Below are 44,626 nucleotides of genomic sequence, written 5' to 3' on the forward strand. Positions count from 1 at the left end.
TCTCCGTGAGTTCCTGTGTGAGCATCGAAAGTTGTCGGTTGATCTGTGCTAGTTGATTCTTCTGTCGACTGTCAAGCCCTGCGAGTTCATTGGTGCGCTCTACCGCCTGCTGCTCCAAGCTTGTCTGTTCACGACGTAAGCGCTGAAGCACCTGTATTTGACCTAGTTGCTCCGCCTGACGTTGCTGAAATTGATCCTTTGAGATATAGCCTTTGTCCAACAATCCTTGGTATCTCTGAATGGCGTTGTCTGCTAGGGCAAGTAGATTCCGCTGGCTTTTAACCTGCTCCGCTAGCACTGACAGTTCCACGCGAAGGCTTGCAATTTTTCTATTCAATGTTTGCCGCTCTGCGAGATGCAGCTGCAGAAATTTCGTATGCTCGTCAATGAGCGATTCTCGCCTTTGTTCCAGGCTTCGGGTGATTTGAGAAAAAACTGCTACCGCATCTTCATCAAAACGCTCACTGGAGATTTTATAAAGAATATCGCCTTTCTCGACGTATTGCCCCTCCTTTGCATACTTTGCAATAACAACACCTGGTTGTTGAGAAAAAACTCTGATCTGCCCCGTAGCTGGAAGGAGTTGACCTTTAACTGTTGAGTGTCTGGAATAGGTTGAAAATAAAAGAATTATTGCTATCGATAGGACGGTTGTAATGGAGAATGTCGTTAAAACTGCGAAGGAAAATGGACGAATCATCAAGACATGCCCGTCCATTTTAAATCTCTTGGAATCAAGAGATTCTTTTCGGAATAATGGCATCTGATATTATTTTTCCTTCGTTATTTTAGATGTAATCAAATTTATGAATATTAATTTATTTCTTTGCAAGAAATGTCATTATTATTGGTGTGAAAATAGTTATAAATATGGCTAATATAAATATTTTGCGGTTGCTGGTGATTTTTCTGCGAAGTGAATTCTTGTTTGTTGCTGCGTATATTATTGCTATTACGATAAAAACTATTAAGTTTATGATTACGAGTAATTTTTGAGTTTCGGTCATGTTGTGTTGGATAATCTTTGCGGTAAATTAATGGCCAATCAGTGAGTTGATTGGCCATTTTTTATCTACTATGCATCACCGTCAAAATCAAAGGCTTTCCCATCGATGAGGCCGTCGCCGATCGCTACTCCTCCCCAATAACTTACCAATCCCGCTCCGAGGAGTCCGATTATTCCAACGGGAGTAGAGACTATTGCGATGCCTAAACCAACACCAGCAAGCCCCGTCCCTACTTCCCCCCAGTCTGCTCCGCCATTTACGACTTCCATCTCTGAAATTACTAGTTCGCGCATTTAATTCTCCAATATCGTTGCTGTGGATTTCATTTCTGGCTAATCTAAATAAATTATGTCGTTTTCTATTAAATTTTTTATTAGGGATAGTGCTCTTTCTTGAAAATTTGGATCAATATTTCTGATGATTTTTTCTATGCTATCTCCAGGGTTGTTTAAAATTTGTAAAAATATTGATTTGGATATCTCGTCGGAGGAAATTGCTATTCCGTTTGCGTGTATCTTTTTGCTGTGAGGTGAATATAGCGAGGAGTTAAATTTAATTGATCTGGTTAAATATTGAGATGACAGTTTTTTCTTGAAAGTATCTTGGATATTGAATTCTGAGGGAATTCTCTCCTGGCTAATCTGATGGTTTTTGAATTCTTCTAAGTTGTCTTGATTTATTAATATGTCTTTAATGAAGTGAATTGATTTTTCTATTCCATTTGTGGAATAGTCTTCGTGTTTGATTGTCTTTCTTAATGCGGGGATTTCTGAAAATGTATTAATGCAGGACCATAGTATGTAGTCAACTATGTGAAGTGTGTGAACTCCAACTGCAATGTGAAAAGTCTCCCTATCTTTTATAGGAACCGCTTCATGCCACCAGCCTCTTGGGATATAGAGTACATCGCCCTCGTTTAGCACACGGTCAAAAACAGGTGTTTCAGGGCATTCATGCTTGAAATTCTTGCTTCTCTGATGAGGGAGTGGCAGTGGAAATGTTGGCTCAAAGATTCTCCATCGTTTCTGTCCAATTAGTTGAACAGCAAATACATCATGAGTATCCCAATGTTTGGAGAATGTTCCTTCTCCGCCGAATGCAGCGTAACCATTTGCGACAGTCCTCTCTCCAATGAATTTACCGAATCTTCGTGTAATTTCGTTGACCAGAGAGGATTTGGTTTCTATTCGGTTAATTACCAGCGTCGCACCATTGCGCATATATTCATTGAATAAACGCTTTGTGATGCGGGTTTTTCTTATATTGAAATCTATAAAGTTTTCAGTATATTTTTCGATCGGAATTAGTCCATCTTTGAAAATGCTCAGCATCCCATCACTAGGATCTGATGAAAATAGCACTTCATTTATATGATTCCAATCAATTTTATGTGAATATAGTGCATTATGGCAAAAAAGGAAATTCTGCTCAAAATAATGTTCAATAAATTCTTCTCTGGTAATTCCTATGTTCATGGTTCGTAAATATGCTAAATCTTAGAGCAATTTCAGCAATTAAAATTAATTTGCTTTATGCGATATGAATTGACAGCAGTAATATTTTTTACTTAATAAATATAGGTCCTTCTGACGAGGGAAGATCGTGTAAAGGAATTTTGTTAAGACTTATTTTTCAAAATCCGTGACTTCTGAGAAGATTAAATTGAAATATTTTTTTGCCAAAAAATAAATAGGGAAGATTCTTAAAATGCACCTGTAAAGAGTAGGATTAATCTTATTTACGACGTGGTTGCTCAGATTAGTCCTAGAAGATGGTTGAACAAGAAATTCAAGGACTCCCGAATGGTGGAAGTGTGACTCAACGGAGAGTTTTGCTTGGATGTGAGTTCTTCGCTTTGAACTAGAGAACGTATAGAAATCCGCCTGCATGACAGGGCCATACAACATGCGTATCTGCGCTGAACTTCAACTGGCGACAGGCCTTCATGGGTCCTTTGGCCAATTACTAGCGTACCGGCGGGCAAGATGTTGATGTGCTGCTGCTGCCCGTTAACGCTGGTGAGCGTTCAGGGCCTTGGACTGATCAACAAGGCCTGCGTGCAGCGGGCGTGGATGCCGACGCGTGCTATCCAAAGTGGTGGTGTGTCCCATTGAGGGCCACCTAATGGACAAGACCCGGCAATACTTGGGCAAGCCGCTTAGCAATACGGTCTACGCCTTCGCTAGCAGCGCAAATGTGTCGCGCTCTGGCCGGCCGCGCAAATCGGCAGGTATGCCCATCCCAGGCAATTCAATAGCATGCGCTTGGCCGTGTACCCGGCGCTCGAGCTTGGAAAGTGTGCATGGGTCGTGCGGTCCCAGATTGATTGAGTGCCCGAGCATGCTCGGCTCCACTGCCGCAGTACACGGACCGCACCTTCCGCCAGTTCCCTAAAAAAGAGAACTAGCTGTATTCCCAGCATGCGCGAGTGGAGTGCACCTCAAAGGGGAAAGCCAGGACATCGCACGAATTGGAAGCGAAGGTGAGAATCGCCACCACGTTGAAGGAAAGCCAGGCAATGGGCATGCGCTCACAATGCCGGGCACCCATATGATGGCCGTAGTTAGCTGAAATGCTGGATCGCTTGGCGATGGTATCCAGGCCGTGATGTATGACACAAGGCGCAACCGATCTTGGCCGTGCTGCGGTTCTATTGCGCCAGCTGTTGCTCAAGGCTGACTACCGTCCTTGCCCCGCTGCTCCAGCGTCTGCGTGTTCAGACATCGATGATTGCCTGAATGAAGAAGTGAATTTACAGGGCGGACTCAAGAGCTAGAACATATGTCCGCTCAATCCAGCTTGATATTGTTGGCCGAGATCACCCGCCCCCACTTGCTGCGCTCGGCGCGCACGAACTGGCCCATCTGGTCGGCGCTGCCGGGCATGGGCTCCACGCCCATGGCGGCCAGGCGTGCCTTGGTGCGGGTGTCGGCCAGGGCCTGCTGCAGCGACTGGCTGAACTTCTTGACCACCTCGGCCGAGCTGCCCGTGGGCACGACGATGCCCTGCCAGGCATAGCCCTCGAAACCTTTCAGACCCTGCTCCTGCAACGTGGCGACCTGGGGCAGCACATCCACGCGGGCGGGGCTGGCCACGCCGATGGCCTTGAGCTTTTTCTCGCTCAGGAAGGGAATGATGGTGGCGCTGTCGGCCCACATGGCGGGAATCTGGCCGCCGACCACGTCCTGCACGGCCGGAGCGGCGCCACGGTAGGGCACATGGGTCATGTTGCTGATGCCCGCCTGTTCGCGGAACAGTTCGCCCACCAGGTGGTGGGGGCTGCCCAGGCCGGCCGAGCCCCAGCTCACGCCGGTCTTTTGCTGTTTGGCCCAGGCCAGGAATTCGGCGAGGTTGGTTGCGGGCACCTCGTTGTTGACCACCAGCAGCATGGGAAAGCGCACCAGCATGCCCACTGGCTTGAAGTCGCGCTCGGCGTTGTAGTTGAGCTTGCTGAACAGGAAGGGGTTGGCCGCCAGCGTGGCGAAGTCGGCCGTGAACATGAGGTTGCCGTGGTCGCGCGAGCGGGCGCTGTACTCGGCCGCGATGTTGGTGCCTGCGCCGGGCTTGTTGTTGATGACGATGACCCGCTCCATGTTGCGGCCCATGGCTTCGGCGATGACGCGGGCGACCACGTCCGAGCCGCCGCCGGCCGCATAGCCCACGACCCATTCCAGGGGCTTGTCCTGTGCCAGGGCGGCAGGCCCTGCGGCCAGGGCCAGGCCCGAGCAGGCCAGTGTGGCCAGAAACTGCTTGCGTTGCATCCTTGTCTCCATGTTGTATGCGGCGCCCTTGTGAGATGTCCGAGTTGCGAGGCGGGCGCCTTTGTGGGGATGGCAGGCCGCCGCGCGGGCGGCGGCGCGCGGCTTCAGGCGGCCGCGTGCACCGGGGCGACCGGCGTCACGGCGCCGCGCTCGGCCGGGTCCGCGCCGGCAGGGGCAAGTCCTGCGCTGGCGCGGGCCAGTTCGAGCGCATGCAGCAAGGTGCCCTGGTGGCCGATGTGATTGGCCAGCAGCAGCACGAGGCGGGCATTGAGGGCATGGCTTTGCGCGGTATCGAGCCCCTGGTGGGTGGCGATCAGGGCTTCGTAGAAATCGTCGCAGGCCTGCAGGTTGGGGTGGGTGGACAGCAGCATGGCGGTCTCCTGTGGATGGGGCGTAAGAGGTTCAGGCCGTGGCGGCGGCGCCGCAGGCTCTTTGGAGAGCGGCGCGCACGCCGGCTTCGTCGGGGCGGCGCCAGCGCGCGCAGACATGCTGGTCAGGCCGCAGCAGGTAGCTGGTGCCGGGGCGTGCATCCAGGCGTTTGGCCGCCAGGCCGCGCGCATCGATGAGGTCGGCGTCTGGCGCATGGGCCTCGCCCTCGGCCGCGATGGACAGGTTGAGCACGCCGGGCAGCGCCTGCGCCCAGGCGGGCGTGGGGCCGAAGTGCAGCAGCGTGAAGTCCGGTCCCAGAGCGCGCAGCAGCCATGCCGTGCCGTCTGCGCCGGGCCGGCGCATGGGCGCATCGGCCAGCACGGCGCCGGGCATCTGCGTTCCGTCGAAGGTGTCGGTGTCAGGCGTGTTGAGCGCGGAGCCATGCAGCGTGGCCGGCACGGACAGCCGCCCGCTGTTGACGATGCGGCGCGCGAATTCATGGTCACGCGCCAGGTCGAGCACGGCGTCGCGGAACAGGCGGCTGATCTCGCTCTTGGGCGTGATGAAGTCGGTGGCGCGCGTGGAGTTGCGGATGTTCTCGTCGGCCGCGTATTCGCGCTCGGCTCCATAGGTGGCGATCAGCGAGGCATCGGCCTGGCCGCGCAGCACGCGGTCCAGCTTCCAGGCCAGGTTCTCGGCATCCTGCACGCCGCTGTTGGCGCCGCGTGCGCCAAACGGCGAGACGCCGTGGGCGCTGTCGCCCGCGAAGACCACGCGGCCATGGACGAAGCGGTCCATGCGCAGGCAGGCGAAGGTGTAGACGCTGGCCCATTCCAGCTCGAAGGGCGCGTCCTTGCCCAGCAGGGCGCGGATGCGCGGCACGATGTTCTCGGGCTTTTTCTCTTCCTCGGGGTCCGCGTCCCAGCCCAGCTGGAAGTCGATGCGCCAGACATCGTCGGGCTGGCGGTGCAGCAGCACGCTCTGGCCCGGGTGGAAGGGCGGGTCGAACCAGAACCAGCGCTCGGTGGGGAATTCGGCATGCATCTTCACGTCGGCGATCAGGAAGCGGTCGCGGAAGATGCGGCCATGGCTTTCCTGGCCCAGCAGGCCACGCAGCGGCGAGCGCGAGCCGTCGCAGGCCAGGACCCATTGCGCATCGATGCGGTAGCTGCCGTCGGGCGTCTCCACGGTCAGCAGCGCGCCCTCGGCCTGCGTCTCCAGTGCCGTGACCTTGCTGTGCCAGCGCAGGTCGATCAGCGGCAGCTGCAGGGCTCGCTCGACCAGATAGGCCTCGGCGTAGTACTGCTGCAGGTTGATGAAGGCCGGGCGCTCGTGGCCGTCCTCGGGCAGCAGGTCGAAGCGGTACAGCGGCTGGTCCTTGAAGAAGACCTTGCCCAGGTTCCAGGACACGCCCTTGTCCACCATGGGCTGGCCCACGCCCAGGCGGTCCCAGATCTCCAGCGTGCGCTTGGAAAAGCAGATGGCGCGCGAGCCCGTGGACAGCCGGCAGTCGTTGTCCAGCAGCACCACGCGCTGGCCGCGCTGGGCCAGGTCGATGGCCAGCGACAGGCCTACGGGGCCGGCGCCGACGATGACCACGGGATGCCGGGCGGGCGTGTCCGCACCGGCGTCCTGGTCGGCATGGCGCTCGTAGGGAATGTGGATGGACTGTATGTCTGCGCCGCTGCCGCGCAGCGCTTGCAGGGAGATGGCGGGGTGGGACATGGTGTTCGTCCTCTGGCGTGGGCAGTGTGGAAAAAAGGGCGCAGCCATCCCCGCCGGCGCGCCAGGGCGCCGGTTCACGGACGGGTGCGATGGGCGGGCGTGCCGGTGTTCAGGCCCGGACGCCGCCGTGCATCAGCCTTCGAGTGCCAGCCACATCTGGCGGTCGCGCTCGGCGGTCCAGATGCGCGGGTCGGCGTGGCCCGATGCCTCGTCATAGGCGCGGGTCACATCGAAGGGCATGCAGTGGTTGAAGATCACCCACTGGCCGTACTTGGGCTGCAGCTTGGCGAAGGCGGCCTCGTAGACCTTGCGCAGGTCCTGCTTGGCGTCGGCGCCGGCCTTGACCTCGGTCCACAGGTCGCTGATGAAGTCGCGCGTGCCGGCCAGGCCGGCCTGCACCTCGGCCGGCGTCTGCAGCGCGGCGCCCCGGCCGGGCACGAGTTTCTCGGGTTGCAGGGCGGCGATGGCGTCCAGCGTGTGCGGCCAGTCCTGGAAGTAGGCATCGCCCGCATAGGGCGTGGCGCCGAACTCCACCAGGTCGCCGCTGAACAGCACCTTGTCCTGGGGCAGCCAGACCACGGTGTCGCCCTTGGTGTGGCCGCGGCCCAGCTGCAGGATCTGCACTTCCAGCTTGCCCAGCCACAGCGTCATCTTGCCGGTGAAGGTCAGGGTGGGCCAGGTCATGCCGTCGGGCACGCTTTCCACGTTCTGGAACAGGCGGGGAAAGCGGCCGATCTCGCTGGCCTTGTCCTGCTCGCCGCGCTCCACGATGAGGTCGTAGGTGTCCTGGCTGGCAATGATGTGTTCGGCACCTTCCGCGAAGAAGGCCGAGGCGCCCAGCACGCGCACCGCGTGGTAGTGCGACAGCGTGACGTACTTGATGGGCTTGTCGGTGACCTCGCGGATGCGGCGGATCACGTCCTGGGCCATGACGGGCGTGGCCTGGGTGTCGATCACCATCACGGCGTCGTCGCCAATGATGATGCCGGTGTTGGGGTCGCCTTCGGCCGTGTAGGCATAGGCGTGCTCGGAGAGCTTGTCGAAGCTGACCTGCTTGATTTCGAGGTCGGCGGCGGAGGCAAAGGTCTTGGTGGTCATGGGCATCCTGCTTTTGAGATGGACAAATGCATTTGTTTTTATCGAATGCCTGAATGCTAGGGAAAAATTCAACATTGAACAATTCATTTGACATAGTGAAAAACCCTCGGAGCCGCAAACTTCGGGTTCCAGCCTTCACAATGCCTGCCATGTCCGATGCCGCCTCCTCCCCGAACGACCCCGTCTTCCCCTCCGACAGCGCCGATGACGAGCCCGCGCGCGGCCCGCGCGGCATCCAGAGCGTGGAGGTCGGCGGCCAGCTGCTCAAGGCGCTGGCGCGCACCGGCCGTCGCATGGCGCTGAAGGATCTGGCGCGCGAGGCCGGCATGACGGCGGCCAAGGCCCACCCCTACCTGGTGAGCTTCTGCAAGCTGGGCCTGATGGAGCAGGACCGCGCCAGCGGCCACTACGGCCTGGGGCCGCTGGCCATACAGATGGGGCTGATCAGCCTGCAGCAGGCCGATCCCGTGCGCCTGGCGATTGCCGAGCTTCCCGCGCTGGCGCAGGAGGTGGGCAGCACGGTGTCGATTGCCATGTGGAGCGGCCAGGGCCCGACCATCATCCGCGTGGAAGAGGGGCCCACCCATGTCTATGTGGCCATGCGCCACGGCACGCCCGCATCGCTGCGCCACACGGCCACGGGCAAGATCTTTGCGGCCTTTGGCGAGCCCGGGCGCATCGCGCCCCTGCTGGACGCGGAAGGCCACAGCCTGGAGGAGCCCGCCTTTGCAAAGGAGTTGGCCGCCATCCGCGCCAGCCGCCTGAGCCGGGTCGAGAACCAGCTGCTGTCAGGCGTGAGCGCGCTGGCCGTGCCGGTGTTCGACGGCTTTGGCCAGCTGGTGCTGGCCATTGCCGCCATCGGCCCTTCGGCCACGCTGGACCTGGACCTGCAAGGCCGGCCGGCCCTGCTGCTGCAGGCCCAGGCGCGCAGCCTGTCCCAGCGCCTGGGAGCGCCGGCCCAGGCCTGAGCCCGTCGCTTGCTGCGGCTCAGTTGGTGAGCAGCAACCGATCCCGGGCAGGCGCACGCCCTTCCAGCGTGAAGCCGGCCACCGTGCGCGACAGGTGGTGGGCCTGCTCGTTGAGCACGGACGATGCGGCGGTGGACTCCTCCACCAGCGCGGCGTTCTGCTGCGTGGCGCGGTCCATGTCGGCCACGGCCTGGTTGATCTGGCCGATGCCCACGCTCTGCTCGGTCATGGCGCCGTTGATCTCGACAATGATCTGGGAGACGCGCTGGATGCCGTCCACGATCTCGCCCATGGTCTGGCCGGCCGCGCGCACGCGGTCCGTGCCCATGGCCACGCTGGCGCCGGAGGCGTCGATCAGGGTCTTGATCTCCTTGGCGGCCGCCGCGCTGCGGTGGGCCAGGCTGCGCACTTCTGCCGCCACCACGGCAAAGCCCCGGCCCTGCTCACCGGCGCGGGCTGCCTCGACGGCGGCATTGAGCGCCAGGATGTTGGTCTGGAAGGCGATGGCGTCGATGACGCCGATGATCTCGCCGATCTTGGACGAGGCCTTGGAGATGTCGTCCATGGTGCTCACGGCGCTGCCCACCACGTCGCCGCCCTTGGTGGCCGAGCTGCTGGCCGACTGGGCCAGGCGCGTGGCCATGGCGGCCGCCTCGGCCGACTGGCGCACATTGGCCGTCAGCTGCGACAGCGAGGCCGAGGTCTCCTGCAGGCTGCTGGCCGAGGACTCGGTGCGGTTGGACAGGTCCAGGTTGCCCAGCTTGATCTCGTCGGTGGCGGTCTTCATGGACTCCACGCCGTTGCGCACATCCTTGAGCACGGTGCCGATCTGCTCGACGAAGCCGTTGAAGGACGAGGCGATCTGCGCCACTTCGTCATTGCCCGACACCGGCAGGCGCTGCGTCAGGTCGCCGCCGCCCGAGCCGATCTTGTCCATGGCGTCGCGCACCTGCGACAGGCGCCGGAAGGACTGGGCCGTCAGCGCCGCCGCCACGGCCGTGGCCAGGCAGGCCAGCAGCACGATGGCGATGGCAAGCGTCTTGAGCACGCTTTGCAGTCCGGTCGTGGCCTCGGCCTTGTCCAGCGCCACCACCAGCAGCCAGTCCGTGCCCTGCACCGGGCGGGCCTTGAGCAGCTTGGCGCTGCCGCCCAGGTTCACTTCCAGTGGCGCCGTGGCGCTGGCCAGCGCGGTCAGCGCGGCAGGCGTCAGCAGCTCGGAGAGGTCGGAGGTGGGCTTGAGCAGCAGCTTGGCATCGGCATGCGCCAGCACCTGGCCGTCACGGCTGACCACAAAGCCCAGGCTGCCGGGCGTGGGGCGGATGGCGGACACCACCTCGCGCACGCCCTCCAGCGGCACGGCGCCGCTGATCACGCCCTGCAGCGCGCCGCCGCGCAGCATGGGCGCCACGAAGGCCACATAGGGCACGCCCGTGGTGGAGTCGCCATAGGGCTTGGTCAGCGTCAGCTTGCCGGCCTGCACGGCGCTCTTGTACCAGGGGCGGGCCGTGGGGTCGTAGTCGGGCGGGGTGCTGGTGGTGGACTTGAAGGTCTTGTCCTGCCAGCCCACCGTGGTGATGGGGAAGCCACTGGCCTGGCCCATGTGGGCGGCAAAGCCCTGCGGGTCGCCATGCTCGATCACGGCGGCGGCGGCGCTGACGGCGCGTGCCTTGGAGGCCACCCACTGGTCGATGGCCATGGTGTTGCCTGCGGTGATGGCATCCAGATCCTGTTCGATGGTCTGGAACGTGCTGCCGCGGACGATGTGGTACGTGGCGGCCCCCGTGATGGCAAGGGCGCCGACCACGGTGGCTGTGCTGATGGCAAGGATCTTGGAGCGAAGGGTCTGGAGCATGGCGCGGCAAGGGAAGACTGAGGACTCCGCAAGCCGCGATGGCCGGGCATGCGGCCCTGTCATTAACGCACAATTTGTTTCATTCTTGACGACATGCCAACCCTGTGGTGGCGTGCACCAACTTGCGCGCAACACCTGTCATAGAGGCATTTGCTGCAGTGCACCATTGCAGTGCGGTGTGACATGTTGCTGTAACGCAACCGTCGCGGGACTTTCATGGCGGCTTTCCACAATGGCGGCACGCAGGCAAACCGAGTGGCACAGGCAGGTCACCGACTGCGTCCAACATGACGAGGAAGGCGGGCATATGGACGTTCTTGACACCCTTCGCAACGCGGCGATCGACGTCGCCAAGCCCCCGCTTTCCGCGCTTCTCCAGCCACCCCAGGCCGCAGACAAACCGCTGCGGCTGGACGTGCGCTGGGCCCGGCACCTTGACGAAGTGCGACAGGTGCAGCGCCTGCGCCACGCGGTGTTCGCCGCCGAGATGGGCGCCGTGCTGCAGACGCCGCTGGCCGGGCACGACATCGACGCTTTCGACGACTTCTGCGAGCACCTGATGGTCTGCGATGCCGACCGGGGCGTGGTCATCGGCACCTACCGCCTGCTCACGCCCACCCAGGCGCTGCGCGCCGGCGGCCTGTACTCCGACCAGGAATTCGACCTCGCCCCGCTGCACGCCTGGCGCCCGCGCATGGTGGAGCTGGGCCGCAGCTGCGTGCACGCATCGCACCGCCAGGGCGGCGTGATCCTGGCGCTGTGGGGCGCCCTGGCCGAATTCATGCAGCGCAACCAGCTGGACGCCATGGTCGGCTGCGCCAGCATTCCCATGCAGTACCCGGGCCTGGCCCACGGCGAGGGCCCGGCGCGCGTCTGGCAGCAACTGCGCCAGACCCATCTTGCCGAGCCCGAGCTGCAGGTCAAGCCTCGCGTGGCCCTGCCCGAGGAGCTGGCATCCGTCAGCACCAGTGGCATGAGCGTGGAGCCGCCCGCGCTGATCCAGGGCTATCTGCGCACGGGCGCCAAGGTGCTGGGCGCGCCGGCCTGGGACAGCGACTTCAACACGGCAGACCTGCCCATCATGATGCGCATGCAGGACCTGCCTTCGCGCTACATGCGCCTGTTCACGCGGCGCGGCTGAGGCCGTCCCGGCGCTTGGGGGGAATCGGGGGATTTTCGGAAAGAGAGGGCGGATCCGGCTTCTTGTGCAGTGAGCCGGACCGTGATGTGCATCACAGGGCTGTCACAAAGACCGTGCATGATGCTGGATGTGGGCTGAAGCAGACACCCGGACGGAGGCAGGTAACCTGCACCGGACTGACCGGGCCTTGGTCCACGCCAATTGCAGGCCGCAGCCTTTCAGGGGCTGCGGCTTTTTTCATGGGCAATTCCTGAGCTATCGGGCAGCGGCTGGGGCATCGGCCAGCAGGCGCTGGTGCTCGATCTTCACGCAGCGGTCCTGCACGGTCCACAGGCCTGCAGCGCGGGCCAGTTCCAGGGCTTTGTCGTTGACCACGCCCAATTGCAGCCACAGGCAGCGCGCGCCGATGGCAATCGCCTCGGCGGCCAGCGGCGGGATGTCCTCGCTCTTTCGGAAGCAATCGACCATGTCGATGCGCAGGCCCTGTGCGGCCAGCGCGGCCGCAGCGTCGGCCAGGCTGGCATGGACGGGCTCGCCCAGGATGCGTCCGCCTTCGCGTGCGACCACGGGGTTCACGGGAACGATGCGGTAGCCGTGGCGCTGCATGTACTGCGAGGCCTGGTGGCTGGGCCGGTCGGGCTGCGGCGACAGGCCTACCACGGCCAGGGTGCGGCACTGCACGAGGATGTCACGCAGGCGGGAGTCTGTGGCTGTATCACTCATGCGCCGCAGTGTACGCAGCGCATGCGGATCAGGCCGGCTGCACTGTCGCGGCCGCAGCATGGCGGCGGCGAAGCACCAGGCCCCAGGCCAGGCCCAGCACGGCGGCCGTGGCCGACGCCATCAGCACCCCCAGCTTGGCGGCATTGAGCAGGGCCTCGCTGTCAAAGGCCAGCGTGGCGATGAAGATGGCCATGGTGAAGCCAATGCCTGCCAGCAGGCCTGCCAGCAGCGTGTCGCCCCAGCCCATGCCTGGCGGCAGCGCGCACATCCGCAGGCGCACGGCCAGCCAGCAGCTGAGCAGCACGCCCAGCGGCTTGCCCAGCACCAGGGCCAGGGCCACGCCCCACATCACGGCCGACGTGCCCGCCACATCAATGCCAGCGGTGCCCGCGCCCTGCAGCGGCACGCCGGCATTGGCCAGCGCAAACAGCGGCATCACGCCAAAGGCCACCCAGGGATGCAGGTCCGCCTGCACACGCTCCACGGGCGCTGCGCTTTCGCGGCCTGCCAGTGCGTGCACGGGCGTCACCAGACCCAGCACCACACCGGCCAGCGTGGGATGGGCGCCGGTCTGCCAGATGCCCCACCAGAGCACGGCGCCCGGCAGCACATAGGCCCAGGCGCGGCGCACGCCCAGCGACTGCAGCAGGAACACGCCGGCCAGGCCGGCGGCGGCCACCAGCAGTTGGTCCCACTGCAGCCCGCCCGAATAGAACAGCGCAATGATGAGCACGGCCACCAGGTCGTCGATGATGGCCAGCGCCAGCAGGAACACGCGCAGCGCGGGCGGCAGGCCCCGGCCCAGCAGGGCCAGCACGCCCATGGCAAAGGCGATGTCGGTGGCCGTGGGCACGGCCCAGCCGTTGCGCAGCGGCGGCGCGGCGTTGAAGGCCAGGAAGATCAGGGCCGGCGCCACCACGCCGCCCAGCGCGGCCATCACGGGCAGCAGCGCCTGGCGCGGCTGGGCCAGTGCGCCGGAATGCATCTCGCGGCGTATCTCCATGCCGACCACGAGGAAGAACACGCTCATCAGCGCATCGTTGACCCAGAAATGCAGGGATTGCGACAGCTGCCACGGGCCCAGGCCCACGCTCAGCGGCGTGTGCCACAGCGCCTCATAGGAACCGGCCCAGCCGGAGTTCGCCCAGAGCAGGGCGGCGGCCGCTGCCAGCAGCAGCACGATGCCGCCCGCGGCCTCGGCATGGGACCAGCGGGACAGGAAGGCGCCGATGCGATCGGCGAAAGACAGGAAAAGGGGCGTGCGCGGGCCGGACGGCCGCGGGGTCGTGTAGGTGTTCATGTGCAAAGCAGCAAAGGGGCCTTGCGGCCCCGGTGCGCAGGCGGCCCGACCTGCGCTATCAACACCTGTCCTGCCGCCCCATGCGGTCTGGACACCCAGCGGCCATTATAAAAGAAGCCCCCACTCCCTTTGCTGCGCAAGGTCCGCTGCCCCCCCCGAGGGGGCCGCTTTTTGCCTTGGGGCGGCCCGGCGGCAAAAAATCGGCGGCCGGGACGCTTGCGCAAGACCCTGCGGATTCAGGGCCTGGGCGGCTCATTGCGCGCAACGCATTCGGCCAGCAGGCCCAGCGAGGACAGCGCAATCATGAAGACCAGGAACACATAGGCCGCCGTTGCCACGCCCAGGCTCATGCTGAAGCCCCATTGCAGCACCGAGCAGGCCATGCCGGTCTGCGGATACATCGCCGTGCATTGCGATGCGGCGGGCATGTGCACGTACCAGGTGACGGCGATGAACATGGCGCCCGCCACCATGGCGGCATTGCCCCAGGGATGGGTCTGCGGGTGGTAGAGCGCATAGATCAGCGCCACGGGAACGGCCAGGCCCCAGGCGAACATCATCAGCCAGCTGAACACTGGCGAGACCGCCAGGATGGACTGCAGCCATCCCATCTTGGGCAATCCGTTGACGAAGCCCAGCAGGTCCCAGACAAAGGGCAGGACGATCCCCGCCACGGCCAGACTGGCAAGCCCCAGCGCCAGCAGCAAACCCTTGCCGCGTGAACGATGGTGCACCCCCGAAGGGTGCGAATGGGTGATCAGTGCATGCATGGCCCACCTCCTGTGTCGTGCAGGGCGGGCAGTTGCCGCGCGGGCGGGTCTCCGGAGTCGGGCGGCAGCCGCGGCGCCTAGCGTTCGGATTGCGGTATTCCCCGGATGCATCCAGTCTAGGACGGCGTGCGCTGCAACAAATGTAGGCCTGGGACCTACCCAAAATCGGGGTTTGTCCCAGGAGGGCGTGCCGTCAAAGCGCGGCCAACGCCCCCAGTACCTCGCTCTTCGATAGCAGCTCGCTGAGCACCACCGGGGGCTTGCCCGGCGCATGCAGCACATAGACGGGCACGCCGCTGCGACCCAGTTGCTGCAGCGCAGCGGTGATGGCCGGGTCGCGCCGCGTCCAGTCGGCGCGCAGCAGGGTCACGCCGTGCTTGTCGAAGGCGGCCAGCACCTCCTCATGGTTGAGCGTGGTGCGTTTGTTGACCTGGCAGGTCACGCACCAGGCGGCCGTGTAGTCCACGAACACGGGCTTGCCCGCCGCCTGCAGCTCGGCCACGCGGGCGGCCGACCAGGGCTGCCAGCGCTCGCCTGCCGCGGACGCCGTGCCCGTGCCCTCCGCCTGGGCAGGCGTGGTGATCAGGGGCGCGGTGGTGACCAGCAGCGCACCTGCCAGCACCACGGCCAGCGTGGCCAGCACGGCCCGCGTGCGGCCCTTGAGCGTCAGCGTCCAGACCAGGGCGCTGAAGGCCAGCAGCAGGGCCAGCAGCGCGGTGGCGGCGTCGATGCCGCTTTGGTGCCCCAGCACCCAGACCAGCCAGACCACGGTGGCGAACATGGGGAAGGCCATGGCGCGGCGGAAGGTATCCATCCAGGCGCCCGGGCGCGGCAGCCAGCGCACCACGGCGGGAACGAAGCTGGCCAGCAGATAGGGCAGGGCCATGCCCAGGCCCAGGGCGGCGAACACCGTCAGCGCCTGCAGGGCCGGCATGTCGATGGCAAAGCCCAGCGAGGCGCCCATGAACGGCGCCGTGCAGGGCGAGGCAATGGCCACGGCCAGCACGCCGGACAGAAAGGCATCGGCCACCGGATGGCGCGCATGGGCCGCAGCCCAGCGGCCCGGCAGCATGGAGCCGAATTCGAACAGGCCTGCCAGGTTCAGCCCCAGCAGCGTGAACAGGGCTGCCAGCAAGGCCACGATGGCCGGCGACTGGAGCTGAAAGCCCCAGCCCAGCTGCTCGCCTGCCGCGCGCAGGGCCAGCAGCAGTCCGCCAAGGGCCAGGAAGGACAGCACCACGCCGGCCGTATAGGCCAGCCCGCCCAGGCGCTGGGCGCGGCGGTCCTGTCCATGGCGTGCAAAGCCCAGGATCTTGATGGCCAGCACCGGGAAGACGCAGGGCATGAGGTTGAGGATCAGTCCACCCACCAGGCCACCGAGCAGGGCCATCCAGAGGCTGGTGGCGCTGGCAGCAGGCGCAGCGGCCTGGTTGGCCGCCAGGGCAGCGGCCAGTGCGGGGGAAACGCTGGCCATGGCGGCAGCCGTCCAGCGGCCCTCGACCGGGGCCTCGGCGCGCCAGGCCACGGGCTGGCCCTGCTCCAGCGCTGCGGCGCGCTCGGCGGGTGGCAGGGCCAGAACCACGGGCAGCTTGGCCGGAGTGTCGCCGCGCATGTCGGACAGCGGCAGCTCGGCCACCCAGGCCGCGCCGTCCCAGCGCTGCTGCCAGTCCTTGCCCAGTTCTGCCGCGTGGTGGAAGGTGTCGGAAGATTCGGGATAGAAGTCCAGCGTGCGGCCCTGCAGGGATTCCGGCAGGCCCTCGATGCGCAGCTGCACGCGCTCGTCGGGCGTCCTGCCTTGTGCGGCAGGCTGGCTGGCCGGCACTACCTTGGCCTGGGCTGGCGCAGACAGTGCCTGGGGCTTGAGCGCCCAGGCCTGGGTGAAGGCCTGTCCCTGGCCTGCCGTGCTGCCCTGCACGGGCAGCTGCAGCTGGAAATCGCCTTCCTCGGGAATGCACTCCACGCGGCAGACCAGCCAATTCGCGTGCAGGCGCAGTTCCAGCATGCCGGACGCGGGCGGCTTGAAGTCGGCGGCCACCTGCACGGGCACGGGCAGCAGCACCTGGCCCTCATAGCCGTAGTTGAGCAGCGGGCCCACGCGCAGCGCCTCGGGCACGGGCCACTGGATCTCGCCAGCCGTCAGGCCTGCAGGCAGCTGCCAGTTCAGCTCGGTGGCCAGGCCGGAATCACCGGCGTTCTTCCAATAGGTATGCCATTCGGGCTGGTGGGTGATCAGCAGGCCCAGCCACAGCGTCTGGCCGGGCTGAACGCCTTCGGGTGCCTGGGCCACGAGCTCGGCCCGCACGCGTGGCGTGTCCACGGCCGCTGCCGCCCCGCTGCCGGTCTTCAGGCGCAGCTGCGCGCCGGCAGGGGTGGCAAGCAGGCTGGCGGCGGCAAGGAAAAAGGCGAGGAGCCAGAAGGCGAGGTGCTGGGGGGCAGTGTGGCGAAGAGGTGGTTGGTGCGGCATGGCGGACTGTGGGAGCCAGGGGCATGGTCTTTGGTTCCCCCGGCTGCAGGCTGCGATGGTAGCGGGCCGTCCAGAGAGATCGCCTGTGGCCGGCCGCAGGACGATTGGCAAAAGATATCGTTGCATAGGCGCTTGGTATTGGACAGGCGATATGTCCGTTGCCCATCATGGACCGGCCACCCATCCGGGATAGAGCAACACAAGGAGACAAGCCATGCAGGAGACATCTCGCCGCCACTTCCTGGCCGCTGGCGCGGCAGCGGCCGCAGCCTGGGGACTGCCGCAGCACGCAAGCGCGGCCGCTGCCTATCCCGACAAGTCAGTGCGCGTGATCGTGCCCTTTCCCGCCGGTGGCACCACCGACGTGGTGGCGCGGCTGGCCATGCAAAAGCTCGGGGAGCTGACCGGGCAGTCCTTCGTGGTGGACAACAAGGGCGGTGCCAATGGCGTCATCGGCACGGAACTGGCCGCCCGCGCCGCGCCTGACGGCTACACCCTGCTGATGAACACGGCCGGCGCGCAGACGCTGAGCCCTGTGCTCTACAAGACCAGCTACGAGGCGCTGTCCAGCTTCGAGCCCATCAGCCATCTGTGCGACGTGGGCTTCGTCCTCATCGCACGCAAGGACCTGCCCGTGAACAGCCTGCAGGAGCTGGTCGCCATGGCCAAACAGGGCAAGCCGTTGAGCGTGTCCTCGGGCAGCAGCATGATTTCGCTGATCACCGAGCAGTTCAAGAAGGTGATTGGCGCGCCGGGCATCGTCAACGCCCAGTACAAGGGCACGGCGCCGCAGATGCAGGCCGTGGTGGCGGGCGAGGTGGATTTCTCGTTCGACTCCTTCACCTCGGTGGAGATGATCCGCACGGGCAAGGTCAAGGCCCTGGCCGTGCTGCTGCCCCAGCGCGCCGAAGTCTTTCCCCAGGTGCCCACCATCAAGGAGGCCGGCGTGGACGGCATGGGCTTCAGCTCCTGGTCGGGCCTGCTGGCGCCCAAGGGCACGCCCCGCGACATCGTGGCCCAGCTCGCGCAGCAGATGGACAAGGTCATGCAGATGCCCGACGTGCTGGCCAAGCTGCGCAGCTACAGCTATGTGCCGCGCCGGGGAACGCCCGAGGAGTTCGCGCGGCTGATCGAGTCGGACAACGAGCGCTGGAAACGCATCGTCAAGGAATCCAACTTCAAGGCCGAGTGAGGAGGGCTCCGGCAGCCCATGGATGGCCCTAATATCGGGCCATGCAAGACTCCCCGCCCGAACAGATATCCCCCGGCGCCTGGCCTTCCCGCTGGTGGGCCGAGGCCTCTGCACGCGACTTTGCGCAGGCCCAGGCCAGCGGCCTGGCTGCCGAAACCATCGCCGTGCTGCCCGTGGCCGCCGTGGAGCAGCACGGTCCGCACCTGCCGATGTCCGTCGACGCCCGCCTGCTGCAGGGCGTGATCGATGCGGCCCTGCCGCTGCTGCCGCCCGAGCTGCCCGCGCTGTTCCTTCCCCCGCACAACATCGGCTTCAGCGTGGAGCACCAGTCCTTTGCCGGCACGCTGACGCTGTCGCCCGCCACGGTGATCGCGCTGTGGACCGAGCTGGGCGCCTGCGTGGCACGCGCCGGCGTGCGCCGGCTGCTGCTGCTCAACGGCCATGGCGGACAGGTCAGCGTGATGGACATCGTGGCGCGCGAGCTGCGCATGCGCCATGGCCTGCTGGTCTACAGCAGCAGCTGGTTCGGACTGGTGGACGATGCGGCCAATGCGCAGTTCAGCGCGCATGAGCACCGCTTCGGCATCCATGGCGGGGAGGTCGAGACGTCGATGATGCTGCACCTGGCGCCGGAGACCGTGCGCATGGAGCATGCGCGGGACTTTCATTCCACTTCGGAGGATAGGGCGCAGCGGCATGCCTTGCTGGGCAATGGGCGAAGCGCCAAGATGGGCTGGGCCATCGAGGACTACAACGTTTGCGGGGCGGTGGGGAATGCTGCGGGGGCTACGGCCGAGCGGGGGGCTTTGATGGTGGAGGCTTCGGCTCGGGGGCTGGTGCGGTTGTTGTCCGAGATGGTTGCGCTGCCTGCGGATACTGTCGGAAGGGCGCCGGAGCCTCTTTAGTTTTGGGTCTTTTTTGGACCCTGCCGGGTGGTGGTTTTTCGAGGCCGGGATTCGGCCCGGCGGCCGACCTACTTTCTTGCCGCGCGGCAAGAAAGTAGGCAAAGAAATGCGCCCAAATGTCCGCGACCCCTTCGCTGCGCTGCGGGGCCACCTGCGCTGACATACGGGGAGTTGTTGCAGGCCTTCGCTGCGCTCGGCCTTTTTTACTGTTTCGGGATCTTGGCCTGGACGATCACGTCGCCCCAGCGCTTGATTTCCGACTGCAGCAATTGCGCGGTCTGCTCGGGCGTGCTGGACTGGGCTTGGACGTTCATCTCGCGCAGTTTCTGCGTGACTTCGGGAGAGTTCACGGCGGCGGCGATTTCCTTGTTCAGGCGGGCGATGATTTCCGGGGGGGTCTTGGCGGGGGCGGCCAGGGCGTTCCAGGAGGAGGCGACGAAGCCCTTGACGCCTGACTCCTGGGCCGTGGGCACGCCGGGCAGCAGGGCCGAGCGCTTGTCGCCGGTGATGGCCAGCAGGTTGACGGCCTTGGAGTTGATCTGGCCCATGATGGGCGTGAGGATTTCCACGGCCGCGTCGATCTGCTTGCCGCGCAGGGCCGTGACCACGGCAGGGGTGCCGTTGAAGGGCACGATCTGGGCGTCGATGCCGGCGGTGGTCTTGAACAGTTCGGCTGCCAGGTGCTGGGTGCTGCCGATGGCGATGCTGCCGATGTTGAGCTTGCCGGGGTTGGCCTTGGCCCAGGCCACCAGCTCGCCCAGGTTCTTGAAGCGCGAGTCGCTGGCGGTGAGCACGCCGATGTCGAAGTAGCCCAGGGTGGAAATCGGCGTGAAGTCCTTGACCATGTCGAAGGGCAGCTGGTTGAACAGCCCCACGGTGACGGCGCTGCCGTTGGACATGAGGAACAGCGTGTGCCCGTCGGGCGCGGACTTGGCCACGGTGTCGGCCGCGACGATGCCGCCTGCGCTGGGCTTGTTGTCGATGATGACGGGCTGGCCCAGCTGCGAGGCCAATTTTTGCGCGACGACGCGCGAGGTGACGTCGGCCACGCCGCCTGCGCCAAAGGGCACGACGATGCGGATGGGCTTGTTCGACAGGGGCTGGGCCTGGCCGGTGATGGCGGCCACCAGCAGGGCCGCGCAGGCCAGGGCGCTGCGCGTGAAACGGCGTTTGTTCATGGGTCTTTTGTCTCCTGGCCGGCGAGTTTGGCGCAAAAGCGCAGGCCGGCCCAGAGCGCCCGTGTTCTGGCTGCTATGCCTTGGCGCGATAGCTGTGTGACAGCCTTGCCGGTGCCGTATCAGGCGTGCGTGATCCAGCTGCGGTGCTCGTCCGTGTCCAGGTGGTTGAGCGTGTTGAAGGTCTGCAGCATCAGGCGCTTGGGGCTGGTGGTGAACTCGGTCACGGCGCTGTTGCGGATGCGCATGTTCAGCGCAATGGTGACCTCGGGCGAGGTGCCAAGCACATGGCCCACGGCGGTGGAGATGGGGCCGCCGCTGCTGACCAGCAGCACGTTTTCGTCGGCATGCTCGTGGCGCACGCGCTCCAGCACCTGGCGCACGCCGCCCGAGAAATCATCCCAACTGGGCATGCCTTTGGGGCTGATGGTGCCGGCCATCCACTGGGCCAGGGCATCGCACAGCAGGCGGAAGTGGTGGCGGTACAGCTCGGGCGTGTCGGGCTTGGGCAGGGGCGCCGGATGAATGGCCTGCAGCAGCGCGCCGCTGTCGTATTCATCGAGGCCTGCAAGCGCCTGGGTGCGGTGCTGCTCGGCAGGCAGGCTGCCCAGGCCGTCGGCGATGCCGGCCAGCGTCTGCGCATGGCGGCGCAGCGTGCCCGTGTAGACCGCGTCGAAGCGCAGGCCGCGCTCTCGCCAGTAGGCCCCAAGCCTTTGCGACTGCGCCGTGCCGCGCTCGCTGAGCTGGTCGTAGTCTTCGGCACCAAACGAGGCCTGGCCATGGCGCACAAGATAGAGGGTTCCCATGGCGCGGATTGTGGCCAGCGCTGGCGCTGGCGTTTGTCCTGCGGGCGACTGGCTGCCGCCTTGGCGACAGGCCTGCCGTGCCGGGCCCTACAGCAGTACCTGGCCGCTCACGCATTCCACGACATGGCCGCCTATCCACAGCGCGCCCTGCGCGTCCTCGCTGACGTGGACGCGCCCGTCGCGCCCCACGCAGCAGCCCTGGCTGGCGATGTAGGGCGCATGCAGCAGACCTTCGCCGCGCAGCCACAGGGCCAGGCTGGCGTTGAGGCTGCCGGTGACGGGGTCTTCAGTGACGCCGACGGGGCTGGCGAAGCCGCGCACTTCCAGGCTGGGAGCGGCATCCGCCTCGGCTGCGGCTGGCCGCTGGCCCGTGGCAAAGGCGCGGGCCTCGCGGCTGCTGCGGCCGATCAGTGCCGGTGCATCTTGCGCGCTGTCGTACAACGCGCAGGCGCCCACCTTGGTGTTCAGCGCCTTGAGCCTTGCATGGTCGGGCTCCAGCGACAGCACCTGGTCGGGGTGTTCGAAGAGCACGCCCATCCAGCGCGGGCCGTTGTCCAGCCAGGCCGCACGCAGGATCTGGCCGCGTTCTGCGCCCAGCGCGGCCGCCACGTCATCCAGCAGGCCGGTCTCCACGTCGCTGATGTCGGTGGACGGTGCCTGAAAGGCCAGGCGCCCGTCCTGGCGCTCGATGCCGATCAGCCCCTTGGCGCACTCCTGCACGATGCGCTGCGCCTGCTGCGGCACGCCGCCCTGCGCCAGCCAGGCGTGGCAGCTGCCCAGCGTGGGATGGCCGGCAAAGGGCAGCTCGCCGCCCGGCGTGAAGATGCGCACGCGGTAGTCGGCGCCTGCAGCGCGGCCCGCTTCGGTGGGAGGCAGCACGAAGGTGGTCTCCGACAGATTGGTCCAGGCCGCGAAGGACTGCATCTGCGCATCGGTCAATCCGGTGGCGTCGAGCACGACGGCCAGCGGATTGCCCAGGTAGGGCCGTGCCGTGAACACATCCACGGTCATGAAGGGGCGCTGGCGGGAGACGTATGCAGGTGTCATGGCAATGGGCAGATGGAAGGGAGGATGGAAAAGCCGACAGCAAGCCGGACTTTGGTTCGACTGCGTGTCGGCTTCCCTCTGGCCCAAGCAGGTAACTGGCCCAAACACCAGGGACGCCGAGCAAGAGCCGCCTCGCGGCGAGGGCGTCGTCCCCCTCCCTTGCGAAGCAAGTAGAGAGGGGGAAGCGGCGCTAGCCGCTCAGGGGGTGGTTTACATCGTGGAGCGGATGGCGTCGGCCAGGGCGGCGATGCCCTTGTCGATCTGCTCGGCCGACACCGTCACGTAGGACAGGCGCAGCGTGTTGGCCTGGGGCTCGTCCGCATAGAACGGCGCGCCGGGCACGAAGGCCGTGCCGCGTTCCACGGCGGCGGGCAGCAGCTTTTGCGCATCCATGCCCTTGGGCAGGCGAACCCACAGGAACATGCCGCCCACGGGACGGGTCCACTGCACGTCCAGGCCGGCCATTTCGCGTTCCAGCGCGGCCAGCATGGCGTCGCGCTGGCGCTTGTACATGGCGCGGATGGTGGGCACATGGCGGTCCAGGAAGCCGTCCTTGATGACCTCGGAGACCACGCGCTGGTTGAAGCCCGGCGTGTGCAGGTCGGCGGCCTGCTTGGCCTGCAGCAGCTTGTTGTAGACGGACTTGGGCGCCACCAGGAAGCCGATGCGCAGCCCCGGGGCCAGCACCTTGGAAAACGAGCCCAGGTAGATCACGCCTTCGGGGTTGCGCGCGGCCAGCGGCAGGGCAGGGGCCTGCTCGAACCACAGGTCGCCGTAGGGGTTGTCCTCGATCAGCGGGATGTTGAGTTCGCGCGCCTTGTCCACCAGGGCCTGGCGGCGTGCCTCGGCCATGGTGCGGCCGGTGGGGTTCTGGAAGTTGGGCAGCACGTAGGCCAGGCGGGCCTTGTCGGCGCCGGTGCCGGCCTTGGCGGCGAAGTCCTCGACGAGGATGCCGTCGTCATCGCTGTCCACGCCCACGGGAATCGGTTCCTGCGGTGCAAAGGCCTGCAGCGCGCCCAGGTAGGTGGGCTTTTCTACCAGCATGCGGCTGCCACGGTCCAGGAAGACCTTGCCGATCAGGTCCAGGGCCTGCTGCGAGCCCGTGGTGATCAGCACCTGGTCGGGGTCCACTTCCCAGGGCAGGAAGTCGGCCACGGCCTGGCGCAGGGGGGCGAAGCCCTCGCTGGTGGCGTACTGCAGGGCCGAGGCGCCATCGCGCTGCATCACGGTCTGGCAGGCCTGGGTGAACTCGTCCAGCGGGAAGGCCAGCGGCGAGGGCAGGCCGCCCGCCATGCTGATGATGCCGGGACGGTCGGTGAGCTTGAGGATTTCGCGGATGGCGGAGGGGTTCATCTTGGCAGCACGGTCTGCCAGCGTCCAGGTCGTCATAAAAAAAGCAGTTCCAGGTCTTTGCGGTGCCCGCCATGCGGGCGGGCTGGTATGGATTGCCATGCCGTCGTGGGGCATGGGCCGGCCGCATGTGAAGAGCGAAGTGCGGATAGTGCGCTCGCTCTTGCGCCGGCAATGAGGGTATTTTGTCGCGGGCGTGAAGGGTCTGCGCATCCTCCCTTCAATAGCTGGGCAGGCCAGTACGGCCTTTGCCTGGGCGTGGGTGGAGGACCCTCATGCGGCCACCATCCATATCGCCGTCAGCGCCAGCATGGTCGCCATGGCACGGTTGAACCACAGCAGCCTGCGTCCCTGGGCCAGCCAGTGGCGCAGCAGTGCGCCCACGCAGGCATACAGCAGATTGCTGAAAAAGGCATAGGCGGCCATGACGGGCAGCACCACGGTCAGGCGCTCGGTCAGGTCGTCGCGCCCGGCCAGCCAGCCGGCCACGATGGCCAGGGCCAGCAGCCAGGCCTTGATGTTCACGAATTGCAGTCCCACGCCCTGCCAGAAGCCGACCTGCAGCTGCTGCGGCGATTGCAGCGAAGCCATCTGCGCGCTGCGGCTCAGGCGCCAGGCCATCCACAGCAGGTAGCCGATGCCGGCGGCCTTGACCAGCCACAGCAGCAGCGGCGCCGCGACAATGGCCGCGCCCACGCCAGCCGTGCTCAGCACCAGCAGCACGCACCAGCCCACGGGTACGGCCAGGACGAAGCGCAGCGCCGGGCGCAGGCCGTGGTTGGCGGCCAGGGCCGTGGACAGCGTGGTGTTGGGACCGGGGCTGAAGCTCATGGAAGCGGCGAGCAGCAGCAAGGCGGTGAGTTCGGACGGTGGCATGAGGCGATGGCCCCGAAGGTCTCCATACAGGCGGCAGGGGCTGTTGGGGAGGAGGGCACGGCAGGCCTTCTCCGCAGCACGAATGCATGAAATATAGGTGCAAGACCTGTACAGTGCCAATACAGTTGGACCCTCAATTGCATGTTCTGTATTGGTGCCTATCCCGATACAGTGACTTTCTGGTGACCCATTCACAGCCGTTTGCAGCCGTTTGCAGCCGTTCGCACCCGTTCACACCCGTTTCCGTATGACCGTTCCCCTCTCGCGGCTGGCGCCGCAGACCCTGAGCACCCAGCTGGCCGAGCGCCTGGGCGAGCGCATCCGCATGCGGCTGCTGCCTGCGGGCGCACGCCTGCCTTCGGTACGCGAATGCGCGCGCCAGCAGGGCGTGAGCACGCACACGGTGGTGGCCGCCTATGACCTGCTGCAGGCCCAGGGCCTGGTCGAGGCGCGGCCGCAAAGCGGCTTCTTCGTGCGCGACTTCGTGCAGGATGCGCCGCTGCTGCAGCCCGAACAGGCCCGTGCCGTCCCCGCCGAGGAGGCCCCTGGCGTGCCCAAAGGCACGCGCATCAATGCCTCCATGCTGGTGCGCGGCATGTTCCACCAGAGCGTGGGCGGCAGGCCGCAGCCCGGGGCGGGCGTGCTGCCGGCCGAGTGGCTGGAGGCCGGCTTCCTGGCGGCGGCCATGCGCAAGGCCTGCTCGGGCAAGTCCCTGCATGACTCCTGCGTGGGCTACGGCGACCCGCTGGGCGACATCGGCCTGCGCGAGGCGCTGTCGCGGCGCCTGGCGCGCCTGGGCATTGCGGCGGCGCCGCAGCACATCATCACCACCATGGGCGCAACGCATGGGCTGGACGTGGTCAGCCGCGCCCTGCTGCAGCCGGGCGACCCGGTGATGGTGGAGGAGCCCGGCTGGGCCGTGGAGTTCGCGCGCCTGGCATCGCTGGGCATGCGCGTGCTGCCCGTGCCGCGCGGCCCCGACGGGCCGGACCTGGCCGTGATGCAGCGCTACTGCGAAAGCTGCGCACCCAAGCTCTACGTCAGCGTGAGCGTGCTGCACAACCCCACCGGCTACAGCCTGTCACCGGCCAGCGCCCACGAGGTGCTGCAGCTGGCGCGGCGATTCGGCTTCTACGTGGTGGAGGACGATACCTATGGCGAGATCGCGCCCGACCACGCAGCGCGCATGACCGTGCTGGACCGCCTCAGCCACAGCATCTATGTGAGCGGCTTCGCCAAACTGCTGGCGCCCAACTGGCGCGTGGGCTACCTGGCGCCCCCGCCCGCCCTGGTGGAGCGCCTGGTGGACACCAAGCTGCTGTCCACGCTCACCACCCCCTCGCTGATGGAACGCGCCCTGGCCCACTGCATGGACCAGGGCCAGCTGCGCCGCCATGCCGAGCGCCTGCGCCAGCACCTGGCCCAGGCCCGCATGCGCAGCGTGGCACTGGCCCAGCAGGCCGGCGCCCGCTTTGCGGCCGAGCCGGCCGGCATGTTCGGCTGGGTGGACACCGGCGTGGACACCGAAACCCTGGCCCAGCGCCTGCTGGACGCCGGCTACTTCATCGCCCCCGGCGCCATGTTCCACGCGGGCCGCCAGCCCAGCACCTGCATGCGCATCAACTTCGCCACCACGCAGGAACCCGCCTTCTGGCGCATCTTCGAGCGCGAAGTCCAGGCCATGCGCGGCAGCGCATAGAAAAGGGAATGGGGCAGGGAAGGGAGACGGCGGAGAAGATCGGCATCGCCCCGCAAATCCAGATCAGACCAGGCGCACGGCGCCAAAAACCGGCGAGGCCCAAAGCGAGGGACACCGAGCAAGGGCCGCCCCGCCGCGAGGGTGTCGTCCCCCTCCCCCGCGAAGCGGGTAGAGAGGGGGAAGGCGCGTCAGCGCCTCAGGGGGTGCCCCCAGTCAATGCGCCCGCATCTTCGTACGCAAGCGCGCAATCGCCTGGCTGTGCAGCTGGCACACGCGCGATTCGGTCACGCCGAGCACGGCGGCGATTTCCTTGAGGTTCATGTCGTGCTCGTAGTACATGCCCATGATGTACTGCTCGCGCTCGGGCAGGGCCTTGATGGCTTCGACCAGGGCCACGCGCAGGCGGTGGTCGCGCAGCAGCGCAAAGGGATCGGCGCCGCTGTCGGCCACGTGGCGCTCGAGGAAATCCTCGCCCTCGTCGCCGCCCGACATGTCCTCCAGATACACCAGCTGCGTGCCGCGCACCTTGCCCAGCAGCGACTGGTAGTCGTCCAGGTCCATGCCCAGTTCGTCGGCGATCTCGGATTCCAGCGGCGTGCGCCCCAGGCGCTGCTCCAGGCGGTGCAGCGCGTGCTCGATGTCCTTTTGGCTCTTGCGCGAGCTGCGGCTCATCCAGTCGCCTTCGCGCAGCTCATCGAGCATGGCGCCGCGGATGCGCTGGCTGGCGAAGGTCTCGAATTGCACGCCCTGCTCGCTCTCGAAGCGGGACAGGGCTTCGGCCAGGCCGATCATTCCGACCTGTATCAGATCATCAAGCTCCACATTGGGAGGCAGCTTGGCGATCATGTGCAGCGCGATCCGGCGTACCAGAGGTACATGCCGACGGATCAGTGCATCGCGGTCGAGTTGGCCTTTGGCGGTGTACATGGCAGTCAGTGGCTCCAGGCATGGGATGCGGGCAGCGGCGCGAAGCCGGCGGCCAGATCCTGGCCGCCATGTGGCAACACGCTGCCCGCATGGTTGAGCAGTTGCAGCGCCAGGCGCTGCAAGTCCGGTGCATGGTGCAGGCGCACGGGCAGCAGTCCCGGCGCATGGCCCAGGTGGCGCTGCGCGCAGCGCATCAGCGCGTCGATCTGCGATTGCAGCTGCTGCGCATCCTCGGCCTGGCTGCGGGCGCCGGTCTGTCCACGGCGCCAATCGTAGCTGGTCACGCCCAGGTCATCAGCGCTGGGCAGCAGCGGCGCCAGCAGGCAGCGCAGACCGGCATGCACCGCCAGCTGCTTGAGCTGGCGGTAGCAGCCCAGCACGCGGGTGCCTTGTTCGGGCAGCACCATCAGCGGGTGCACGGCCTGGCCGGCCAGGTTGCTGGCCAGCGTGTCGGCATTGGCATACAGCATGACGATGGCGTAGCCGCGCACGTGGCGCTGCAGCCATTGCATGGGCGTCATGCCGGCCTGGCGTGCCTGCTGGGGCAGCAGATCCAGGCCCTGGCGGGCGGGCAGCACGGCCACCGAGCTGTGGCGGGGATCGGGGTGCAGGCCGGTACGGGCCTGCCAGGCGCTTTGCTGCAGCAGCTGCGCCAGGCCCGGTGCATCCGCGGACTCGCCCTGGCTGGCGTCCAGCACCAGAACGGGCAGGCCCAGGCGCTGCAGGCTGGCGCAGACCGGCCACAGCAGGGATTGTTCGGCCTGGCCCTGCGGGTCGTTGGCCGTGTCGCGCAGCATGGCCAGCACACGCAGGCCCATGGGAGCGGCGGCGCCGGGCTGGCCGTGCAGGCCCAGGCCCTGGTGCAGCTGGGGGAAGGTTTCAAGCATGGTGGATCTCGCCTTCCGTGCTGGGGCTGGACGGGGTGAAGAAGAAGTCCAGGTCCAGCGCCTTGGGATCGAAGGCCGAGCGGGTGGCGGCGCGCATGGAGGCGGAGACCAGTTGCTGCGCATCGGCGCGTTCCCAGTCTTCGGGCACGCGCTGGCCGTTGGTCACGCCGCGCAGCTGCATCTGGTGGCGGATCAGTGTGTCCACCGAAGGGCCCAGCTTCACGGCCTCGTCCACCTTGGTGAGGATGGCCTGGCTGGAGCCGCGCGCCTTGAAGGCCTGCATCACATCGTCCAGCGCATCGCCCTGGCCGGCCGCGTTCACGGCCAGCAGTTTCTGGATGCCGGGCAGGTCCAGCAGGTCGAGGATCTCGTCCTTGCGCGGATCGCGCGGGGCCACGCCCGTGGTGTCGATCAGCACCAGCTGCTTGTTGGCCAGCAGGCCCAGCAGGTCCTGCAGCGCGGCGCGGTCATGGGCCAGGTGGGCCACCACGCCCAGCATGCGGCCGTAGGAGCGCAACTGGTCGTGGGCGCCGACGCGGTAGGTGTCCAGGGTGATCAGGCCGACGCTGGCGGCGCCGTACTTGGCGGCGCACAGGGCAGCCAGCTTGGCCGTGGTCGTGGTCTTGCCCACGCCGGTGGAGCCCACCAGGGCGAAGACGCCGCCTTGCTCGTACAGCGGGGCCTCGTCGGCGTCGGTACGCAGATTGCGTTCCAGCACCTGCATCAGCCAGCGCACGGCGTCGCCGGCGGACAGGTCCTGGGGCATGTGCTCGACCAGGGCGCGGGCCAGCACGGGGGAGTAGCCCGCGCGGATCAGCTTGTGCGTGAGGTTGGCGTGGATGGGGTTCTGGCGCGTCTGGCCCAGCCAGGTCAGGGTGTTGAAGCGCTCTTCGATCAGGTCGCGCACGGACTGCAGCTCATCGCGCAGTGCCTGGGAGGCCATGGTCGGTGCGGGCTCGCTGCGCAGGGTCTCGCGCAGCGGCGCTTCGGCGCTGGCGCGCAGCGGGTTGTGGCGGGCCACGGAAGGCGCAGGCTGTGCCTTGAACGGCTGCTGTGCAGCCGTGGGCGCGGCGGCCGGTGCTTCGCGCAGGGCGTCGCCCAGGCTGCGGCGCTGGGCAAAGCTGGGCAGCGGCTCGTCAACGCCGGCCTCGTGGCGGCGGCGCAGCATGCGTTCGCGCACATAGTCCTGGAAGGACAGGGTGCTCATGGCCAGCTGTTCGGTGTCTTCCTGCACGCTTTGGCGCAGGCCGGCCGGCTCGGCACCTTCTGCCGACAGCGAGGCCGCCTGCGAGATGGCCTGCGCAATCGCCGACGACGTTGCCTGGGAAGCACGCGATGGAGCCGCCTGAGCGGCCTGCAGTGCCGGCTGCGCCGTGCGTGGCTGGGTCTGCGCCTGGATCAGCTTGGCCTGCACCTGCGGGCGCAGGCCCGTGGTTTCCTCTGCAGAGCGGCGCTCGATGGCCTGCTGCAGCGGCGTGCTGCTGGCAGCGGCCTTGCTGTGCTCCAGCGTGTCCTCGGCCGTGGCCATGACCTCGACGCCATCGGGCGTGTTGCGGTTGGACAGGATCAGGGTGCCCGCTCCGAAAGCCATGCGCGCCTTGGCCAGGGCCTCGCGGGAGGTGGGGGCGTAGAAGCGTTTGATGTTCATGCGGATGCACCTTTAAGAATCGAGCCGATGCGGATGGTGTGCGTTTCGGGGATCTCGCTGTGGGCGAGAACCTGCAGACGCGGCGCCACGCGACGCACCAGGCGGGCAATGGAATTGCGGATGGAATCGGGAACCAGCAGGCAGGCAGGCAGGCCCAGCTCTTCTTGCTGGTTGGCCATGTCGGCCGCCTTCTGGGTGAGGATCTCGGCCACGCCGGGATCCAGTGAGGGGGAGCCGGGGTTGGACAGGGCCTGCACCAGCAGGCGTTCGAGTCCGGGCTCGATGGCGATGACGTTCAGCTCGCGGGTCGGGCCGTAGATCTGCTGGACGATGGACGGCGACAGCGCAATGCGCACGCGGCGGGCCAGCTCGACAGGGTCCTGCGTGGTCGAGGAGTGCTCGGCCAGCGTCTCGATGATGGTGCGGATGTCACGCACGTGCACCGAGTCTTCCAGCAGCAGCTGGAGCACTTTCTGGAACGTCGTGATGGACACCATTTTCGGAATGACTTCTTCGATCAGCTTAGGAGCCAGTTTGGCCACATGCTCCACCAACTGCTGCGTCTCGGTACGGCTGATCAGCTTGGCGGCATGCACTTGCATCAAGTGTGACAAATGGGTGGCCATCACGGTTTCCGAATCAACCACGGTAAAGCCTGCCATTTGTGCCGCTTCCTTCTGGCGTTCGTCGATCCAGTGGGCGGGCAGGCCGAAGGCCGGGTCGGTGGTCTGGGTGCCGATCAGCGGGGTGCTGATGCCGCCCGGATTGATGGCCAGGAACATGCCGGGGAAGGCCTCGCCCTCGCCCACCATCACGCCGCGCAGGGTGATGCGGTAGGCGCTGGGCTTGAGCTCCAGGTTGTCGCGCACATGCACGGCCGGGGGCAGAAAGCCCACTTCCTGGGCGAACTTGCGGCGCACGCCCTTGATGCGGGTCAGCAGGTCGCCCTGGCGGCCCTTGTCCACCAGGGTGATCAGGCGGTAGCCCAGCTCCAGGCCGAGCAGGTCCACGGGCTGCAGGTCGTCCCAGGTGGCTTCGCCATCGCTGGGCGCGGCCACGGGTGCGGGCGCCTGGGTCTGCTGGGAGGCGCGTTCCTGCTGGCGGCGCGAGAGCATCCAGGCCAGCCAGCCCAGCAGCGCGCCCGTGCACAGGAACACGACGTGGGGCATGCCCGGAATGACGCCCAGCAGGCCCAGCACGCCGGCCGTGATGCCCAGCACCTTGGGCGACATGAACAGCTGCTGCGCGATCTGCTGGCCCATGTCGGTTTCCTTGCCCACGCGCGAGATCACCATGGCCGCGGCCACCGAGATCAGCAGACCGGGGATCTGCGCGACCAGCGCATCGCCCACGGCCAGCAGGATGTAGCTGTCTGCGGCCTGGCCGGCCGACAGGCCGTGCTGGATCATGCCGATGGCGAAGCCGCCGATGATGTTGATCACCAGGATCAGAATGCCGGCGACCGCGTCGCCGCGCACGAACTTGCTGGCACCGTCCATGGAGCCGAAGAAATTGGCCTCTTCCTGCACCTCGGCGCGGCGGCGCTTGGCTTCCTTTTCGTCGATCAGGCCGGCGTTCAGGTCGGCGTCCACGGCCATCTGCTTGCCGGGCATGGCGTCCAGGGTGAAGCGGGCCGAGACTTCGGCGATACGCTCGGCACCCTTGGTGATCACCACGAAGTTGATCACCACCAGGATGGCGAACACGATCAGGCCGACGGCGAAGTTGCCGCCGATCAGGAAGTGGCCGAAGGCCTCGATCACCGCGCCGGCCGCGCCGGGGCCGGTGTGGCCCTCCAGCAGCACCACGCGGGTGGAGGCCACGTTCAGCGACAGGCGCATCAGCGTGGTCAGCAGCAGCACCGACGGGAAGGCCGCGAAGTCCAGCGGCCGGATCATGTAGGCCGCCACCATCATCACCATCAGCGCCACGGCGATGTTCAGCGTGAAGAAGGTGTCCAGCAGCCACGGCGGAATGGGCAGCACCATCAGCGCCAGGATGGCCACCACCAGCAGCGGCGCCATCAGGCCCTGAGCGAACTTGGCGTTCTCGCTCGACCACATCGATTGCAGGGATTGGAGCGGATTCGTCGTCATGGAGCAGTACCTTCAGTGGTCGCGGCGGCGCCTGGCGCGCGGCGGCCCTGGTGCGGATCGAGTTCGGCGGGCACGACGGGTTCGCCGAGATCGCCAGGCATGGGGCCTTCGCCGCGCAACGCGGCCTTCAGGCGGTAGACATAGGCCAGGACCTGGGCCACGGCCGTGTACAGCGCGGCGGGAATGGCCTGGTCCAGGTCGGCGTGCGCGTACAGGGCGCGCGCCAGCATGGGGGATTCGAGCACCGGGATCTTGTGGGCGCCCGCGACTTCGCGGATCTTCAGCGCCACCAGGTCCGTGCCCTTGGAGATGACCTGCGGGGCGGCCATGGTCTTTTCGTCGTAGCGCAGGGCCACGGCGTAGTGCGTGGGGTTGGTGACCACGAAGTCGGCGCGCGGCACGGCGTTGACGCTGGCGCGGTCGGCGATCTCGCGCTGCTTCTGGCGGATCTTGCTCTTGATCTGCGGGTTGCCGTCGGATTCCTTGTGCTCCTGCTTGACTTCCTCGTGGCTCATCTTCAGGCGCGACTTGAACAGGTAGGCCTGCAGCGGCACGTCGATCACGGCCATCAGGAACACCACCAGCAGCAGCAGGGCGACGCCGCTGGCCAGCCATTGCCCCGTCATGGACAGCGCCATGGCCGAGGGCTGGGAGGAGATGGCGGCGATCTCGGCGAGATGGCCGCTCAGGAACTTCCAGGCCACGAAGGAGAGGATGGCCGTCATCACCACCATCTTCACCACGGTCACCATCTGCTGCTTGGAAAACAGGTTGGTCAGGCCCGACAGCGGATTGAGGCGGTTGAACTGCGGTTGGATGGGCTTGAGGCTCAGGATCCAGCCGCCGGCCAGCATGCCCGACACCAGGGCCGCACCCGTGGTCACGGCGGCAACGACCAGGGAAATCTTCAGGCCCAGGCTGCCCATGGACAGCATGCGCTCCATCATCAGGGCCGGCGTCTTGGCCGTGTGCGCGTCGAAGGCCAGCTGCTGGGCCAGTGCCATGCGCAGGTGCTGGATCAGGGGCTCGGCGCCCATCAGCATCATCAGCGCGCCCGTGCCAAGGATGGCCAGGTGCGACAGGTCCCGAGAGCGCGCACCCTGGCCGTCAGAACGCGTTTTCTGCAGTTTGCGTTCGGTGGCGGGAAGGCTTTTGTCTTGGCTGGAGTCCATGGCGCAATGACGGAAGGATTTGCGTCATTGTCGGAACAAGCCAGGCAGGCGAAGCCCCGATAAGCGGGGCTCAAGCGGCGCTTATGTGCTGTCTGCACAAAGGGAGGAACGGCAGCCGCATGGTGCAAGGGCGCCGCGAAGATGGCAGTCAGCCCCTTGCGCCCAAGCGAAAGGGGCTGCCGTGCAATGAGAGGGGAGGCGCCGTGCGCCCCCCGGTGATCAGAATCCCAGGCTGGCCAGGAGATCGTCCACCTGGGACTGCGAAGTCACCACGTCGGGCGTCTTCTCGGGATCGACCACGGGGCCGGCGAGGTGCTCCTTGGGCTTTTCCAGGGGCTCCAGCGCCGTCTGCTGTGGGTTGGGCGAGGTCTGGATGAGCAACTGCACCAGCTGGTCCTCCAGATCGGCGGCCAGCGAGACCACGCGGGCGATGACCTGGCCCGTGAGATCGTGGAAGTCCTGGGACATCATGATCTCAGTGAGGTGCTCGTCGGCCTGCTGCGTGCCCTGCTCGACTTCCTCCAGGAAGTTCATCACCCGGCCCTTGGCCACGGCCGCCACGGGGTCCTCGACCATCTGTGCCCGCATGGCGCGTACACGCTCGGCCAGCCGGTCCTGCTGGACCTTGGCCAATTCGACGCGGTTCAGAACCTTCTCGGCGGCTTCTCCGGTCAGCCGCGCAATGTAGGAAAGGCGGCTTTGCGCGTCCGGCAGCTCTCCCATGCTGCCGCGCAATCGGTCCGCATAGCCCAGCTCGTTGAGCGAGTCATGCAGCTGGCGCGTGAGAACGCCCACCTTGTAGTGGACGCTGTCGGGGACATCCGGGTTGCTCATGGCGCGTGCCCTACAGGCCCAGCTTTTTGAGGATCAGGTTGACTTTCTCTTCCAGCGTGGCCTTGGTGAAGGGCTTGACGATGTAGCCTGCCGCGCCGCCCTGGGCCGCTGCCACGATGTCCTCCTTGCGTGCCTCGGCCGTCACCATCAGCACGGGAAGGTGCTTGAGTTTGTCGTCCTGCTTGATTTCGGTGAGCAGCTGGAAGCCGTTCATGTTGGGCATGTTGATGTCCGTCACCACGAAATCAAACTTGCTGTTGCGCAGCTTGTGCAGTGCCACGACGCCGTCTTCGGCTTCATCGGCTTCGGGAAAGCCGCTCTCCTTGAGCAGATTGCGCACGATGCGCCGCATGGTGGAGAAGTCGTCAACGATCAAAAAACGCAGGGCATTAGCCACGTGAGGCCCTTTCGGTCGGTAGGTGCTCGGTACTGGTAAGAATCCGCCGCGATGGTAACAATATGAAACCTTCTTGGCGCAATGTGGGAATTTTCCTGCTTTTCGGCAGCATCGGGCGCAAACCTTAATTTGTTACACGATCAGGTGACGCGGGCGCAGACGGGGCAGCTGCAGGCAAGGTGGCGGCGGGCTGCGCAGCGGTCTCGCCGGTTGCGGATTCGGTGGTGGCCGCATTCGCCGTGCCGCCATTGCCGCCGGCCAATGAGGGCGGCAAGGCGTTGCGTGTCACAGGTCCGCGGTGGCCCAGCAGGCGCTTTTCAGCCTCCTGCGTGAGCACGGTGATGGTGATGCGCCGGTTCTGCGGGGCACGCGGATCATCGGGCAGCAGCAGGTCGCTGCTGGCCAGGCCCGTGATGCGGGCCAGCTGGTTCAGCGGCATGCCGGCCGCCACCAGCTCGCGGCGCGAGGCGTTGGCACGGTCGGAGGACAGCTCCCAGTTGCTGTAGCCGCGGTCGGCATTGCCGTAAGGGGCGGCATCGGTATGGCCGGACAGGCTGATGCGGTTTTCCGCGCCCGCCAGGGCCGCGCCCACTTCGCGCAGGATGTCGCGCATGTAGGGTTTGACCATGGCGCTGCCGCTGTCGAACATGGGGCGGTTTTGCTCGTCCACGATCTGGATCTGCAGGCCGTCGGGCGTCACGTCGGTGCGGATCTGCGAGCGGAATTCGTTGAGGCGCGCATTGCTGGTGATCATCGCGTCCACCTTGGCCTTGAGCGCCTTGATGCGGTTGGAATCCACCTGGGCCTGGTCAGCGCGGCCCGCATCGACGCTGGTGCGCCGGTTGGAGCTGTCCGCCGCCTCCGAGCGCCGCACCTGGCCGTGCACCTTGGCCAGGTCGTTGCCGCCGCCGGGAATCACGCTGGAGCTGTTGCCCGCACCGTCGCCGCCGGCCATCGCCACCTTCAGCGGCGAGGAAAAATACGCCGCAATGCCCTGCAGCTCGCCCTTGGCCGTGGAGCCCAGCAGCCACATCAGCAGGAAGAAGGCCATCATCGCGGTCACGAAGTCGGCATAGGCGATCTTCCAGGCACCGCCGTGGGGTGCATGCGCCGTCTTCTTGACGCGCTTGATGATGATCGGCTGTAACTTTTTCTCTGCCATGGCTTGACGCTGCTGGACGCAGGATTACTTCTTGCCCTTGACGTGGGTTTCCAGTTCAAGGAACCCGGGACGTTCGGTGGAGAACAGTACCTTGCGGCCGAACTCGATGGCCGTGGCGGGGTTGTAGCCCTGCATGCTGGCCAGCAAGGTGGTCTTGATGCACTCCAGTTCCTTGGCAGCATCCTGGGCGCGTTGCTCCACCAGGCCGGCCATGGGCTCCACCAGCGCATAGGCCAGCAAAATGCCCAGGAAGGTACCGACCAGGGCCGAGGCGATCATGCCGCCCAGCACGGAAGGCGGCTGGCCCACCGAGCCCATGGTGTTCACCACGCCCAGCACGGCGGCAATGATCCCGAAGGCGGGCAGGGCGCCGGCCAGGCGGGTCAACGCATTGACCGGGGCATGCGCTTCGGCGTGATGCGCCTCGATCTCGCTGTCCATCAGCGACTCGATCTCGTGGGAGTTGAGGTTGCCCGACACCATCATGCGCAGGTAGTCGGTCAGGAACTCCACCACATGGTGGTCGGCCAGCAGCTCGGGGTACTTGGTGAAGATGGGCGACTCGTTGGGTGCCTCCACATCGCTTTCGATGGACATCAGGCCCTCCTTGCGGGCCTTTTGCAGAATCTCGTACAGCAGGGCCATCAGCTCCATGAAGCGGGCCTTGGTGTAGCGCGAACTCTTCATCACGCCAGGGATGGCCTTGGCCGTGGCCTTTAGCACCTTGGGCTGGTTGCACACGATGAAGGCGCCGATGGCGCCGCCGCCGATGGTCACCATCTCGAAGGGCAGGGCCTTGAGAATGACCTGGACGTTGCCCCCGTGCAGCACATAGGTGCCGAAGATGCAACCGAAGGCGACGATGTATCCGATGATGACAAGCATGGGAGTGGATTGTGAGCGCGCGCGGTGGCGTCGTTGGGAAGAAAAGCCGGGTGATTGTTTGTTAGATCGGCAGCTTGATGAGGGGATGTAGGGGGAGTTTGCGGAAAAGCCTGGCTGCGACGGCGGGCAGGCTTGTCACGGACACGTCTGATGCGTTCGTTCTAGGGTGGGAATTGCGGGTGTCGTGGCCGCTTATTCGCAGGCTTGATTTATGGGCCCCCATGCTCCAATGGCCGTGCCGCTAAGAGATGCCGGCCGGCCCGGTTGCACTGGCCAACTGTAGATCTCAGGCTCTGAAACCTCCTTTCCCAGCTATCTATGTCCTCCATTCTTTCCAGCGAGAACCCTGAGCAAGCGTCGGACGAGCTTCTCGATCTCCCTCAGATCCACCAACTGATCCACGACCATCAGTTTGTGCAGGCGCTGACGGCCTTGATGCAGCGTGTGGCAAGAGATATGGGCAATTCCAAACTCTGGCTGTTCATAGGGCTTGCCTATACGCGAATGGGCCACTGGAAGCCTGCCATCGGTGCGCTGGAGACTGCCGTACAACTGAACCCCCAGGAAGACCAGGCCAAGATGCTGCTTGCCCTGGCTCTTTTCAGTCTGGGTCGCCAGCAAGAGGCTTGCGACTTGATCGACAAGGTGGTCAAAACTAGCAGCACGAGCCCGCAGTGGATGATGCGGGCCTACTTGCACTCCCATACCGGACGGGATCCCATGAAGGCTTTGGAAGTAGCCCGCGACTGGGGTCGACGCTTTGCCGACCCACTTACGCGGCAGGCCCGGCCTTTGCCGCTGCGTGACCGTAGCCCTCGCAAGAAGCTGAAGATCGGTTATGTGACCGCCGACTTCCGGGAGCATTCGGTGGCATTTTTCATGCTGCCCGTGCTGCGCAATCACGACCACGAGAATTTTGACATTCACGTCTATTACAACGGCCCTTGGGACCATTTCACGCCGCAGCTGCGTGCCTTGGTGCCCCATTGGGAGGATGTGATGGAGCTGTCGGACGAGGCATTGCACAAACGGATCTGCGCCGACGGTATTGATGTGCTGGTGGATCTGTCTGGGTACACCCATGGACATCGCCTTGGTGTCTTCGCCCGACGCGCGGCGCCGGTGCAGGTGACATGGCTGGGATACCTGCAGACGCTGGGCATGAAGGCCATGGACTACCGGCTGGTTTCTCCGGACATGGTCCCAGCGAGCCAATCCTCTTTCTATGCGGAGAAACTGTTCCAGCTGCGCTATTCGTCCAGCTACGCACCTCCTGCCTATGCCCCCCTATGCGAGCTGCCACCGATGCTGCGCAACGGCTATCCCACGCTGATCTCGCTGAACAATTCTGCAAAGATCACAGACGAGATACTGGCCGTTTGGGCGCGCATTCTCGAGATGCGCCAGGACGCTCGTCTGATCATCATGGTCAAGGAGTCTGACGCCAACGCAGCTCAGGCCGGCATGCAGCCTCGCGTGGAGGCGGCAGGAATGCCGCTGGAGAGGGTGTCTGTGCTTCACCAGCAGCCGTTGAACCAATTCATGGAGCTGGGACATATTGCCGACATCATGCTGGACACCGCCCCCATTTCCGCAGGGACCACGGCCTTGCATGCATTGTGGATGGGGCTGCCCATCGTCACCATAGATGCCCAGCGAGGTGTCGATGCTTCTGGTGCAAGGACATTGCAGGTAGTCGGTGCAGGGGGCGAGATTGTCAAGGACAACGAAGCTTATGTTCAGGCGGCGCTGGCTCTCATGGATGACCCGCAGCGCCTGCAGGCGATGCGCAAGACCATTCGTGAACAGATGCGCGGCTGCGGCTACATGGACTATGCCTCGCGGACGGCTGATCTGGAAAAGGCGTTCCGCCTCATGTGGCTTAACTGGCTGCGTGGAGACCGCAATTCCTTGAGCGTGGACGTCGATCTTGACGCCCTGGTGCAGGAAATCGAAAAGGAGTGATGACCATGTCCGCTACCGGCTTGAACGATTGGGTACCCCTTCTGCGTCCTGAGCTTCCCAGCCCGCAAATGATGCTTCCGTGGCTGGAGCGCATGCATGCGGCACGGCAATACTCCAATTTCGGTCCCTTGGTGCAGGCCTTGGAGTTCGAGTTGGCCGGCCACTTGGGAGTTGCAACGGCCCAGGCGACCACGGTGGCCAATGCCACGCTGGGCCTTGAACTGGTGCTGCAGGCGCTTGATCTGCCGCCGGGGTCGCGGGTGCTGCTGCCGGCCTTTACCTTCGTCGCCACCGCCACGGCTGTGTTGCGTGCGGGCCATGTGCCCGTGCTGTCTGACGTGGACGCAGACAGCTGGATGCTTACTCCCAGCCTGGCCCGGCAAGCCTGCGCGCAGACACATGTGGACGCAGTGCTCCCGGTGGCGGCCTTCGGCATGCCGCATGACATGGCTGAATGGCAGTATTTCGAACAGACGACTGGGCTGCCTGTGGTCGTCGATGCGGCCGCAGCTTTCGGCAGCCAGCAATTGAACGGAGCACAGGGCACCTTGGTGTTCAGCCTGCACACCACCAAGAGCCTGCCCGCTGGCGAGGGTGGCTTGATCGTCTCCACCAAGCCAGGCTTGGCCAAACGTGTGCGCCAGCTTTCGAATTTCGGCATCAATCTTGATTCGGGCTCCAACGTGCCTATTGGGGCGTTGACCCTTTGCGGCTCCAACGCAAAGATGAGTGAATACCATGCAGCCATAGGTTTGGCTTCGCTACAGACGTGGAGTGGGCAGGCAGCCTCAAGGCGGGCTCTGATGACGGACATCATGGCCGCACTGGATATGGCCAGTGGAGGCCAACTACGTTGGCAGACCCAGGGATCAGGTGGACCCTTGCTCGCACCCACTTCGCTTTGCGTGCGTCTCCCGCAAGAAGCTATGCGCACTCAACTCGAGCGCCTCTGTCTGGAGGCCCGTATCACCACGCGTCGCTGGTATCAACCCTTGCTGCAGCATATGCCGGCGTTGCAGCAGCGCTGCCATACATTGCCTTCGCCAAATGCCTTGGCTATTTCTCAGACCCTGATAGGCCTGCCTTTTTTTCTGGGCATGACGCAAGAACAATTTGCGAGGGTCGAGGAGGTGGTTGGCAGTATTTTTACGCCAGCATCCGTAAGCCATGCAACTCAGGGAGTTCAGAGTTTGGCATCTGTCTCTCTGGCTCAGCCTGGTCGAGTCATGTGATACCGCGCGACATGCGTGCTACGCCTCGTTCCGGACCCTTTTGCGGCTTTCTCGGACACGTGGAAGTGCATAACACGCACTAGGGTGTCTCAAGTGGGCAGACGAGGGCCAAACTGGCCCCCGCTCGTTCTGCCGTATTCTTTTGGATGCAGGCTGATGCCTTGCCTGCATCTCATGGTTCAGGCTTCCTTTTGCGCCTGTTTGTACAAGCTTGTGTGCACCGCGATCATGTCCATTTCATAGCGGTAAAAGACGTATCCCTGATTGAGCAGCTCCGATTGAAGTAAATCGAATTCCTCCGCTTCGAGGTTGACAACCTCGATATTTATTGCGGATGGACGGTACTTGCTGAAATCCAATTGCTTGAATACCTTGTACATAGCGCCTTGGCGTAGGACGGTGGGAACTTTTGCTGTATGCCGTTGTTGTTTTTGTCAAGGGCCATATTGGCTTGGCAGATCAGCACCAGCAGCATTTTCAGCGCCTTGTCCTGATTTTCCTCCAAGCCTGAGGGAGTGCTCAGTAAATGATCCAGCAAGCGGGTGACATCACATGAGCCGGTCTGGACCAGATGCATGATAACGTCCTTGGATATGCCTCCTATGGCCGGGAAGCTGAAATCTTGGCTCAGCGTGTCGCGGTAATATTGGTGCATTGCTCCTGCGGCATACATTGCGTTGTACGGTGCTGCGGAGGGGCAGGGGTGGGATGGGTTCATGCGATTCATGGATGGTTGCCTGCTGGCTATATGCAAAGGCCATCAAGACCTGGCAAGAATTGGACGTAAACCGTGTGATTTAGGCAGCGTGCCTGGGTGTGCCTACACAAAGCAGACGTTCGCTACTGTTCAGGTATTGCATTCCTGAAATCTTCAAGTAACTCCGAAGGAGAAGGGGGTGGGTAATGCCCATCTTGATCAGCCAATCCTCATGGCGGCGCTTGCCTTTGCCTACAGGAATAATCTGCACATCATCACACACCTCGCTCATCAATGCAGTGATGTCTTCCACATGAAAGAATCGCACATCATAAAGTGGATCGTCTTTTTTCAATCTATCGAAATAATCCACGAATTGCCGGTTGTGTGCATTGTGAACAGTTGCAAACATGCGTTTTCCAGTGATGCGTGCTTGTTCTTGGGCAAGTTTCCTGATATTCTCATCAGAAAAAAGTACCCAAAATCCATTGTGATAACTGACATCAAAGAATTGGTTATCAAACGGCATCTCAAATGCACTCATCTGGTGTATTTTCTCTTTAAACTCCGGAAAGTTGGCCTTGGCGCGTTCGATGGATTCTCCAGAAAAATCCATTCCATGGCAGTCCATGCCGGCGCGCCGGAGCGCCGCCATGTCACGGAAACTGCCTGCCGCCATTTCCAAGATTTTTCGCTCGTCCGAGTGCATCAACGCACGCATATAGTGTGCATGCCGGAGATCTTTTTGATAATGGTCGAAAATCGTGGACCACTTGGAATCCCAGGCAGATGCTGTGGATGTTTCGTCAAGGTTCTTCAGCTGCATAGAGGAGAGATTCAGCGGCTTATGGTGGCTGCGTAGTGCCGGGTGATGATCGGAGAGTCCAGCGGTGGAGGGAATTCCTCCAGAGTCTGGGCGTCAGAGGAAAAGCAGGCTAGATGGTTTTTGACCATGTCATAGCCAAACATTCTGCTAAAGCCTACACCGGCGGAGAATCGGGGATTGATATCCATGAGGAGCGAGGAATCCCCGGAAGGCTCTTTTTCTTTGCCGGATGCGTCCGGCCAGAGAAATTCAATGTTGATGCAGCCGTTGGTGTCCAGGCGCTCTGCGACTCTTTGGGCGAGCGCGCACAAGTGAGGGGCTGGCATCATCTGTACCGTGGTGCCTGCGCCGTTTGACGTGCGCAGCAACTCGACTCGGCTGGCGGCGGCCCACTTGCCTGTCGAGCGTTGGCGAACGATATCCACCACGCAGACCCTACCCGCCAGAAGTGGCTGAATGATGTAGGGCTGGCCTTGGTATTTGGTTCGAAAATGTTCAAGGTCGCGGGCATCGTCCAGCCGCACGAGACCTTCGCTGCTTCTGCCCAGGCGTGGCTTTGCAATCAGCGGGAAAGGCAATGCATCTGTTCCCGCATCCATAGGCAGCCAAGTGGGAATCACTGGAATATCACCCGCCTGCACGCACTGCTGGTATGCCAGCCATTTGTCCCGGCAGGCCTTGATGGCATGGGGTGGGGCGATGCACAGGGTGACGCCCTCGGCGGCCATTACCGTCTCGAGGTCCGACAAGACGTCAACTTCAGGATCGGTCAGGGGGAGGATATGCGTGACGGTATGCTCGCGGCATATGCGGAGCAAGGCAGCGAGAAAGGCTTCACGTAGCGAGGCAGGCGGCACCTGATGGAATGCATCCACTAGACAAGAAGCATGAATCCACGCGGCTGGGCTGGCGTTGGTGCCCACGATCGAGCATCCGGGAATGTCGCGAAGCGACGCGATCACCGCAGCGGCTGAGAGCGAGCCGATGGCCGTGACCAGATAGCAGGGTTTTCTTTGTGCGGCGTCCATGGTGTGGGTAAGCCCAGGCGCATGGGCCGTGAGGTCATGACCGCATTTTGGCGACGGATGGACTATTTGCGGCGGTCCGTAAGGCTGGCACTACGGATCCGCCTCTTGCTTGAGATCAGCCCTGCAGAAGCTTCAGAACGTTCTGGGGCAGCTGGTTGGCCTGGGCCACCATGGCCGTACCAGCCTGCTGCAGGATCTGCGTACGGCTCAGGTTCGCCGTTTCCTTGGCAAAGTCGGCATCCACAATGCGGCCCCGGGCGGCAGACAGGTTTTCCACCTGGATGTCGATGTTGTTGACCGCGTTTTCAAACCGCGTCTGCATGGCGCCAAGGGTGGCGCGTGCGCTATTGACCTGATCTACAGCGCTGTCGATCTTTTTGAGCGCGACCCAGGCGCCTGCCTGTGTCGTCACGTCGATGTCTTCAATGCCCTTGTCATCGAGGATGGAAGAGGTAGCCGTACCGCCGGCAATGCTGAGGTCGACTGTAGCCGCGCCCGTCAGCTCCGCAGTAAAGCCGCCAAACTCCACTGCCACGGGTTGACCATTGGCGTCGAGCTTGCCAGACATGATTTCCACTTTGTAGTTTTCGGTGCCATCTATCTTGGTCAGATAGGCCGTGACGCCAGTGTCGGCAGACTTGTTGTTGATGGCCGTCACGATCTGGCCCAGGCGTTCCTGGCGGTTGCTGGCAGGGTCGATCTTCTCCAACGGCACCACGGTGGCGTTGGGTGTCGTGCCTACGGTGACGGATAGAGTGCCAGCGGCAATCGCGTCGTCATAGTCCGAAAGCGTGGTGTTGGCCGTGGTGTTGGTGGTACTGACTGCCGCGGCAGAAGAGGAGGCGAACGACACCGACGACAGTTGGGAAGAGCGTGTGTCTGCCAAGGCGCCCAGTGTCACGTTGTCGCCAGAGTTGGCCCCGACCTGGAATACCGCACCGGCAAAGCTACCGTCCAGAATTTTTCGACCGTTGAAGTTTGTCTGCTTGGCCACTCGGTCGATTTCCGCGGACAGCTGGCTGACTTCGGCCTGCAATGCCTCTCGGTCGCTTTTGCTGTTGGTGGCGTTCGAGGCTTGCACAGCCAATTCACGCATGCGCTGCAGCATGTCGCCTACCTTGCCCAGTGCGCCTTCGGCCGTCTGCGCCAGCGAGATGCCGTCGTTGGCATTGCGTGCGGCCACGGTCAGGCCTCGTACCTGCGTATTCATGCGCTCCGAGATGGCCAGGCCGGCTGCGTCGTCCTTGGCGCTGTTGACACGCAGGCCCGAAGACAGGCGCTGCATGGTGGTATTCAGCGAACTGCCCGAGAGGGCCAGGTTGCGCTGTGCGTTGATCGAAGCAAGATTCGTATTGATAGTGGCGGCCATTGCTGTTTTTCCTTCAGAAAAGGCAGGTTGCATCGCATCGCTACAGAAACCATGAGCACGGATGAGCGACAGGCAACGCTAGCGATGGGCTATTTTTCAACGAGGGGCCTTCGCTCATATCGCAGATAAGCGTGCGTTTTGCCCCTTATTCCCAGGCTTCCGGCGTGTGCCGAAGCCCTGTTCGGCCCATGCCTGCCCTTGCCAACACAAGCAAGGCCCACAAAAGCCCTAAAGAACTCCTGACGCGGCCCGATAACAGCTTTGTACGGGGCAGGCCTGCAGGCGACAAAGCTGGCAGCAGTGCACATAGACACGGCCGCAAGCCCCGGCAAACCAAGCAAATTCTTCATCCTTACCGTCAGTTCCAAAGGACCCGATCATGGCAATGACCATCAACACCAACGTCGTCTCGATCAACGCGCAGCGCAACCTGGGCCTGTCCGGCAGCTCGCTGGCCACGTCCATGCAGCGTCTGTCCTCGGGCCTGCGAGTCAACAGCGCCAAGGACGATGCAGCCGGCCTGGCCATCTCCGAGCGTATGAGCACTCAGGTGCGTGGTCTGGCGGTGGCCTCGCGCAATGCCAATGATGGGATTTCTCTGGCGCAGACGGCTGAAGGCGCACTGGGCAAGGTGGGCGACATGCTGCAGCGCATGCGCGAGCTGTCTGTTCAGGCCTCCAACGCCACTAACAGCAAGAGCGATCGTGAAGCGCTGCAGTCCGAGCTGGTGCAGCTGCGTGACGAAGTGGACCGTGTGGCCAAGACCACCACGTTCAACGGCCAGAAACTGCTGGAAGGCAGCTTCTCTGGGGGCGTGTTCCAGGTGGGTGCGAATGCGGGCGACAACATCACGGTGGGCGCGCTGGCCAACATGAAGGTGGCCGACCTGGGGAATTCCTCATACGCCTCCGGCACTGCCGCCATCACTGGCATTTCAGCGACTGCAGCCGATGTCTCGGTCACCGTGACCGGAAAGCTTGGCAGCAGCACCTTCACCGCAGTGGCCACCGATGCCAACTCCACGGACAAAGAAACCGTGGGCAAAGTGATCGCCGCCATCAATGCCAAGACGGCCGACACCGGCGTGACGGCCTTCCTCAGCGATGACGGCAACACCATTCAATTCCGTGCCGAAGCGGATGCCGCTGGCGATGCCTCCGGCGTGGCTGTCACCATCACTGGCGCCACGGTGGGCGCGATTACGGCAACGACCGCCGCTGAAGGCAAGGGCATAGACAAGGTGGACATCTCCACGCAAGCCGGTGCTTGGGAA

General features: G+C 64.2%; 37 protein-coding genes (1 of these 37 only partly in view). 8 read left to right on the forward strand and 29 right to left on the reverse strand.

Translation table 11 applies throughout. The annotated features are described in order from the left end of the window. The 6 genes from IAE24_RS16580 to IAE24_RS16610 all read right to left on the reverse strand — a co-directional run. Positions 1-718: the 5' portion of an HlyD family secretion protein gene (locus IAE24_RS16580; protein ID WP_233626326.1), read on the reverse strand. 506 nt of this gene lie to the left of the window's left edge; only the first 718 of its 1,224 coding nucleotides appear in the window; it begins with the start codon at positions 716-718; its stop codon lies off the left edge, out of view. Positions 719-1,339: 621 nt separating this feature from the next. After that, positions 1,340-2,482 (reverse strand): JmjC domain-containing protein, encoded by a 1,143-nt coding sequence (locus IAE24_RS16590; protein ID WP_199961727.1) that lies wholly within the window; start codon positions 2,480-2,482, stop codon positions 1,340-1,342. 1,314 nt (positions 2,483-3,796) lie between these two features. After that, entirely contained in the window at positions 3,797-4,768 is a 972-nt protein-coding gene (locus IAE24_RS16595; RefSeq protein WP_199961728.1) for a Bug family tripartite tricarboxylate transporter substrate binding protein, read from the reverse strand. A gap of 104 nt (positions 4,769-4,872) precedes the next feature. After that, positions 4,873-5,139 carry a DUF2783 domain-containing protein gene (locus tag IAE24_RS16600; RefSeq protein WP_013800326.1) on the reverse strand — a complete coding sequence of 89 codons (267 nt, stop codon included), beginning with the start codon at positions 5,137-5,139 and terminating at the stop codon, positions 4,873-4,875. 31 nt (positions 5,140-5,170) lie between these two features. Then, positions 5,171-6,862 (reverse strand): FAD-dependent oxidoreductase, encoded by a 1,692-nt coding sequence (locus IAE24_RS16605; protein ID WP_199961729.1) that lies wholly within the window; start codon positions 6,860-6,862, stop codon positions 5,171-5,173. Between the two features lie 132 nt (positions 6,863-6,994). Next, a complete protein-coding gene (locus IAE24_RS16610) occupies positions 6,995-7,960 on the reverse strand; it encodes an MBL fold metallo-hydrolase (RefSeq protein WP_099732423.1) in 966 nt (321 codons plus the stop codon). A gap of 149 nt (positions 7,961-8,109) precedes the next feature. On the opposite strand from IAE24_RS16610, the gene IAE24_RS16615 reads away from it, so the two are divergent. Further along, entirely contained in the window at positions 8,110-8,928 is an 819-nt protein-coding gene (locus IAE24_RS16615; protein ID WP_174549409.1) for an IclR family transcriptional regulator, read from the forward strand. Between the two features lie 19 nt (positions 8,929-8,947). Here the strand turns inward: IAE24_RS16615 and IAE24_RS16620 are convergent, their stop codons facing one another. Next, positions 8,948-10,780, reverse strand: a complete 1,833-nt coding sequence (locus tag IAE24_RS16620; RefSeq protein WP_199961730.1) for a methyl-accepting chemotaxis protein — start codon at positions 10,778-10,780, stop codon at positions 8,948-8,950. Between the two features lie 307 nt (positions 10,781-11,087). Here IAE24_RS16620 and IAE24_RS16625 point away from each other — a divergent pair, with 307 nt between their 5' ends. Next, the gene (locus tag IAE24_RS16625; protein WP_199961731.1) at positions 11,088-11,921 is read left to right on the forward strand and encodes a GNAT family N-acetyltransferase; all 834 of its coding nucleotides are present in this window, start codon (positions 11,088-11,090) and stop codon (positions 11,919-11,921) included. A 255-nt stretch (positions 11,922-12,176) separates the two neighbouring features. Here the strand turns inward: IAE24_RS16625 and IAE24_RS16630 are convergent, their stop codons facing one another. The 4 genes from IAE24_RS16630 to IAE24_RS16645 all read right to left on the reverse strand — a co-directional run bounded on the left by IAE24_RS16630 (position 12,177) and on the right by IAE24_RS16645 (position 17,178). Next, positions 12,177-12,644: a CoA-binding protein gene (locus IAE24_RS16630; RefSeq protein WP_065346540.1), complete on the reverse strand. Its 468-nt coding sequence runs from the start codon at positions 12,642-12,644 to the stop codon at positions 12,177-12,179. Between the two features lie 28 nt (positions 12,645-12,672). Continuing rightward, positions 12,673-13,944: a Na+/H+ antiporter NhaA gene (gene nhaA, locus IAE24_RS16635; protein WP_199961732.1), complete on the reverse strand. Its 1,272-nt coding sequence runs from the start codon at positions 13,942-13,944 to the stop codon at positions 12,673-12,675. A gap of 236 nt (positions 13,945-14,180) precedes the next feature. After that, a complete protein-coding gene (locus tag IAE24_RS16640) occupies positions 14,181-14,714 on the reverse strand; it encodes a hypothetical protein (RefSeq protein WP_013800334.1) in 534 nt (177 codons plus the stop codon). 193 nt (positions 14,715-14,907) lie between these two features. After that, a complete protein-coding gene (locus IAE24_RS16645; RefSeq protein WP_199961733.1) occupies positions 14,908-17,178 on the reverse strand; it encodes a protein-disulfide reductase DsbD family protein in 2,271 nt (756 codons plus the stop codon). Between the two features lie 214 nt (positions 17,179-17,392). Here IAE24_RS16645 and IAE24_RS16650 point away from each other — a divergent pair, with 214 nt between their 5' ends. After that, positions 17,393-18,370, forward strand: a complete 978-nt coding sequence (locus IAE24_RS16650; protein WP_013800336.1) for a Bug family tripartite tricarboxylate transporter substrate binding protein — start codon at positions 17,393-17,395, stop codon at positions 18,368-18,370. A gap of 41 nt (positions 18,371-18,411) precedes the next feature. Next, a complete protein-coding gene (locus IAE24_RS16655) occupies positions 18,412-19,275 on the forward strand; it encodes a creatininase family protein (protein WP_199961734.1) in 864 nt (287 codons plus the stop codon). Positions 19,276-19,478: 203 nt separating this feature from the next. Here IAE24_RS16655 and IAE24_RS16660 read toward each other — a convergent pair whose 3' ends face one another. The 5 genes from IAE24_RS16660 to IAE24_RS16680 all read right to left on the reverse strand — a co-directional run bounded on the left by IAE24_RS16660 (position 19,479) and on the right by IAE24_RS16680 (position 24,529). Continuing rightward, positions 19,479-20,453 carry a Bug family tripartite tricarboxylate transporter substrate binding protein gene (locus IAE24_RS16660; protein WP_199961735.1) on the reverse strand — a complete coding sequence of 325 codons (975 nt, stop codon included), beginning with the start codon at positions 20,451-20,453 and terminating at the stop codon, positions 19,479-19,481. Between the two features lie 119 nt (positions 20,454-20,572). Beyond that, positions 20,573-21,256, reverse strand: coding sequence for a histidine phosphatase family protein (locus tag IAE24_RS16665; RefSeq protein WP_034398008.1), 684 nt, complete (start codon positions 21,254-21,256; stop codon positions 20,573-20,575). Positions 21,257-21,343: 87 nt separating this feature from the next. Further along, positions 21,344-22,303 (reverse strand): PhzF family phenazine biosynthesis protein, encoded by a 960-nt coding sequence (locus tag IAE24_RS16670; protein ID WP_199961736.1) that lies wholly within the window; start codon positions 22,301-22,303, stop codon positions 21,344-21,346. Between the two features lie 210 nt (positions 22,304-22,513). After that, positions 22,514-23,692: an aminotransferase-like domain-containing protein gene (locus IAE24_RS16675; RefSeq protein ID WP_034398011.1), complete on the reverse strand. Its 1,179-nt coding sequence runs from the start codon at positions 23,690-23,692 to the stop codon at positions 22,514-22,516. A gap of 234 nt (positions 23,693-23,926) precedes the next feature. Beyond that, a complete protein-coding gene (locus tag IAE24_RS16680; RefSeq protein WP_043822593.1) occupies positions 23,927-24,529 on the reverse strand; it encodes a LysE family translocator in 603 nt (200 codons plus the stop codon). A gap of 247 nt (positions 24,530-24,776) precedes the next feature. Between IAE24_RS16680 and IAE24_RS16685 the strand changes: the two genes are divergently transcribed. Beyond that, positions 24,777-26,228, forward strand: a complete 1,452-nt coding sequence (locus IAE24_RS16685) for an aminotransferase-like domain-containing protein (protein WP_034398015.1) — start codon at positions 24,777-24,779, stop codon at positions 26,226-26,228. Positions 26,229-26,441: 213 nt separating this feature from the next. Here the strand turns inward: IAE24_RS16685 and IAE24_RS16690 are convergent, their stop codons facing one another. From IAE24_RS16690 to motA, 9 genes are all read right to left on the reverse strand, one after another. Next, positions 26,442-27,155: an RNA polymerase sigma factor FliA gene (locus IAE24_RS16690; RefSeq protein ID WP_012202528.1), complete on the reverse strand. Its 714-nt coding sequence runs from the start codon at positions 27,153-27,155 to the stop codon at positions 26,442-26,444. A gap of 5 nt (positions 27,156-27,160) precedes the next feature. Next, a complete protein-coding gene (locus IAE24_RS16695; protein WP_192368758.1) occupies positions 27,161-28,042 on the reverse strand; it encodes a hypothetical protein in 882 nt (293 codons plus the stop codon). Continuing rightward, on the reverse strand, positions 28,035-29,690 hold the full coding sequence (gene flhF / locus IAE24_RS16700; protein ID WP_199961737.1) for a flagellar biosynthesis protein FlhF: 1,656 nt from the start codon (positions 29,688-29,690) through the stop codon (positions 28,035-28,037). The genes IAE24_RS16695 and flhF overlap by 8 nt, the downstream gene beginning before the upstream one ends. Continuing rightward, a complete protein-coding gene (gene flhA, locus IAE24_RS16705; RefSeq protein WP_012202531.1) occupies positions 29,687-31,786 on the reverse strand; it encodes a flagellar biosynthesis protein FlhA in 2,100 nt (699 codons plus the stop codon). The genes flhF and flhA overlap by 4 nt, the downstream gene beginning before the upstream one ends. After that, on the reverse strand, positions 31,783-32,958 hold the full coding sequence (locus IAE24_RS16710; RefSeq protein WP_013800346.1) for an EscU/YscU/HrcU family type III secretion system export apparatus switch protein: 1,176 nt from the start codon (positions 32,956-32,958) through the stop codon (positions 31,783-31,785). The genes flhA and IAE24_RS16710 overlap by 4 nt, the downstream gene beginning before the upstream one ends. 219 nt (positions 32,959-33,177) lie before the next feature. Beyond that, positions 33,178-33,792, reverse strand: coding sequence for a protein phosphatase CheZ (locus IAE24_RS16715; RefSeq protein ID WP_012202533.1), 615 nt, complete (start codon positions 33,790-33,792; stop codon positions 33,178-33,180). Between the two features lie 10 nt (positions 33,793-33,802). Beyond that, positions 33,803-34,189 (reverse strand): chemotaxis response regulator CheY, encoded by a 387-nt coding sequence (gene cheY, locus IAE24_RS16720; protein WP_012202534.1) that lies wholly within the window; start codon positions 34,187-34,189, stop codon positions 33,803-33,805. 124 nt (positions 34,190-34,313) lie between these two features. After that, positions 34,314-35,351, reverse strand: a complete 1,038-nt coding sequence (gene motB, locus IAE24_RS16725; protein WP_199961738.1) for a flagellar motor protein MotB — start codon at positions 35,349-35,351, stop codon at positions 34,314-34,316. Between the two features lie 24 nt (positions 35,352-35,375). Further along, positions 35,376-36,236, reverse strand: a complete 861-nt coding sequence (gene motA / locus IAE24_RS16730) for a flagellar motor stator protein MotA (RefSeq protein ID WP_012202536.1) — start codon at positions 36,234-36,236, stop codon at positions 35,376-35,378. 318 nt (positions 36,237-36,554) lie between these two features. Here motA and IAE24_RS16735 point away from each other — a divergent pair, with 318 nt between their 5' ends. Together IAE24_RS16735 and IAE24_RS16740 are read left to right on the forward strand one after the other, a co-directional pair. Further along, entirely contained in the window at positions 36,555-38,201 is a 1,647-nt protein-coding gene (locus IAE24_RS16735) for an O-linked N-acetylglucosamine transferase, SPINDLY family protein (RefSeq protein WP_199961739.1), read from the forward strand. A gap of 5 nt (positions 38,202-38,206) precedes the next feature. Next, on the forward strand, positions 38,207-39,433 hold the full coding sequence (locus IAE24_RS16740) for a DegT/DnrJ/EryC1/StrS family aminotransferase (protein WP_199961740.1): 1,227 nt from the start codon (positions 38,207-38,209) through the stop codon (positions 39,431-39,433). A gap of 325 nt (positions 39,434-39,758) precedes the next feature. On the opposite strand, the gene IAE24_RS16745 is transcribed toward IAE24_RS16740, so the two are convergent. The 4 genes from IAE24_RS16745 to IAE24_RS16760 form a co-directional block, all read right to left on the reverse strand. After that, positions 39,759-40,160, reverse strand: coding sequence for a hypothetical protein (locus tag IAE24_RS16745; protein WP_233630774.1), 402 nt, complete (start codon positions 40,158-40,160; stop codon positions 39,759-39,761). A 70-nt stretch (positions 40,161-40,230) separates the two neighbouring features. Beyond that, positions 40,231-40,956, reverse strand: coding sequence for a class I SAM-dependent methyltransferase (locus IAE24_RS16750; RefSeq protein ID WP_199961742.1), 726 nt, complete (start codon positions 40,954-40,956; stop codon positions 40,231-40,233). An 11-nt stretch (positions 40,957-40,967) separates the two neighbouring features. After that, positions 40,968-41,984, reverse strand: a complete 1,017-nt coding sequence (locus tag IAE24_RS16755) for an ATP-grasp domain-containing protein (protein ID WP_199961743.1) — start codon at positions 41,982-41,984, stop codon at positions 40,968-40,970. A gap of 115 nt (positions 41,985-42,099) precedes the next feature. Then, positions 42,100-43,353, reverse strand: a complete 1,254-nt coding sequence (locus tag IAE24_RS16760; protein ID WP_199961744.1) for a flagellin — start codon at positions 43,351-43,353, stop codon at positions 42,100-42,102. 379 nt (positions 43,354-43,732) lie between these two features. On the opposite strand from IAE24_RS16760, the gene IAE24_RS16765 reads away from it, so the two are divergent. After that, the coding region (locus tag IAE24_RS16765) for a flagellin N-terminal helical domain-containing protein (RefSeq protein WP_199961745.1) at positions 43,733-44,626 on the forward strand (894 nt) is incomplete at its 3' end.

The sequence above is a fragment of the Delftia sp. S65 genome (assembly GCF_016516495.1).
In the GTDB taxonomy this organism is placed as follows: Bacteria; Pseudomonadota; Gammaproteobacteria; order Burkholderiales; family Burkholderiaceae_C; genus Comamonas; species Comamonas acidovorans.

Excerpts from the sequence above, each read along its gene's own strand:
- IAE24_RS16590 (WP_199961727.1), bottom strand. The coding sequence starts at position 2,482 with ATGAACATAGGAATTACCAGAGAAGAATTTATTGAACATTATTTTGAG.
- IAE24_RS16595 (WP_199961728.1), bottom strand. The coding sequence starts at position 4,768 with ATGCAACGCAAGCAGTTTCTGGCCACACTGGCCTGCTCGGGCCTGGCC.
- IAE24_RS16600 (WP_013800326.1), bottom strand. The coding sequence starts at position 5,139 with ATGCTGCTGTCCACCCACCCCAACCTGCAGGCCTGCGACGATTTCTAC.
- IAE24_RS16605 (WP_199961729.1), bottom strand. The coding sequence starts at position 6,862 with ATGTCCCACCCCGCCATCTCCCTGCAAGCGCTGCGCGGCAGCGGCGCA.
- IAE24_RS16610 (WP_099732423.1), bottom strand. The coding sequence starts at position 7,960 with ATGACCACCAAGACCTTTGCCTCCGCCGCCGACCTCGAAATCAAGCAG.
- IAE24_RS16615 (WP_174549409.1), top strand. The coding sequence starts at position 8,110 with ATGTCCGATGCCGCCTCCTCCCCGAACGACCCCGTCTTCCCCTCCGAC.
- IAE24_RS16620 (WP_199961730.1), bottom strand. The coding sequence starts at position 10,780 with ATGCTCCAGACCCTTCGCTCCAAGATCCTTGCCATCAGCACAGCCACC.
- IAE24_RS16625 (WP_199961731.1), top strand. The coding sequence starts at position 11,088 with ATGGACGTTCTTGACACCCTTCGCAACGCGGCGATCGACGTCGCCAAG.
- IAE24_RS16630 (WP_065346540.1), bottom strand. The coding sequence starts at position 12,644 with ATGAGTGATACAGCCACAGACTCCCGCCTGCGTGACATCCTCGTGCAG.
- nhaA (WP_199961732.1), bottom strand. The coding sequence starts at position 13,944 with ATGAACACCTACACGACCCCGCGGCCGTCCGGCCCGCGCACGCCCCTT.
- IAE24_RS16640 (WP_013800334.1), bottom strand. The coding sequence starts at position 14,714 with ATGCATGCACTGATCACCCATTCGCACCCTTCGGGGGTGCACCATCGT.
- IAE24_RS16645 (WP_199961733.1), bottom strand. The coding sequence starts at position 17,178 with ATGCCGCACCAACCACCTCTTCGCCACACTGCCCCCCAGCACCTCGCC.
- IAE24_RS16650 (WP_013800336.1), top strand. The coding sequence starts at position 17,393 with ATGCAGGAGACATCTCGCCGCCACTTCCTGGCCGCTGGCGCGGCAGCG.
- IAE24_RS16655 (WP_199961734.1), top strand. The coding sequence starts at position 18,412 with ATGCAAGACTCCCCGCCCGAACAGATATCCCCCGGCGCCTGGCCTTCC.
- IAE24_RS16660 (WP_199961735.1), bottom strand. The coding sequence starts at position 20,453 with ATGAACAAACGCCGTTTCACGCGCAGCGCCCTGGCCTGCGCGGCCCTG.
- IAE24_RS16665 (WP_034398008.1), bottom strand. The coding sequence starts at position 21,256 with ATGGGAACCCTCTATCTTGTGCGCCATGGCCAGGCCTCGTTTGGTGCC.
- IAE24_RS16670 (WP_199961736.1), bottom strand. The coding sequence starts at position 22,303 with ATGACACCTGCATACGTCTCCCGCCAGCGCCCCTTCATGACCGTGGAT.
- IAE24_RS16675 (WP_034398011.1), bottom strand. The coding sequence starts at position 23,692 with ATGACGACCTGGACGCTGGCAGACCGTGCTGCCAAGATGAACCCCTCC.
- IAE24_RS16680 (WP_043822593.1), bottom strand. The coding sequence starts at position 24,529 with ATGCCACCGTCCGAACTCACCGCCTTGCTGCTGCTCGCCGCTTCCATG.
- IAE24_RS16685 (WP_034398015.1), top strand. The coding sequence starts at position 24,777 with ATGACCGTTCCCCTCTCGCGGCTGGCGCCGCAGACCCTGAGCACCCAG.
- IAE24_RS16690 (WP_012202528.1), bottom strand. The coding sequence starts at position 27,155 with ATGTACACCGCCAAAGGCCAACTCGACCGCGATGCACTGATCCGTCGG.
- IAE24_RS16695 (WP_192368758.1), bottom strand. The coding sequence starts at position 28,042 with ATGCTTGAAACCTTCCCCCAGCTGCACCAGGGCCTGGGCCTGCACGGC.
- flhF (WP_199961737.1), bottom strand. The coding sequence starts at position 29,690 with ATGAACATCAAACGCTTCTACGCCCCCACCTCCCGCGAGGCCCTGGCC.
- flhA (WP_012202531.1), bottom strand. The coding sequence starts at position 31,786 with ATGACGACGAATCCGCTCCAATCCCTGCAATCGATGTGGTCGAGCGAG.
- IAE24_RS16710 (WP_013800346.1), bottom strand. The coding sequence starts at position 32,958 with ATGGACTCCAGCCAAGACAAAAGCCTTCCCGCCACCGAACGCAAACTG.
- IAE24_RS16715 (WP_012202533.1), bottom strand. The coding sequence starts at position 33,792 with ATGAGCAACCCGGATGTCCCCGACAGCGTCCACTACAAGGTGGGCGTT.
- motB (WP_199961738.1), bottom strand. The coding sequence starts at position 35,351 with ATGGCAGAGAAAAAGTTACAGCCGATCATCATCAAGCGCGTCAAGAAG.
- motA (WP_012202536.1), bottom strand. The coding sequence starts at position 36,236 with ATGCTTGTCATCATCGGATACATCGTCGCCTTCGGTTGCATCTTCGGC.
- IAE24_RS16735 (WP_199961739.1), top strand. The coding sequence starts at position 36,555 with ATGTCCTCCATTCTTTCCAGCGAGAACCCTGAGCAAGCGTCGGACGAG.
- IAE24_RS16740 (WP_199961740.1), top strand. The coding sequence starts at position 38,207 with ATGTCCGCTACCGGCTTGAACGATTGGGTACCCCTTCTGCGTCCTGAG.
- IAE24_RS16745 (WP_233630774.1), bottom strand. The coding sequence starts at position 40,160 with ATGAATCGCATGAACCCATCCCACCCCTGCCCCTCCGCAGCACCGTAC.
- IAE24_RS16750 (WP_199961742.1), bottom strand. The coding sequence starts at position 40,956 with ATGCAGCTGAAGAACCTTGACGAAACATCCACAGCATCTGCCTGGGAT.
- IAE24_RS16755 (WP_199961743.1), bottom strand. The coding sequence starts at position 41,984 with ATGGACGCCGCACAAAGAAAACCCTGCTATCTGGTCACGGCCATCGGC.
- IAE24_RS16760 (WP_199961744.1), bottom strand. The coding sequence starts at position 43,353 with ATGGCCGCCACTATCAATACGAATCTTGCTTCGATCAACGCACAGCGC.